We start from the raw sequence: 57,671 nt of genomic DNA, 5'->3' as shown, positions 1-57,671 counted from the left end.
CAGTTTCAATTCCTGCAATTGCGTCCTGAACATTATTAACTTTTTTTGTTATCATAACAAATGATCTTTATTACTGTATATTTTTGATAAAAATAAGATTTTTAGATTGAATTATATCGATTTCGTAAAAAATAAATCTAGTTTTCAACCGCAAAGTTCGCAAAGTTATTTTATAAAATTCAAACTTTGCGAACCTTGCGTAAACCTTAGCGTACTTTGCGGTTAAATTTTTAATTATAAATTCAATCCAAAAAAAATCCTTTTGTTTTCTTCTATTAATTTAAAAGAAAACAAAAGGATAATTTTATTAAAAAACCGAACTTAAACTATAGCTCGAATTCGTCTGTATTTTGTTCTGTTTGTGTAGTATCTTTTACAACAGCAGGTCTTTGGTAACAATCCACTTTTATAGAAAGATTTGCTGGACGCTCAAATTCAGATTTTGAAATTTGAAGCGCTTCGTCTTTATAACAAAGCTTCATGAAATATGCCCAAACTGGTAGTGCAGCTGTTGCTCCTTGTCCGTAAGTTAAACTTTTGAAACGTGCCGAACGATCTTCGCATCCAACCCAAACTCCAGTTACTAAATTTGGAACCATTCCCATAAACCAACCATCTGACTGGTTTTGCGTTGTTCCAGTTTTACCTGCAATTGGGTTTCTAAACATATATGGATATCCTGTCCAGCGATTGTCTCCACTTCCTCCACCTTCTGTACGTAAACGCGCACCAGAACCTGTTTCAGTAACTCCTTCTAATAATTTGATTACAGCAAAAGCGATATCTTTATTCAAAACATCATGCGATTCTGGAATTGGCTCATAAATAACCTCACCGCTTTTATTTTCAATTCGGCTTAAAAACTGCGGTTTTACATAAACTCCTTGATTTGCAAATGTGCTGTATGCCGCAACCATGTCTTCAACAGTAATATCTACAGCTCCAAGCGCAATAGATGGTTGTACCGGAATTTCAGTTTTTACTCCTAATTTTTTTGTCAATTCAACAACTGCTTCTGGACCAGTTCTGTCAATTAATTTAGCCGAAACTGTATTGATCGAATTTGCCAAACCTTGTTTCAACGTTACCATTCCACGGTATCTGTTGTCAGAGTTTCTTGGTTCCCAATCTTCTGTTACGTGGTGACGCCCTTTATGAATCATAAAAGGTCCATCTAAAATTGAATCACAAGGAGACATATTTAACTGTTCGATTGCCGTTGCGTAAACAAAAGGTTTAAAAGTCGAACCAACTTGTCTTGCTCCCTGCCCTACGTGATCGTATTGGAAATATTTGTAATTGATACCACCAACCCATGCTTTAATGTTTCCGGTTTGAGGCTCCATTGCCATTAAACCAGACTGCAAAAAGTGTTTGTAGTAACGAATCGAATCCAGTGGCGTCATGATTGTATCACGCTCCCCTTTCCAAGTAAAAATTCGCATTTGCGTTTTTACTTTGAATGAAGCAATAATATCATCTTCGCTCTTATCCATATCTTTCATAATGGCCCAGCGAGTCGAATTTTTCATCGCCTGCATCATGATTCTGTCAGTTTCAGCTTGGGTAATATTTACGAAAGGAGCATTTTTATTGGTTTTCATTTCAATAAAAAACTGCTGTTGCAAATTTTTCATATGTTCTGAAACTGCTTCTTCAGCATATTGCTGCATTCTTGAATCGATAGTCGTATAAATTTTTAAACCATCTTTATAAATGTCATAATCAGATCCGTCAGGTTTTTTATTTTCAGCAACCCATTTTTTCATGTAATCACGAAGATATTCTCTGAAGTATGTTGCCATTCCTTCACGGTGGCTTTCTAATTTGAATTTTAATGTAATTGGTAAAGCTTGTAATCTCAGTTTTTCGGCTGTAGTGATCATTTTTGCTTTTTCCATTTGAGAAAGCACCACATTACGGCGATTTTTAACTCCCTGCGGATTACGAACCGGATTGTATAATCCTGAATTCTTGAACATTCCAACTAAAATAGCTGATTCGTCCATCGTTAAATCTTTTGGATCTTTCGAAAAATAAGTCTGAGCAGCAGAACTAACTCCAACTGAATAATTTCCAAAATCATAAACGTTGCAATACATTGCAAGAATTTCATTTTTAGTATATTGTCTTTCCAGACGAATAGCAATAATCCATTCTTTTATTTTCTGAACAATTCTAAATGGCAAAAACTTAGAACCTTCTCCGTGAAATAATTGTTTTGCTAATTGCTGTGTTAGTGTACTCGCTCCACCATTAGTTCCTAAAGTGAAAACAGCTCTTAAAGTTCCACGTCCATCAATTCCTGAGTGTTCGTAAAAACGAGCATCTTCTGTTGCAACTAAAGCTTCAACTAAACTTTTTGGCAAATCAGAATATTTAAGCTGAGATCTATTTGTTTTAAAGTATTTACCAATTACAACTCCATCCGAAGAAATAATTTCAGTGGCTAAATTTGAATCTGGATTTTCTAGATCTTCAAACGAAGGCATTGAACCGAATAATCCCCAAGAGGCAAATAAAAAGAAAGCCAAAATACCAAGTAATGTATAGGCAAAAACACGCCAGAACTTCTTTTTATAGTAATTAATATCTTTAACGCTATTTGATTGATTGTTTTTCTTAGCAGCCATAATTATTTTCTAATCTTTTTGTTCTATTCTAAAACCAACGTCTGTAATACCTTCTAAAGCCTGAACACCAGGAATTTTGCCTGATTCTCTAACAGCTTGCTTGATGTGAACTTTGTATTTTCCTTTAAACTTTACATCTTCTTTGTAAAACAATTTACTCTCTTTGATATCCGTAAAACCATTTCCTAGTAAGGTTCCATCTGGATTAGCCATTTGATATTCTAGCGTATCTACTTTTGTGAAACCGCTTGGCGTTTCAATGGCTACAATTAGAAACAGATTATTAAACGGATAATTGTTGTTGTCTCTCAAATTTACAAATAAATTGTACTTTTTGGTAGAATCTAAAACTGGCAAATCAAATGTTACAACACTATCTTTATGCCAGGCGCTTCCAACCGATTTGTATTCATCAAATACTCTTTTTTTATCGCATGAAAAAAGAAGTATTGCAACCAAAAGAAGAATTGCGCTATTTTCTATTCTCATTTTTAGTAATAATTATTGGTTTTCTAGGCTCAGCAGGCTTGTTTTCATTCGGTTTATTTGATTTATTCGAATGATTTTGCTTGTTCTGTCCTTTATTTGATTTATTCGGATTCCCGCCAGCCGGTTTATTATTATTGCTGTTATTATTTCCTTGCTGTGGTTTATTTGGTGTTGCTGCCACGACCGTATTTTCAGCATTTGGTTTGCGTTTGCGGTTTGGTTTTTTCTTTCTTTTTGGCTGATCAAAACGAGTTAAACTCTCTTGTCCCATTGCATTATTAAAGTCTTTTTCTGGTTCAGAAGTTACTTCGATAGCAAAATCTTCTAATGAAGAAACTTTGTTTTTCTGTTTATTTTCAGCAATAATTTCTTTAACCTGATCAATTTTCAAAACATGCCAGTTTGCAAAATTATTAGTGTATGCAAACCACATCAATCCTTTAAAAATATCTTGTTTTTGACAAACAGCGTCTCCTTTTTCGGTTACTAATTTTGTATCGTAATCTGGAAATTCTTTCAAAGCATCCATGTAAGTATCTAACTCATAGTTTAGACAACATTTAAGCTTTCCACATTGACCCGCCAATTTTTGCGGATTCAATGACAATTGCTGATAACGCGCCGCCGATGTATTGACACTTCTAAAATCTGTCAACCAAGTTGAACAACAAAGTTCACGTCCGCAAGAACCAATTCCGCCTAGACGCGCCGCTTCCTGACGGAAACCAACCTGTTTCATCTCAACTCTTGTGCTAAATTCTTTTGCAAAATCCTTAATCAGCATTCTAAAATCCACACGGTCATTTGCTGTGTAATAAAACGTCGCTTTCGATCCGTCTCCTTGAAATTCGATATCCGAAATTTTCATTTCCAATTTATGCTGAATTGCCAATTCACGTGCACGAACCTTCATAGGCTCTTCACGATCACGCGCTACAGACCAAATATCAATATCTTTTTGAGATGCTTTTCTATAGATTTTTGGAACTTCGTTACTTTCGTAATTTACTCCTTTTTTCTTCATTTGAATTTTAACCAATTCGCCTGTTAAAGTAACAATTCCAATATCATGTCCTGGCGAAGCAACAGTTGCTACAATATCGCCAATACTTAAAGTTAATTTCTCTGAATTTCTAAAAAATTCTTTGCGTCCGTTTTTAAAACGAACCTCAACACAATCAAAAATCGCCTCTCCATTAGACGGACTCATGTTTGAAAGCCAGTCAAAAACCGTCAATTTATTGCAGCTATCGGTGCCGCAAGTCCCATTATTTTTACAACCCTTTGGTGCGCCACCATCTGAGGTTGAACAACTTGTACATGCCATAATTATATATGTAGTGTTGCATAAAAGCAACTTAAGTTCATAAACGTTTGATCGGTAAAGATAGTATTTTTTTTATTTGACCATTTATAGATTAATTGTAAAGGGTTGTTAAATAAAAAAACCTATTCTGTTTGTCACAAAATAGGCTTATTTAGGATTCTATACGTTTATTTTTTAGGTTTCTTTCACCGTAATAATTTTCACCGGACACGCTTTTGCAGCCAATTCACAACTTTCTACAATTGCATGATTTGGGGATTTAAGTGTAAAAAAGCCTTTTGCATTCTGCGAATGAATCAAAACTGATTTTCCATCTTTTTTTGACATTTGAAAATGAACTGGATCCATTTCGACGCAATAGTTACAACCAATGCATTTATCTCTTTGTAAAGTTACGACTACCATTATGCCTCAACAATTTTATATAATTTGTCAGACATTCTAATTCTAAAAGGCAATTTAAAAGTGCAATCGTCACCTTTTGTCGCTTTTTCTGTCGCAAGATCATTTACAAACATTTCGTCGATAATCATTTCCTGCGCTCCTGTGCTTGGTCCTGTTACGAGAATTTTATCCCCGATTTTGATATCGTACGCTTCTATTTTAAATTGGCCAACTTCTGCTTTTGGGAAATAATGCGTTCCTCTTCCAACATAAACTTTCTTCTGAGTTGCCGCAGATCCTGGAATATCACTCCATTCTCCTAATTCCTGACCCAAATAATATCCGGACCAAAATCCGCGATTGTAAACGGTTTCTAAAGCTTCCATCCAAACTGCGGTCTTTTCTTTTGAGAAAGTTTCATCGTAATACGCATCAATTGCTTCGCGATACGTTTTGGTTACAGTTGCCACATATTCTGGTGCGCGTCCGCGTCCTTCGATTTTTAAAACTTGAATTCCGGAATCGATAACTTGATCTAGGAAATCAATTGTACATAAATCTTTTGGCGACATCATGTATTCGTTATCCAATTCGATTTCGAAACCTGTTTCCTGATCAATAACCGTATATTTTTTTCGGCAGTTTTGTTTGCAAGCACCACGATTTGCAGATGAGTTATTTGAATGCAGACTTAAATAACATTTTCCTGAAACCGCCATGCACAAAGCACCATGGCCAAAAATTTCGATTTCGACTAAATTACCATTTGGGCCTTTTATTTGTTCTTTTTCAATTTGAGCCGTAATATTTTTTACTTGACGCAAGCTTAATTCTCGGCTTAAAACCATCGTATCTGCAAATAAACTGTAGAATTTTATGGTCTCGATATTCGTTACATTCAACTGGGTTGAAATGTGAATTTCCATTCCAATTGATCTTGCCATAGCTATTACAGCCTGATCAGATGCAATTACTGCCGTAATATTTGCTTCTTTGGCTTTGGTCAATAATGTTTTTACGACTGATAGATCATGATCGTAAATAATAGTGTTTAAAGTCAAATAGCTTCGAACTTTTTTTGCTTCGCATCGATTGGCAATTTCTTTTAAATCGTCAATGGTAAAGTTTACCGTTGAACGTGCACGCATATTAAGCTGTTCAACTCCAAAATATACGGAATCACAGCCATTGTCTAAAGCAGCCTGAAGTGACTCAAAATCTCCAGCTGGAGACATAAGTTCGATTGTATTGTTAATTGTCATTTTTGATTCTATTATTTCAATGAAATGATTTTTAATCAGTCATCTAACAATCGACAAAAATAATGTGGGTGTAGATTAGATTCCTATGATTTATATCATAGTTTATGTTTTAAAAATTATTCACAGTATATTCTCTTATTAAAAAAGCCCACTGCTGAAACAGTGGGCTTTGTTCTATATTATCAAAATTTAACGTAAATATCGTAACACTCCTATTAAATTCAATCTAAAATCTTGTAAACTTTATCCGATAATCTAATTCTAAAAGGAACTTCAAAAGTAACTTTATCACCAATTTTAGCAGATTGAGTTTCAGCTCCGTCAACAATCAGTTTTTCTAAAACCATTTCCTGATTTCCAGTAGTTGGACCAGAAATTAAGATTTTATCACCGCTGTTTAACTCTTGGTTTTCAATTGTAAATTGTCCAACTTGTGCTTTTACATAATAATGTTCTGCTTTTCCAAGAAGTACTTTTTTCACTTTTATTTTCTGACGAATATCGACTGGTTTTTCAATCTCAGCAAGAGCAGCATTTGGCAATTCTCCCGAATGTTTGAATTTCAGGTTTTCCGATTTTCCTTTTCGGAATACTTTATTTCCAACTTGTTTTCCAGTTCTCAAACGAACTTGGTCCACTAAAGGCATATGAATAATTTCAAGGCATTCTGTAGAACAACAATTTTCCATTGCTGTTTTGCATTCGTCACATTGAATAAACAACAAATGACAGCCGTCGTTTTCACAGTTCGTGTGATTGTCACAAGGTTTTCCGCATTGATGACATTGCGAAATAATATCATCCGTGATTCTTTCGCCAAGACGATTATCAAATACAAAGTTTTTCCCGATGAATTTGCTTTCTAAACCTTCAGCTTCAATTTGTTTAGCATAATTGATAATTCCGCCTTCCAATTGAAATACATTTTTAAAACCTTGGTGTTTAAAATAAGCACTTGCTTTTTCACAACGAATTCCTCCAGTACAATACATTACCAGATTTTTATCTTCTTTATGGTTTTGAAGTTGCTCGTTGATGATTGGCAAACTCTCTCTAAAAGTTTCAACATCTGGAGTAATAGCGTTCTTAAAATGTCCGACTTCACTTTCGTAATGATTTCTAAAATCAACCACAATTGTGTTTGGATCATCAAGAATTTCGTTGAACTCTCTGGCTTTCAAGTGAACGCCAATATTAGTTACATCAAAGGTATCATCATTCAAACCGTCGGCAACGATTTTGTGACGTACTTTAATAGTTAATTTTAAAAAGGAATGATCGTCATGTTCTACAGCTTCATTTAAACGAATGCCTTTCATGAAATCATAAACTTCAAGAGTTGCTCTAAAAGTCTCCAAATTTTCTTCAGGAATACTCATTTGAGCATTTATTCCTTCATTGGCAACATAAATTCGGCCTAAAGCATCAAGTGCGTTCCAGGCTAGAAATAAATCATCGCGAAATTTTTTGGGATCTTCAATTTTGGCATACGCATAGAAAGACAACGTAAGACGTTGTTTACCTGCATCATCGATCATGATAGCTCTTTCTTCTGCGCTCAAAGTGTTATACAGTTGCATGCTATAAACAGTTTTAAGTTAAGAATATATTTTTGAGCTGCAAAAGTACAAAAAAGGTTCTAAGTTACAAAGGTTCTCAGGCACTAAGGTTTTTAAAAAGCAAAACTGTATAACTGTTTTCGCTTGTTAATCTTTTTCATCTAGTAATGCTTGTTTGACTGCATTCAATTCTGCGATTTTTTCTTCGCTTACTTTTGGATATTCTAAATCCATTTCATCTAATGCATGAATAATGGCTGAGGCAATGGCAATTCGGGCATAATATTTATTATCGGCTGGAATTACATACCATGGTGATTTTTTGGTTGAGGTGTTTTTGATCAATTCTTCATAAGCAAACATATAATCGTTCCAATAGCCTCTTTCTTTGGCATCGGTGGCGCTGAATTTCCAGTTTTTATCGGGATTGTCAACTCTTTCGATAAATCTTCTTTTTTGCTCCTCTTTGGAAACATTTAAGAAAAACTTGATTACAACCGTTCCGTTTCTGTTCAAATATTTTTCAAAGTTTCGAATGTCTTGAAAACGCTGATCCCAAATATCTTCCGTAATCAATTTTTCTGGGATTTTTTGCCCTCTTAAAATTTGTTCATGCACGCGAACGACTAAAACTTCTTCATAGTAAGAGCGATTAAAAATTCCGATTCGTCCTCTTTCCGGCAAATGTTTTTGGCAACGCCAAAGATAATCATGGTCTAATTCCTCTGAACTCGGTCCTTTGAAAGAAGAAACTTGACAACCTTGTGGATTTATGCCAGACATTACATGTTTGATGGCACCGTCTTTCCCTGCAGCATCCATTGCCTGAAAAATAATTAAAACCGACCATTTATCTTGAGCATAAAGCGTGTCTTGCATAGCAGCCAATGCTTTTACCCCCATTTGCAAACTCTCTTTGATCGCTGATTTTGATTCATTTCCGAAATAAGAAGTGGGTTTGTCTTTTAATGTAAAATCTTTATCATCACCTACACAATATTGCTCTGAAAATTTCTTTGCCTTATGCAGCAATTCTTTTTTGCTTAATGATTTTAGATGGTCTGAAACAGAGCTCAAATTGTCTGGTTTTATTTTATTTTTTTTTTACATAACAGAAACTTTTTAAAATTAAAAAAAGAAATAGTAAAAATTTATCCTTACAAAAAATGCAGTTTGGCGGTATTTTACATCATTTAGTCGATTTTATTAACACTTGAATACCAATTAAATATAAATTTAGTAAAAATTCAAAATGAAAATAATATTTCAAATCTTAATTAAAAAAATGTTAACTTAGCTAAGGAATTATTTGGTTTTTAGTTAGTTGAGTTTTAATAAAATTTAATAAAAAATTAAAAATGAACAAAATCTACCCTCCAGCAATTTTCTTACTTTTTTTATTGTTATCCTGCAAAAAAGAAGCCCCACCACAACCTAAGCCACTCGAAATTTCAGTTACAACCGTTTTACAGCAAGATGTTAAAATAGAATCTGAATATACTGGACAAACTTTTGGTCAATCCGATATTCAAATTAATCCACGGGTCGATGGTCTTATCGAAAGCATAAATTTTAAAGAAGGTAGTTTTGTTGCCAAAGGACAACTATTGTATACCATTGATGCACTTCCTTATAGAGCCAAACTTAATGAAGCCGAAGGTGGCGCTGCAGAATCTCAGGCAAGATTATCAAAAACAAAATCAGATTTGGACATGATTACGCCATTGGCAAAAATGAATGCAGTCAGCCAAAGAGAATTAGTTTCGGCCAAATCAGCTTATACTGCTTCGATTGCTCAAATCAAAGCATCAGACGCATCTGTACAAAATGCTAAAATTGAATTAGGCTATTGCCGAATCGTTGCTCCTATTTCCGGATTAATCGGAATTTCAAAAGTGAGAGTTGGCGATTATGTTCGTCCGGGTCCCGCTTCAATTTTAAATACCATTTCTGATTTAGGAGATGTCAGAGTTCGTTTCACCATGAGCGAACAGGAATTTTTGCGTTTGTACAGAGAATTTACCAAACCAAATTCGGCTTTAAAAGGTTCCGGAGCATCTGTTACTTTAAAATTATCAGATGGTTCAATCTATCCTCAAACCGGAAGAGTAAGTTTTACGGACAGACAAATAGATCCCGCTACTGGTGCCATGACGTTTGAAGCTGCATTTCCTAATCCGGACAAATTACTTCGTCCTGGACAATATGCAAAAATTGCGTTACTGACTGACATTCGCAAAGATGCCATTGTAATTCCGCAACGCGCTGTTATAGAAGTACAAGGTATTTATCAAGTTTATGTTTTAGGAAATGACAATAAAGTGCAAATGCAAATTGTAAAACCAGGTCCAGCAGTTCAAAATGGATATATCATTGAAGAAGGTTTAAAACCCGGCGACAAGATAGCCATGGGAGGCACTTCATTATTGAAAAATGGAAGTGTTATTACACCAAAAGTCACACAATGGCAATTAGGTGAAACAGAAACTGCAGTTACTAAATAATAATCTAGATACATAGTATTATGGGAGAATTTTTCGTTCGAAGACCAATCGTTGCTATTGTAATCAGTATTATTATTGTGATACTTGGATTACTGGCATTACAAAAAACGCCTATTTCGCAATATCCGGATATTAATCCTCCTGTTGTAAAAATTACTACTTCTTTTACAGGAGCAAATGCGCTGAATGTTGAACAGGCAGTTGCAACGCCAATTGAGCAAAAAGTAAATGGTGTTGAAAACATGTTATACATGAAGTCAATCAACACTTCTGATGGAGCTTGTACCATTGAGGTAACTTTTGACGTGGGAACCAATTTGGATAATGCCAATATGCTTACCCAAAACAGACAAAACCAATCGGCTCCTTTTATGCCTTCGAGTGTAAAACAACAAGGAGTTGTAGTGAAGAAATCTTTGTCTTTCCCAATGATGTTGTTCACGGTAACATCGACCAATCCAAAATATGATGCTAAGTTTTTGAACAACTATGCGAGTATAAACATTGTAGATCAATTGGCCCGTATCAAAGGAGTTGGAGAAGTTACGCTCTTTGGAGGAAGTGATTACTCGATGAGAATTTGGCTCAAGGCCGATATGATGAGCAAACTTGGAGTTACAGTTGATGATGTAAAAAATGCACTGAACGCCCAAAACATGATTAGTCCAGGAGGAAAATTTGGTGCTGAGCCTGCTCCTGCCAATACCGAATTTACATATGGTGTAACACTTCAGGATCGATTAGTTACTGAAAAAGAATTTGGAAATATTGTCGTTCGAAGTAAACAAGACGGAGCTCAGGTTTTAATGGCAGACATTGCGCGAATTGAACTTGGAACAGAAAATTACAGTTCTTCTGCACGAAGAAACAGTTCACCAAGCGCCGTTGTAGCGTTATACCAAATGCCCGGAAGTAATGCTCTCGATGTAGCCGAAAACGCAAAAAACGCAATGAAACTTTTATCAGAGAAGTTTCCAAAAGACATCGAATATCAAGAATCTCTAGACACAACTTTAGCCATTACCGCGGGAGTTGACGACATTGTGCATACCCTTTTTGAAGCCATTATATTGGTAATTTTAGTAGTATTCATTTTTCTTCAAAACTGGCGTGCTACTTTAATTCCGCTAATTACGGTTCCTGTTTCGCTTATTGGAACTATTGCGGTTTTCCCAATGTTAGGATTTTCAATCAATACATTATCACTTTTAGGATTAGTGTTAGCAATTGGTATTGTGGTCGATGATGCGATTGTGGTTGTTGAAGCCGTTATTCATCATATCGAACATGGCAAAACCCCGAAGGAAGCTACCGTTCAGGCCATGAAAGAAGTTTCGGGTCCTGTAATTGCGATTGCTTTAATTTTATGTGCCGTGTTTATTCCGGTTGCGATGACACCAGGAATTACCGGACGATTTTATCAACAGTTTGCCATAACCATTGCCGTCTCGGTCGCGTTCTCGGCATTTAGTGCATTGTCTCTAAGTCCCGCGCTCTGTGCTATGTTATTAAAACCGACCAAACCTATTGAAGAACAAACGGGATGGTTAGCGAAGTTTTTTGCCGGATTTAATAGAATCTTCGAAAAAGTTACTGGAAAATATATCAGTGGAGCCACATTTTTTGCAAAAAAAGCCATGCGAATTGTTCTTTTATTGGTAGTCATATTAGTGGCTACTGCATTTTTAGGAAAGAAAATTCCATTAGGATTTATTCCCGAAGAAGATCAAGGTTACGTTTTGGTAAATATTGCATTGCCTCCTGCATCGTCATTACAGCGTACAGATGAAATTTCGAAAAAAGTAGACAGTTTCCTAAAAGAAGAAAAATCGATCTTATCTTATACAACAATCAACGGATTTAGTATGCTTACTAACTCCTATCAACCTAACAATGCTTTTATTTTCATCTCATTAAAACCTTGGGAAGACCGAGCGGAAACTGCCAAACAATTTGTAGACAGACTAAACATTAAACTTGCTACCCAAATTACAACGGCAACTTGCTTTTCATTTGGGCCTCCGGCAATTCAAGGATTAGGTGCATCGGCAGGATTTAGTTTAATGTTGCAAGACAGAGGTGGAAATACACCACAATATTTGGCAGAACAAACTCAAGCTTTTATAGCGGCCGCACAGCAGCGTCCAGAAATAAAACGAATTTATACTACTTTTAATGCCGGTACTCCACAAGTCAAATTAGAAATTGACAATGACAAAGCCATGAAATTAGGCATACCTGTTTCAAAAGTCACCGAAGCATTAGGTGCCTTTTTAGGAGGAAGTTATGTGAATGATTTCAACCGTTTTGGTCGTCAGTACAAAGTTTACCTTCAGGGTGAAGCGGCAGATCGTGTAAGTCCGGAAGACCTAAATTTGATTTATGTAAAAAATAATTTGGGCGATATGCTTCCTGTTTCCACATTAGTTACAGCAACTAAAGTTACCGGACCTGATTTTACAAATCGTTTAAATTTATTCCGATCAGCAGAAATCGGCGGAAGCCCAAATGACGGCTACAGTAGTGCGCAGGCCCTGACCGCACTTGAAGAAGTCGCCAAACAGACTTTACCAGCAGATATGAGTTTCGATTATATCAACTTATCTTATCAGGAAAAACATTCACCAGGCGGTGGTTCGGTTTTCATAATGGCATTGGTATTTGTATTCTTAATTCTTGCTGCACAATATGAAAGCTGGAAACTGCCTTTCAGTGTACTACTTGGAGCTCCTTTTGCTGTATTTGGCGCCTTTTTGGGACTGATGTTGGCAAGGCTTGGAAGTGATGCTTACGTCAACAACGTATTTGCCCAGATCGGACTCGTCTTACTGATTGGATTGGTGGCCAAAAATGCCATTCTGATTGTAGAGTTTGCAAAAGAAGAATACGAAAAAGGAAAACCGCTTTACGAATCGGCGATGGTTGCGGCTAAACTTCGTTTCCGACCAATTTTAATGACCGCTTTCGCATTCATTCTTGGAGTAGTTCCCTTACTGACAGCAACTGGTGCGGGTTCACAGGCTCGTATCGTAATGGGAATGGCGGTATTCAGTGGTATGTTAATCGCCACGGTATTAGGTGTATTAATTGTACCAGGTCTATTTGTAATGATTGAAAACATCGGAAAAAAGAAAGATGATACAACTCTGACTGAAGGACATAATGTGGAATCAAATACTTCTGACCATGATTAAGAGACACAAAATAATCGTTGTTATATTTATCCTCATACTGTTTCCCGTGGGTTGTATGGTGGGGCCAAAATATAGCAAACCAGAGCAGCAAAAATCAGATTCATATAAAAACGAAAGAAACTTAGACAGTCTAGCGAACGTTACCAATTTAAAATGGTTTGATTTGTTTAATGACGACGTTTTAAAAGATCTGATCAAAAAAGGATTGGAAAACAACTACGATCTAAAAATCGCTGTTTCCAGAATCGATCAGCTTCGTGCCGAATTAGGTTATGCTAAAGCCGATTTATTTCCGACATTTCAATATGGAGCAACCATAAACAGTAACAAGAAAAACTTTACACCCTCAAATGCTGGCGCAAGTATGTCGTGGGAACTTGATTTCTGGGGAAAATACCGTCATGAAAATAATGCTGTACAAGCCGAACTCTTAGCTACTGAAGAAGCTCGAAAAGTTGTGCTTTCAGATATTGTCAGCAATATCGCGTACGCTTATTTTCAAATGCGTAACCTTGATGAACAACTGGAAATTACAAAGTCAACACTTACGACCAGAGAGAAATACTATGAAATTATAAACCAAAGATTCAAAAATGGCTATATCTCTGAAGTTGACAAAGTACAAATTGAACAGCAAGTTGCAATTGCCGAATCCGCGATTCCGAACATTCAAAGACAAATAACATTTCAGGAAAATACAATTGCATTGCTTACAGGTCAGCTTCCAACTGAAATTCCGCGAGGAAAAAGCAATACCGAATTGCGAATCGTAAGTGAAATTCCGCTTTCTCTTCCATCTGCCTTATTAGAAAACAGACCCGATGTAAAAGCAGCAGAATTACGATACAAAGCAGCAAATGAAAGAATTGGTGTTGCGCAGGCAATGCGTTTCCCTTCTTTAAACCTTGCCGCAATCGCTGGATTTGCAAGTGCTGATTTAAGCAATTTGTTTCTAGGAAGTTCGTATTCGCAAAATGCATCGGCCGGAATTGCAGGACCGATATTTGCCTTCGGAAAAAACAAAAGAAGAGTCGAAATCAACAGGCAACAAGCAGAACAATTCAAATTCATTTATCAAAAAACTTACATTGGCGCCGTTTCTGAAGTAGAACAATCCATACAAAACATAAGAACGTATAAAGAAGAATGGAAAGCCAGAAACAGACAGGTTCAAGCGGCTTTAATCAACTTCAATCTTTCCCGAGAAAGATATGACAGCGGTTACGTTTCGTACTTAGAAGTTTTAGATGTTGAAACTAATTTGTTCAATGCGCAATTAAGCTTGGCACAATTATCAGAAAGACAATTAAGCTCAATGGTTGAATTGTATAAAGCACTTGGCGGGGGATGGAATCTTTAAAAGGTTCTGAGATTCTAAGGGACTAAGGTTCTAAGTTTTTTTACTAACCGTATAAAAAACGAAAAGCACTATATTTCTATAGTGCTTTTCGTTTTTAATCTTCGTACCTCTGTACCTTTTTCACTTTGAATCTAAAACCTTAGAACCTTAGTATCTTAGAATCTTAGTCCCTTAAATTAACAAAACTCGTTAAACGCATCTTGCAAATTCTCAGCGATCATTTCAGCTGGACGACCTTCGATGTGGTGACGCTCTAACATGTGAACCAATTCTCCGTTTTTGAACAAAGCCATAGATGGCGATGATGGAGGAAAAGGAAACATATGTTGTCTTGCAGCATCAACCGCTTCTTTGTCAACACCAGCAAAAACTGTAATAAGGTGATCTGGTTTTTTAGCGCCTTCTAAACTCATTTTTGCTCCCGGACGTGCATTTCTAGCAGCACAACCGCAAACAGAGTTTACAACAACTAAAGTGGTACCTTCAGCTTTGATAGCGTTATCAACTGCTTCAGCACTATGTAAATCTTGAAAACCAGCAGAAGTTAATTCAGCTTCCATAGGTTTTACCATTTCTTGTGGATACATATTTTTTATTTTTAAATTTTACTTTTGAACTGCAAAGTTACAAAGTTTACCCGCAACTACTTAATTTGAAGTATAAAGTTTTGTTATAGTTCGATTGATTTAGTCGAAAGTCCAAAAACAATCCACAATTATATAAACAAAATGGTTATTTGGTAAATTTCTTTTGATACGGATAAGTTTCGTAAATCGCATTGTCTTCATTAATTGAAAAACCTTTCGCCGAATCTTCTCTCGCAATGCCAACCAAAGCAACAACTTCTTCTCTTGATTTTCCTTGTTTCAGCCAACAAATTGCTTTGTAATACTTGGCATCTGAAAATTCTGGATAGATTTTTAAAGCTTTATCAAAAATCGCAATCGCTTCATCCCATTTTTTAAGTTCATATTTGGCAATTCCCTGATAAAAATACGCCGTAGGATGTTCTAATTGTTGTCGGTTTTTGTAAATGTCATTTACATAATCATCAAAAAGCTTTTCTGCCTTTTCATATTCGTTCAACTGAAGGTAACAAAGGCCTTTGTAAAAATTGAACGAATGATCCATAACGTAGCTATTTCCATATAATTTAATAGCTTCATCAAAATCTACGATAGCATCTTTATAGTCGTGCGAAAAAATGCATTTCATAAAAGCGCGATACGACAACCAGCGTTCTTTATTATAAAAAACTGCTTTATTTAAGTACTGCATTCCAACTTCGTACTTTTTGCATTTAAAATATGGCATCGCTTTCTGTTGCCATAAATAGGCCACTGTACTGTCTTTTTTTAAACCTTGATCCAGACAGTTTTGCCATTCGGTCATTTCATAAACATAATTGTGTTTTTCGGCGCAATTGGTGAGAAATTCTTCTACAATAGCATCGTGTGCTTTATTTGTTGAAACTTGCCCGAAAGATAAAAGGGTAAAAAAGAAAGTAATTCCTAAAGTAATATTTTTCAAAGGTTATTGTTTTGGTTAAATTCATTTGAAAGAAAAATCACTCTAAATAACGCTTTTAAAAACGGAATTTTAGGACACTTTAAAATAACTTTAACATCTTCAATGAAACTCGTTTCTTCATCTAAAAATTTAAAAATCAGCTTTGAATTTCCATTTTTGAATAAAGAAGAAAAAATTGAACTTCCCGATTCATTATGACGATACAGAATATCCAAAAGCAATAAATCATAAAACCAAAATCTATTCTTCTTATGAAACGCCTTCATATTTAGAGAATCCAAATTTTGAAGAAATTGAACCAATTCCGATGATTTTTTATCCGAATTTCTAAAAGTATAACCCGTACTCGCTTTTGTCCAACCGCCGGCAGTTCCAATATTTAAAACTCTTTTAGTATTTTTTTTCCAAAAAGGATAACTCGTCATGGGGATACTTCCTTGTTCCTTTTCTACAATTTCAAATTGATGAATTCCAAGTTTTTCCAAATAACGCTGAATATCATTTTCATATTCTTCTTTCGAAAGAAGTTTTTCTGAGAACAAAGTATATTCAACCAAAGCTTCGGTTTTTGAAGTCGGCAAAACATACATAAACCTTGTATTCCCTTTTTGCTCCACCGAAAAATCCATGAAAGTAGCTTGTTCCGGATTGAAAACTTCAACTTCTGTTTTTACAAACCAACCCACAAAATGCTGTTGCAAAACAGGATATTTCGTTTGACTTTCGGCGAAAGCCTTAGTATAAATGCTGTTGAATAAATAATCGCAAGTGTATCTGTTTTCTTCTGTTCCAACAAAAACATGCGTGTCGAGTTCGTTTATATCGGTTACTTTTTCATGGAGAAAAGTAATATTCGGCTGATTTGAAATCTTCTCAAAAACGAAATTATAAAAATCTAAACCATTGATTTTATTGTATGAATAAGGTTCTAGCTCTAAATCACGTTTGAAATTTTCATTGGCAAATAAGGCAGAATCCCATTTTTTGGAGATAATCGAATTCCAAGTTGATTCTTCTTTTTCCCAAAAACTCCAAGTTCTGTCATTAGTTTTCTTTGAATCTTTATCAAGCAATAAAATTGATTTATCTGAAAATTTGCCAGACAAAATCATTTTATAAACAGTCATCAAAGAAGCCAGTCCAGCGCCGGTAAAAATGTAATCGAAATGTTTGATTTGCGAAGAATTCATTCTCAAAAATAAGGAATTTTATTTTTCCAGTTTTTCTAAAAGAATTTTAAAATCATTTGGACTCAAATAGATATTATATTGAAAAATGATCTCGTTTTTCTCATTCAAAACACATAAAGTCGGGTATGCAATCTGATTATTAATTGTTCCGAGCTGTAAAGCCAGTTCATGAACGCCGACATTATTTCCCGAAGGCTGAAATTTAAAAACGTGATTATTGAAAGTAATATTACGTTTTTCCTCGGCATTAAAATCAATGAAATAGAAATCTGAATTTAGTTTTTCGATAATTTCCTGGTTTTTAAATGTTGTCGCTTTCATTCTTTGGCAAAACTGACACCAATCAGTATGAATGAAAACAACGATTTTTCGTTTTTGAATTTGCTGTAAGCTATCAATTTCTTCAAAAGAATAGCTTTTCAACTGACAAAAACCTGTCGCTGAAATTCCGAAGAAGAAGATTAATAGTAAAAGCTTTTTCATTGTTTTTTGTTTTTTGCCACTCCCGATAGCTATCGGGATCACAGATTAAATGGATTTTTTTCTGATTTGTCACCCTGAGCGGAGTCGAAGGGCTCGCCAATTGGAGCGGGGCTTCGACTCCGCTCAGCCTGACAAATGCAAATCAAAACCTACGAAAATCAGTTCAATCCGTATAATCTGTGGCCCATAAAAATTTACCTCAAAGTATATCGCAATCCCAAAAATCCACGAATAGTCTGGTTTTGCCCATAAACATAAGTCGTGTCAAAAGTCAAACCATAAGGATTATCAGGAGTTACCAAAACTTTTCCCGCCGAATCGTATTGCACATTTTTATCAAAAGGATCGTTTGTTCTCGAAATCAAAAACGGATTATTTTGCATTGGCGTAAAATTCAGCAAATTTTTGATTCCGCCATAAAGCTCAAAATTTTTCCAGCCAGTAAATGTGAATTGGATATTCTGAGTGCTGTACCAAGGCGAATTCGGACTTCGCGGATCTGTTTCGCTCAGCAAAGGCAATTTCATCGGACTGTAAACATTTCCGGTATAATCCAACAATAAATTTAAAGCTTTTATTCTATATGAAACACTCCAGGTTGCCGTAAAATTCTCCGTTAAAAAAGGTCTTTCAGAAATTCCGTTTTGAACATTTTTATTATCTAAAAACGTTGCTCCGACGATAAACTTTAATCCGGAAGGAAAATTAAGATCAACATTTGTACTGATTCCCTGACTCAGAGCATATCCGTCGATATTATCGTAAATAATCTTGTTTGGGTCACTTTCATAGTCGGAAATGATTTTGTTGCTAAAACGGGTGTAAAAAGCAGTTGTTTCGATGCCCATAAAAGTTCCGTTGCCAAAATTAATTTTCTGAATATAATTTAAATTCACATTTACAGATTGTTCCGGTTTTAAATCATTCGCAATCACAACATCTCTGGAACCTGTCAACGCCGCGTGATCTTCGGTAAACAAATTCACAACCCGAAATCCTGTTCCGGCATTTAATCTGAAAATAGTGTTTTCATTGGCTTTGAATCGGTACGCGAATCTCGGCGTAAAAATAGAACCGTGAATGGAATTATAATCGTATCGCATTCCGAGCAAAACTTGGTTTTTTGGAGAAAATGTAATTTCATCCTGAACAAAAATTCCCGGAAGCCAAGTACTTTCGGCTTCTTTAGTTGCTGTTGTATTATCATCATAATACGAATATCGGCTGGCAATTCCGGCCAATAAATCATTTCGCCCAATTTTTTTATCCCAAGTCAATTGCAGAAAACCAATTTTCTGATTCGCGATATACGAAGTAGTTCCGTAACGGCTGTCCTGATAATGAACATTTCCAGAGAACGAAAGCATCAATTTTTCTTCAAATGGCAACTGATAACTTCCTATTAATTCGGCTCTTTTGGTATAAATACTTTCCCCGTAAATTTCGTCGCCTCCGCGGAATTTCTTTTCCCAACGCACATCTCCGCCCCAGCGATCTTCGTACATTCCACGCACGGCAAGGGTAAAAAGCCGATTATTATTTCGCAGGAAACTCCATTTATTAAAAACCGAAATCCGGTCAGAAAGCGTCACATCCGTAAAATTGTCTTTGTCCTTGTCAATAACCTGATTGTAATTGAAGTAATTCAGTCCCAAAAGCGAATTAGCTTTTTTTCCGACATTAAACTTCATTCCCAAATCAAGATTATTTTCAAAGTAAGTTGTTGTAAAATAATCGGCAGAAAACATAGGAGCGTTTGTTGGATTTTTGGTAATAATATTGATCAAACCGCCAACTGCTTCACTTCCATAAAGCGACGAAGCTGGACCTTTTACGATTTCAATTCTTTCGACCAAAGAATTTGGAATTCCTGATAAACCATAAACTGTCGAAAGACTGCTCACAATTGGCATTCCGTCAATCAAAACCAAAGTGTAAGGACCTTCCAATCCGTTAATATGAATGTCGCCTGTGTTGCAGACACCACAATTAAGTTGTGGTCGAACGCCATTTACATTTTGCAACGCATCATAAATACTTGGTGTCGGGTTTTTTTTGAAGAAAACCGGCGAATAAACCTCAACTGGAACGGCACTTTCTAAACGTCTTACCGGTTTTAAAGTTCCTGAAACGACAACTTCGTTCAATTCATTTTGGTCTTCGGTCAATTCAAAATCAAGATTAAGGTTTTGATTTTCTAAAACCGAAATTTTTTGATTTATCGTTTTGAATCCAGTCGATTTCACAACTATTTTATAGACACCTTTCGGAACATTTTCGAGTTTATAAAATCCAACCGAATCGGTTTGAGTTTTAAAGTTTGTATTTAATAAGCTGATATTAATTTCCTGTCCATAAGGAATTAGTCCGTCAATTTTTCCCGAGATATTTTGCGAATAAAGGCGTGTAGCAGAAATTATTAATATTGTCAAAAATAAATATTTCATTCTTATAAAATTAAATTTAGACAAAACTAAAAATTAAATTCGACAAATATAGTTTCTAATTACAATAATTTTAAACGGATTGAATTCAATGTGTTAGATTTTTGTTCTGCCTTTGAAGAAAAATTAAACAAGTTTCTGTTTTAATCTCGCAAAGACGCAGAGACGCGAAGTTTTTTTTTCTAAACCATATAAGTCATGTAAGTTCATTTCAAGCCACGCTTAAATTATCTTATATGACTTATATGGTTTAATTTTTTTTAATGATTTTCTTTCTTGTGTAGTTTATAATCCAATAAATGACCAATGATCATTCCCATTCCTCCGAAGTAAATTAAGTCGAGATGCATTTCAAAGATTATTTCACTCAAAATACTGATCCAAATTAAACTCATCGAAACAACCAAAATTGAAGACACTAAAAGCGACGATTTTTTCATAATTTTGATTATTGCAAATAAACCAAAAGAAGCAAAAATCAAATCGATTATTGGGTTATGAATTAGTCCTAAAGGAAGGATAGTCAAAACAGGAAAAACCAAACAATGAACGAGGCAAAATGTCGCGCTTGAAATTCCTAAAATATCGTAAAAAGATGTTGTTATTTTCTTCATAAGTTGTAGATTTGCTTAATGCAATTTAGTTGCAAATATATCACAAATTTATTATTTGCAACAATGTTGCGATAAAATTTTTAATTTATAAAAATGAAAACTACGCGTAACACCACAGCAAAGACGGCCGTTTTAGAGGTTTTTGAAAAATCTAGAACTGCACTATCACACACCGAAATTCAAAAACAATTGAACGATGTCTGTGACCGCGTCACTATTTATAGAATCCTCGACCGACTAGTAAACGACGATATTGTACACAAAATTTCGAATCTTGACGGAACGGTAAAATATGCAAAATGCAATCATTCCAACCAGCGTGTTCACATACACAATCATGCTCATTTTAGTTGTGAAAACTGTCATGAAATTACGTGTCTCGAAAATGTAAAACCGAGTTATATTATGCCTCATAATTACAAAGTGAAGGAGATCAATTTTACATTATCAGGATTGTGCCCGAATTGTTTGAATTCTAACATCTAAGTTTTAGACTCGCCTAAAAATATTGTTCAGCGAATATAATTTATACCTATATTTGTTAAAACAACATTTTTTAAAATGACCAAATCTTTAGAAGAAGTAAACCAATCGGTTGCTACAGAACATAAAAAAACAGGATTCAGGAAAATATTAGCCTTTTTAGGCCCCGCATATTTAGTCAGCGTTGGTTATATGGATCCCGGAAACTGGGCAACAGATATCGCCGGCGGAAGTCAGTTTGGTTACACACTTGTCTGGGTTTTATTGATGAGTAACTTAATGGCTTTGCTTTTGCAGAGTTTAAGCACAAGACTTGGAATCGTAACACAACGTGATTTGGCGCAAGCTTCACGTGAGACTTATTCGAAATACATTAACTACATCTTATATTTTCTGGCAGAAATTGCCATCGCCGCTTGTGATTTGGCAGAAGTTCTGGGAATGGCGATCGGAATTAATCTTTTATTTGGAATTCCGTTGCTTGAAGGTGTTTTAATTACCGTTCTAGACACTTTCCTCCTATTATTCTTGATCAATAAAGGAATTCGCAAAATGGAAGCGTTTATAATTGTTTTGGTCGCAATTATTGGGTTTTCTTTCATTTTCGAAATGATTTTTGCACAACCTGAAGTTCCAAAAATCCTTGCCGGACTTATACCGTCTATCCCAAATTCGGCTGCTTTATACATTGCAATCGGGATTATTGGTGCAACGGTAATGCCTCACAATCTGTATCTGCATTCTTCTTTGGTACAAACCAGAAAATTTGACCGAACTCCATCGGGTATTAAACAGGCCTTAAAATACAATTTTATAGATTCAACTATTGCGCTAAACCTGGCATTCTTTGTAAACGCCGCTATCTTAATTCTTGCCGCCGCAACATTCCACAAAAACGGAATGTTTGAAGTTGCTGAAATTCAAGATGCGCACAAATTTCTCGAGCCTTTATTAGGAAACAAATGGGCTCCCATACTATTTGCAGTTGCCTTAATTGCCGCAGGACAAAGTTCAACTGTTACTGGAACGCTTGCAGGACAAATTGTGATGGAAGGATATTTACATTTAAGAATTCAGCCTTGGGTTCGACGCATTATAACGCGATTAATTGCTATTGTTCCCGCACTTATCGTCATTTATATTTATGGCGAAAGCGTAACCGGCAAATTATTGATTTTAAGTCAAGTTATTTTGAGTCTGCAACTAGGATTTGCAATTATTCCGCTTATTCATTTCGTAAGTGACAAATCAAAAATGAATGGCTTTCATATTTCTAAAACTACGCAGGTTGTTTCCTGGATTATTGCTTCAATCATTGTTTCACTAAATGCAAAATTAGTTTACGACGAAATTACTTCGTGGCTTGAAAACTCAAATCATCCAACAGTACTTTGGCTTACAGTTGTACCGCTTGCTTTTGCATTCGCAGGATTATTACTGTACATCGTTTTTAAACCATTTATTGCTAAAGCAAAAGCAAAAACTGTCAATCATTCTCCGCATAATCTAAAACTTCAATTTACACCAAAAGAAAGCCAAAGCATTAAAAACATAGCAGTTTCTGTCGATTTTTCTAAAGCTGATGAAGCAGCGCTAAACAAAGCTTTTGAATTAGGCGGAAGTGATACGCAATACACTCTTATTCACATTGTCGAAACCGTTGGCGCTTTAATGTATGGTGTGCATGTTCACGATCATGAAACAACAATAGACGAAAAATTGCTTTTGGAATATCAAAATATGCTTTCAGAAAAGGGATTCAAAATCGAAACTGAACTTGGTTTTGGAAAACCCAACAAAGTAATTCCGAAAATTATAAACGAAGGAAATTTTGACATCTTAGTTATGGGAACCCACGGTCACACAGGATTAAAAGATATTCTTTTTGGCACAACCGTAGATAAATTGAGACATAAAATTTCAATACCTTTGTTGATTGTTAAATAGAAGGTTCAAAGGTTCAGAGTAACAAAGGGACAAAGATTTTCTACTTTGAACCTTTGTCCCTTTGCATCTTTGTCCCTAAAAAAGAAAAAAATGACTTTTTCAGAAGAAAACTATCTAAAATCTATATATCACCTAACAGCTTCTTTAGAAACCGAGGTGAGTACCAATGCTATTGCTGAAGTGATGGAAACCAAAGCATCATCGGTTACAGATATGCTTAAAAAGCTGGCGGAAAAGGATTTAGTTAATTATAAAAAATACCAAGGCGTTTCGTTAACCGAAAACGGAAAACTGGCTGCCAAAATGATTGTTAGAAAACATCGTTTATGGGAAGTGTTTTTAGTGGAAAAATTAAATTTTTCTTGGGATGAAGTTCATGAAATTGCCGAACAATTGGAACACATCAAATCAGAACAATTGATTAACCGTTTGGATGATTTTCTGGGAAATCCTACGGAAGATCCACACGGCGATCCGATTCCAGATGCGAATGGCCGAATTATAAAAATTGAAAAACAGCTTTTATCTGAATTAGAAGAAAACCAAACCGGTGTTTGTGTTGGTGTTAAAGATACTTCATCAGAATTCTTGAAATATCTGGACAAACAAGGAATTGCTTTGGGCTCTAAAATCGAATTTCTATCTAAAGAATCTTTTGATTTATCTGTCCGAATTAATGTTGACGGCAAGGAATTGTCAATTTCGAATAAAATTGCTTCTAATTTATTTGTGAAGCTGGTTTAGAGGTTATTTCTCAGAGATTCGCGAAAAATTTCGCAAAGGTTCACAAAGATTTATTCATTTGTCAGGCTGAGCGGAGTCGAAGCCACGTTTGCTGAATCACTTTGCGGGGCTTCGACTCCGCTCAGCCTGACAAAGCTAGTAACATGGTTATTAAACAATTCCCTTTTCAATCATCTCCAGCATAACCGGCGAAGCATTTTTAAATGTTGGCGGTTGCTCAATAATACTTCCGGCATTCTTTTTATTTACTTTGAAAGTAACGTCGTTATCTGTAGTAAATAAAAGTGCTGTCAAAAACGGATTTTTAATATAAGTTCCTAAAACTAATAAGGCTTCATCAAGAGTATGAATGCTTTCAATTTCTTCCGTTTTATATCTGGTAGTTAATGAAATGGAGAACGTATTATCTTCATTCAGAACTAGTCTGAAATAGATGTTTTTAATTTCGGTGTCGCCCATTGTTTTTGCCAAAGTCAGTTTTGCGAAAGTTCCGGCTTGGATACTTTCTTTAACTCGTTCACAAAAAAGGGCAAATATTGGTTCGTACATTTTTTTTTAAGGTGCTAAGGTTCTGAGATACTGAGATTCTAAGTTTTTACCTTGCGAATCTCTGTATTGTTATTTAACCGCAAAGGTCGCAAAGTTTTTTCGCAAAGGACACAAAGAAATATAAAACTTTGCGAACCTTGCGTAAATCTTAGCGACCTTTGCGGTTAAAAAAAAATTATTTCCCCGTAAATTCGGCTTTACGTTTTTCTAAAAATGCTGTTGTTCCTTCTTTAAAATCCTGAGTTCCGAAACATTTTCCGAAAGATTTTATTTCGGTATCAAATCCGTTTTTACCGTCTTCATAATTTGCGTTGATCGCTTTTATAGCTTTTGCAATAGCAAACGGCGCATTTTTGATTATTTTTTGAGCAATTACAGTTGTAAACGATAAAAGTTCAGCTTGAGGTACAACATGATTTACTAAACCATATTGTTTTGCTTCTTCTGCAGAAATCATCGCCGCTGTCATAATCATTTCCATTGCACGGCCTTTTCCAACTAATTGTGGTAAACGTTGTGTTCCTCCATAACCCGGAATCAATCCTAAAGTTACTTCTGGCAATCCCATTTTTGCATTATCTGAAGCGACCCTAAAATGGCACGCCATTGCCAATTCTAATCCTCCGCCTAAAGCAAAACCATTCACGGCTGCGATAACCGGTTTTTTAAGATTTTCAATAAAATCAAATAACAATTCTTGACCTTCAGCCGCTAATTGTGCGCCTTCAACAACCGTATAGTTTGCAAATTCTGAAATATCGGCTCCAGCAACAAAAGCTTTTTCTCCGCTTCCGGTTAAAATTATAGCACGAACTTCTTCATTTTTGCTTAATAATTTGATTGCTTTACTCAAATCGCTAATTGTTTCCTTATTTAAAGCATTCAATTTAGCTGGTCTATTAATAGTAATTGTTGCAATTCTCTCCTCTATTGCAACTAAAATATTTTCGTAATTCATGACGCTGATTTTATGAGTTTGTAATAGGCAAAGAAACTCTAAAAGTAGTTCCTTTTCCGTATGTTGATTCAAAGGTAATTGTTCCTTTGTAATTTTCTATGATGTTTTTGATAATTCCGAGTCCAAGTCCCATACCACTGGTTTTAGTGGTAAATTTTGGTTCGAAAATTCGGCCAATATCTTGTTTTTGGATTCCTATTCCGTTGTCCTTTACGGCAATTTCAACATTATTGTTTCGTCTTTTTACCGTAACAACAATTGATTTTTGAAACTGGCTTTCCGGAATAGCTTGCGTTGCATTTTTAACCAAATTGGTAATCACACGAATCAACTGAGTACGATCCATTTTTGAGATGATTTCCTCTTCGTCGCTTTCAAACGAAATATAATCTTCGTTGAAAATATCCAAAGCCAATTCGACAACTTCAACAACATTTAAAGTTTCGTTTTGTTGCGCCGGCATCGAAGCAAAGTTCGAAAATGCCGAAGCCACCGCTGTCATCGTATCAATCTGTTGAATTAAGGTTTCGGAATAATCATTCATTTTCTGTTTAACGTCAGGAGCGCTTGGATCAAATTTTCTTTGAAAACTCTGAACGGTCAAACGCATCGGCGTAAGCGGATTTTTAATTTCGTGGGCAACTTGTTTCGCCATTTCGCGCCAGGCTTCTTCACGCTCACTTTGGGCCAGTTTTATGGCACTGGTTTCGAGTTTGTCGACCATTCCATTATAGGCTTTTATAAGGAAGTTGACTTCTTTGCTATTCGCTTCTAAAACAATTTTTTCGTTTTTCTGATCCAAATTCGTTTCTTCCAAACGGTCTGAAATGGTTTTAAGCGATTTTGTAATATAAGTTGAAAGGAAATACGCCAATCCAAAAGCGACAATCAGCATAAAAGAATATACCTGGCTTAATCGAATTAGGAAAGTATTTAACTCATTGTCATAATAACCGTCGTCTTCTAAATAAGGAAGATTTAGAATTCCGAGTGGTTTGAATTTTTCGTCTTTTATTAAACTATAAGATGATCTATTTTTTACCCCATCGATGGTTTTAATATCAACGAAACGCTTTTCGATAGAAGAACGCACTAATTTCAGGATATATTCCGGAATTGGCGGAGGCGCTTTATCTACAGCAAAAGATTCTTTTGAGGATTTTAAAAGTTTCCCATCAAGGCTATAAATATTGATTTCGATTTTGTGAATCTGAGCTAATTCGTGAATTTTATCTTTGAAGATTAAATCTAAATTCTGAGTTTTCAACGGATATGTTGTAGTCGAAAGAACATAATTGATGTGTTCTTTTACCGCATTTTCTTTGCGTTCTAATCGTTCTTGATGATATTCTTTAGCCTCAGTTTTAAACTGAATAATCGAAATCGAAGCCAATAAAAAAGATGCCACAACAATCAATACAATCATCGACAGGAAAATCCTGGTACGAAGCGATAGCATTGTCATTTTGAAGTTGTTTAGCATTTTTTTTGTTTTTGTTTGTTTCAGGTTTCAAGTTTCAGGTTACGTTGCGTTTGGCAACTTGAAACTTGAAACCTGAAACTAAAAAAACTATTTCTTCTCTCTAATTCTCTTATAAAACCGGAATCCCAACATTATTAAAACCGAAAACAATATAATTCCGATTACGCCGAAAATCCAGTTGATAGCACTTTTTAAAACTACTAAAAAGACAACGGCAAATAAAATAATAGTTGCGCCTTCATTCCATAAACGCATGAAATTATTGGAATATTTTACCTCATCGTTTTGTAATTGCTTAAAAATTTGATGGCATTTTCCGTGATATAAATATAAAAGAAAAACGAAACATAATTTTACATGCATCCAAGACTGTGAAAGCCAAATATGACCTGCATCGGTAAAAAACAGCATCCAAAAAGCAAAAATACTTGCCAAAACCGCTGAAGGCCACGTAATAATGTACCACAAACGATAGGCCATTATTTTGTATTGCGCCTGAAGAATTTCTTTTTCAGGAGAAGGTTTTTCATTGGCTTCGATTTGATACACAAACAAACGCACAATATAAAACAAACCCGCAAACCAAGTGATTACAAATATTAAATGCAGTGATTTCAGATAGTTATAATATTCCATAAAGTCTTTTTTCTTTACTCTTGCCTCTTTCTTCTATTTAGCCCAATCGTTAATCCAGTTAGAAACCGTCTGGCACCATTCATCATCATCATTCAAACATGGAATTGCCAAGAACTCTTCGCCTCCGTTTGCTTCAAAATCTTCTTTGGCGCGCATGGCGATTTCTTCCAAAGTTTCTAAACAATCGGTAACAAAAGCTGGGGTAACAACCGCAATTTTCTTGATTCCTCTTGAAGGCATTTTGTCGATTTCAACATCTGTGTAAGGCTCAAGCCATTTATCGCCCGCCAATCTTGATTGAAAAGTAACGCAATATTTATCTTTCGGAATTCCAAGTTGCTCTACAACTAAACGCGTTGTTTCGTAACAATGTGTTCTGTAACAGAATTCCGCTTCCGGAGTTCCAACTTCGCAACACATTTTATTGGTTACGAATTTTTTATGCGATTTTGTTTTATCGGTTTTACGAACGTGACGTTCCGGAATTCCGTGATATGAAAACACCAATTGATCATAATCGAAATCACGTAAATGTGTTTTAATAGAATCAGCTACATTTTTAATGTAATCCGGTTTGTTGTAAAACGCCGGAACATCAGAGAATTTCATATGAGGAAATTTCGCCTTGCGGATTTCTTCTGCCAAAACTAAAATCGTCAATGTAGAAGCCATCGCATATTGCGGATAAAGCGGAAAAAGTAAAACTTCAGTAACGCCTTGATCGTGTAGTTTCTGCAAACCTTTTTCGATTGTCATTGATCCGTAACGCATTGCCAATTCAACTGGAACATTGGCCAAAGGCTGAACTTTTTTGTGCATCCTTTCAGAAAGAACGATTAACGGAGAACCTTCTTCCCACCAAATTTTCGCGTAAGCGTGCGCTGATTCTTCTGGTCTTTTTCTTAAAATAATTCCACGAACTAATAATGCTCTCAATAAATACGGAACGTCGATTACGTATTTATCCATTAAAAATTCATCTAAATAAGGTTTTACATCTTTTGGAGTTGGACTATCTGGAGATCCTAAGTTTATTAATAATACGCCTTTCATTATTTTTTTGCTTTAGGCTTTAAGCGCTAGGCTTTAAGCTTTTTATTTGTTTTTAAAAATTTCGGCAAAAGTAAACGCTGTACTTTATTAGAAATATGATAATTATTACTTTTTAATTATTGCGGAATATCGAAAATTGATTTATTCGTATAATGCCCACAGATTTTACTGATTTAGCAGATTTTAATTTGTGCTAATTCGTGATCCCGATAGCTATCGGGAGTGGCAAAAATTAAACATTCGCATTAATCGACATTAAATACTTCTTTGGAGTTGTGGCAAACTTTTTCTTAAACGCCGCGATGAAATGACTTCCAGTACTATAGCCAATTTTAAGTCCAACTTCGTTTACATTGTAAGAACCGCTATCTAATAGTTTTCTAGCGAAATCCATTTTGTAATCGAAAAGAAAACCGTAAACCGTGTCGCCGTAAATTTGTTTGAAACCCATTTTTAGTTTCTTCAAATTCAAACCAATTTCATCTGCCAATTCTTGTAATCCCGGCGGTTCAGCCATATTCGCGATGATAATTTCTTTTGCTTTTCGAATTTTCAGCACATTATCTTCATCAATCAAAAACGGACATTGTTCTGCATTTGGATCTTCAGTTCTATTAAAATACAAACTCAATAATTCGTATCCTTTTCCTTTATAATAAAGGTTTTTAATAGACGGATGAAGATTATAATGAAACAACTGACTCAAAACAATTGCCATTGACGGACTGATATTTCCTTCGTTATAATACTTTTTATCCTTATTATCAGGACTTAAAAACGTAATATAATCGGCTTCGGCAGAAAACAACGCGTGAAATTTTTTAATCGAAACAATTACCGAAATCACCCACGAGTTTGGAGCTAGTTCTAAATTAAGCGGTAATTCTTTCTGCGGATTGTATAAAAGCAGTGATTTTTCTTCCTTCAAATCTAAAGCATAAGAACCTTGATTGAATAAGAATTTCGCATTGCCTTTTATCCCGAAGTGAAACTGTATCAGACCAGTACCTATTTCGTGTTGTGCAGAAAAAGGTTCCAAACTATCATTTTGAAAACGGATCAGCGTAAAGTCGTCTTCAATTTTTATAACTTCTTGAGAACTCATAGCGATATTTTTTTTAAACGAAAATCAAAACTAATGCGGAATGTTATTTAGAATCACTCTAAACTAATCACTTGAAATGAGTTGATTTTGCTACAAAAATAGTCCTTTTTACTCAAAAACACCTATTTAGGTTCAAAAAAACATACAGCGATATAAAAAGTACTTTTAGCGTTACTTTTATAAACACTATTGCAATAATTTTGTTGCACTTTATGAAAGTGAATTTATGGAAAACAATAATGTACCGAAACACCTTTATTTTTACTCAGTTGGTCTGAGTTATAAAAAAGCTGATGCTGAGGTCAGAGGTCAATTTAGTTTGGATGCAATTGCTAAAACGCGTTTGCTGGAACAAGCTAAAAACGATGGAATAGAAAGTTTACTAGTTACTTCAACTTGCAACAGAACCGAAATTTACGGTTTTGCTGAACATCCATTTCAATTAATAAAACTTATCTGCGACAACAGCAATGGTTCTGTTGACGCTTTTCAAAGAGTTGGTTTCGTTTACAAAAATCAAGAAGCAATAAATCATTTATTTCGCGTAGGAACTGGATTAGATAGTCAGATTCTGGGCGATTTCGAAATTATATCTCAAATCAAAACCAGTTTTGTTCATTCAAAATCAATGGGATTAGCTAATAATTTCATGGAAAGATTAGTGAATGCGGTGATTCAGGCAAGCAAAAGAATTAAAAATGAAACGGAGATCAGCTCGGGTGCAACTTCGGTTTCTTTTGCATCGGTACAATATATTTTGAAGAATGTTGAAGACATCAGCAATAAAAATATTTTACTTTTCGGAACTGGAAAAATCGGAAGAAATACGTGTGAGAATTTAGTTAAACATACTAAAAACGAACACATTACTTTAATCAACAGAACGAAAGACAAAGCGGAGAAATTAGCTGGAAAATTAAATCTGATTGTTAAAGATTATTCTGAATTACACTTAGAACTTCAAAAAGCTGATGTTGTCGTTGTGGCAACCGGTGCGCAAAACCCAACAGTTGACAAAGCGATTTTAAATCTTAAAAAACCTTTGTTGATTCTGGATTTGTCTATTCCGAAAAACGTTCACGAAAATGTTGAAGAATTAGAAGGCGTAACGTTGATTCACATGGATTATTTGTCTCAATTGACAGATGAAACTTTGGAAAACAGAAAATTACACATTCCGGCTGCTGAAGCAATTATTGAAGAAATCAAAGAAGAATTTGTAATTTGGATGAAAGGCCGAAAATTTGCCCCAACGATTAACGCCTTAAAAGAAAAACTAAACGCGATTAAAGCTTCGGAATTGGATTTCCAAAGCAAAAAAATTGCTGATTTCAATGAAGAACAAGCTGAAATCATCAGTAACAGAATCATCCAGAAAATCACTACACATTTCGCAAATCATTTAAAAGACGACGACACCATGGTAGATGAAAGCATCGAATGGATCGAAAAAGTCTTCAAAATAAAAGCATCTTAAATAAAATTTTAAACCATATAAGTTATATAAGTTCATTTAATCGCAACGCTTAATTGTTGTTTTTAAGTTCAAACTGCTTAAATTACCTTATATAACTTATATGGTGAAATTCAACAAAATGGCTGAAAAAACAATCAGAATTGGAACGCGCGATAGCGAATTAGCACTTTGGCAAGCTCATAATGTCGAAAAACAACTGAACGATTTGGGTTATAAAACTTCAATTGTTGCGGTTAAATCTCAAGGTGATATTATTCTGGACAAACCTCTTTATGAATTAGGGATTACTGGAATTTTTACTAAAACGCTTGACATTGCGATGATCAATGGTGATATTGATATTGCAGTGCATTCGATGAAAGATGTTCCAACGGCTTTGCCAAAAGGAATTGTTCAGGCGGCTGTTTTAGAAAGAGCTAATGTTTTAGACATTTTAGTTCATAAAGGAAATCCTGATTTTGCTAATCCAAGCACGATTGCGACCGGAAGTTTACGTCGTCAAGCGCTTTGGTACAATAAATACCCAAATCATACTGTTGTTGATTTACGCGGAAATGTAAATACGCGTATGCAAAAATTACAAGACAATAATTGGGACGGGGCTGTTTTTGCTGCTGCAGGTTTGGAGCGAATTAACTTAAAACCTGAAAATTACATTAATTTAGATTGGATGATTCCTGCGCCTGCACAAGGAGCAATGCTTGTTGTAGCAATGGAAGATGACAATTTTACTTTAGATGCACTTTCGCAATTGAATCATATTGAAACTGAAATCTGTACTTACATTGAGCGTCAGTTTTTAAGAACTTTAGAAGGCGGTTGTACAGCACCAATTGGAGCTTTAGTAACATATAACGAAGACGAAGACACACTTCATTTTCAAGGTGTTTTACTTTCTGTTGACGGAAAACAAAAATTGGAAATCAATAAAACCGTTGATATTTCAGAATGGAAAAAATTAGGTTTTCATTCGGCTCAGGAAATTTTGAATAATGGCGGAACTGAATTGATGGCATCTATTAAAGAATCTCTGAAAAAATAATGGCAAAAGCAGTTCAAATAATATCCACTAAAATATTATCTCCACTTCATAAGCAAGAGCTCATGAAATATGGCGTCGAAGTAATCGAAGCCGATTTCATTAAAACTGAAAACAAACCTTTCGAATTAAAAGACCTCAACGAAAGTTTGATTTTTACAAGTCAGAATGCTGTTCGAAGTGTTTTATCTGACCCAAAATCAGAAGAATTAAAAAAGAAAAATGTATTTTGCGTTGGTCTTAAAACCAAAACTTTATTGACCGATAACGGATTTAATGTTGTGGCTTATACTGGCTACGCTTCTGATTTAGCTGAAATCATCACTTTGATTTATGGAAACGACAGTTATACTTTTTTCAGCGGAAACCTCAGAAGAGACACTTTACCCGAAGCTTTAAAAGAAAACGGAATTAAATTCAATGAAATTCAGGTTTACGAAACTACGCTGCAACCACAGAAAATAAAAGCAAATCCTGAAGCGATTTTGTTTTTTAGTCCGTCTGGAGTTAAAAGTTATTTGAAACACAATACCATCAATAAACAAATCTGTTTCTGCATTGGCGATACCACCGCAGAAGCTTTGTCAAAGATCACAAAAAACATCATCATCGCAGATCAACCCACAATTGAAGACGTGATCGAAGATGTAATCCACGAATACAAGTAAGCAATACGCTTTAGGCTATAAGCCGTAAGCAAAAAAGCAAAAACAATCAATGTGATGGCCTATAGCTTAAAGCTTAAAGCCTAAAGCAAAAAAATAAAAACTGCTTAAAGCCTAAAGCTTAAAGCCTAAAGCAAAAAACAATGTTAAAAAACGACCTATTTTTAAGAGCATTAAAAGGAGAAACAGTGCAACGTCCGCCAGTATGGATGATGCGTCAGGCAGGAAGATATTTACCTGAATTTAGAGAACTGCGTGATAAATATGATTTTTTTACACGTTGTGAAACTCCGGAATTAGCTGCTGAAATTACAGTTCAACCAATTCGTCGAATTGCTCCGGATGCGGCAATTTTATTCTCGGATATTTTAGTAGTACCTCGTGCAATGGGAATTCACGTAGAATTAAAAGATAATTTAGGTCCGATTATTCCAAATCCGATTCGTTCTTTGGCTGATGTTCACAAAGTTTTTGTTCCAGATGTAAATGAAACTTTAGGTTACGTTTTTGATGCTGTGAAATTGACTAAGGAAATGTTGAACGACGAAGTGCCATTAATTGGTTTCGCTGGTTCACCTTGGACAATTTTCTGTTATGCTGTTGAAGGAAAAGGTTCTAAAAGTTTTGATACCGCAAAAGGTTTCTGTTTTTCAAACCCTGCTGCAGCGCATACTTTATTGCAAAAAATTACCGATACAACTATTTTATACTTAAAAGAAAAAGTAAAATCGGGAGTGAATGCAGTTCAGATTTTTGATTCTTGGGGAGGAATGCTTTCTCCAGTTGATTATCAAGAATTTTCATGGAAATACATCAACCAGATTGTTGACGCTTTAGCAGATATTACTCCGGTTATTGTTTTCGGAAAAGGATGTTGGTTTGCGCTTGGCGAAATGGGTAAAAGTAAAGCTTCTGCATTAGGAGTTGACTGGACTTGTTCGGCTAGAAATGCTCGTTATTTGTCTGGTGGAAATATTACTTTACAAGGAAATTTTGATCCTTCAAGATTGCTTTCTCCAATTCCGACTATCAAAAAAATGGTTCACGAAATGATCGATGAGTTCGGAAAAGATAAATATATTGTAAATTTAGGTCACGGAATTTTACCAAATATCCCTGTAGATCACGCAAAAGCGTTTATTGACGCGGTTAAGGAATACGGGAACTAGTATTCAGTTTTCAGTCGCAGTTTTCAGATTTTACTGCGACTGAAAACTGCGACTGAAAACTAAAAATCATGCTCAACAAAGGTTTAAGAGATGAAGAGAAAATCAGAATTGATAACGTTCTCAAAACGTTACGAACTCTTGTTTTTGTACCTTATCCTTTGAGTGTTTTACAAAAAACAGATATTGAAAATCAGCTGAAAGAATTCGGGTTAAACATTGAAAGTTTAATCAATTATTCAAATGACGATTTAATTGCATTCTTGATTCGTCTTTCTTTTGATTGGGAACAACTTGAACAATTTGCTGATATTTTGGTAGAATTTTCTAAAGCCGAAAACTATAATTTAGATAATAAAGCTTTAGCCATTTATCAATATATTCAGACGGAAAGTAAGGTTTTTTCTTTCGGAATCAACACTAAAATTGCTTCTCTAAAAAACAAATAAAGATGAGTTTTACAGATTGGAAAATAGACCGAATTGAAAATATTCTTCCAAAAGAGTTTTATAAACTTATTGATAAGAATAAAAATCATATTAGAAAAACTTTCCCTGTAACACTGGCTAATTCTGATTCACCAGAAAAAGCAGAAAATTTTATCTCAGTTAATAAAGACAAAGAAAAAAATAGCGAAGGATATTATTTTTTCGCCCGAGAAATAAAAACCAATGATCTAATTGGTTATTTGTGCGTAAAAACTATCGATTACCGTATTTCAAAATGTGAATTAGGCTATTTTATTGACGAAGATTTTCAGGGAAAAGGAATTACATCCAAAATGGTTTCTGATGCACTCGATTTCTGTTTCAATGAATTGAAGCTTAATAAAGTTTTCATCTGTACTTCAGAAATTAATATCGCAAGCCAACGAATTGCATTAAAACATAATTTTAAACAAGAAGGAATTTTAAGAGACGAATTTCGAAACGGTGATGGCACATTACAAAACACCGTTTACTTCGGATTACTTAAATCAGAATATAATTTACAATGAAAGATAAATTTTACGCCTACATACAACAATTACAAGACCAAATCTGCGCTGGATTAGAAGCTGTTGACGGAACTACAAAATTCCGTGAAGATCTTTGGAAACGTCCGGAAGGCGGTGGTGGAAGAACACGTGTTATTGAAAATGGTGTTGTTTTTGAAAAAGGCGGTGTAAACATTTCAGCCGTTCACGGAAAACTTCCTGAAACGATGCAAAAAATGTTTAATGTTGGCGAAGCCGATTTTTTTGCGTGCGGATTAAGTTTGGTTTTACATCCAAAAAACCCAATGACACCAACGGTTCATGCAAACTGGCGTTATTTTGAAATGTATGACGAATCTGGAAAAGTCATTGAACAATGGTTTGGTGGCGGACAAGATTTAACGCCATATTATTTGTTTGAAGAAGATGCAAAACACTTTCATCAAACGTGTAAAACGGCTTGCGACAAACACAATCCTGAGTTTTATCCAAAATATAAAAAACAATGCGATTCGTATTTCTGGAATGCACATAGAAATGAAGCTCGCGGAGTTGGCGGTTTATTTTTTGATTATTGCAAAGCAAATGAAGCAATGTCAATGGAAAATTGGTATAACTTTGTAACTGAGGTTGGTAATAGTTTCCTTGAAGCGTATGTTCCAATTGTGGAAAGAAGAAAAAATCTCCCTTATACTCCAGAACAAAGAACCTGGCAGGAAATCCGACGTGGCCGTTATGTGGAGTTTAATCTGGTTCATGACAAAGGAACTTTATTCGGATTAAAAACGAATGGACGAATTGAAAGTATTTTAATGAGTTTGCCTCCGCATGTGCAATGGGTTTATGATCATCACGCAGAAGCAGGAAGTGAAGAAGAGAAATTGGTAAATGTGTTAGAAAACCCGCGCGAATGGATTTAAATATATTATATTTACGATAAAAATTATTAATTATGGATAACAAAATAGAAATATTCGAAACAATTGTTCATAAACTTAAAGACTGGTTTATGCAACAAAACAAAATGAATTCTATTGAAGATTTTAATAATAATAACGATTTTAGTATTTTAAAATTAATTAAACTACACTTTTTTGTTACTGCAATTAACAGTAATGAAGACAATACTTTAATCAATAGATTTGATTTTTTTGCCATGCCGTATGGTCCAGTTGAAACAGACATATATAGTCAAATAAAAATAAGCTGCGAATTTTCCAATTTTTCAATTGATAACTTCAAAGCTAATTTTACTGAAAATATTCCAAGTAAAACAATTTCACCAGATCTTATTACATCAATTGACGCTTCTATAAAAAGTATTAAAGAAATTGATTCTTCATTTATTAATGCAGATGCTGGTTCATTAGTAGAATTAACGCATAAATGGAATTCTTGGAAAACAATTTATGAAGAAGCAAGAAATAATGGCATATATTCTAAACCTATTCCTAGAGAATTAATAAAGAAAGACAATAAAATTCTTAATTTAGAATTAGCTTAATTAAAAAATGAAGTGGCTTAACGAAATTGATTCTTTTCTCAAAATTGAATTTAAAAATTCTAATTGGGCAGATGAACTTAATACAGATCATTCTGTAGAAACCTTTACAAATAACTTAATAGAAAAGGAAAAAAAAATCTTAATTACGGTTTTTGAATTTCTAAATTTTTCCGTATTAGAAGGTGAATATGTATGCGATAATACTTTTTATGATAAATTAAAAGAAATTCACAGTAAAATAGGTAGCTATCAAAATAGCTTAATGACTACTGATAATGAAGAGTTTACTTTTTCAAAAGCCTTAAATGACCAACAATTTTTGTATTGCCTAAAAAAAGCTTTGGAGATTTATAGGCGTATCTCTGACAACATTAATAAGCAAATAGAAAACTTACATAAAACTATTGTTCTAGATATATCTGACACTTTTGATGGAACCAGAAAATATTTCTCTTCTAAAAATGATATTTTAGAAGAAAGCTTATTCGATTTGTTTAATCAAAATTTAGTTATTTCAAGAACTGGTTTTTTTTTTAGAAAAAGACAATGTAGAATTTAGAGACTTACTTTTGTTAAAGGATGATTTAATAAAAACAAAAAGTAAAATTAAATATCCAAACACCAATTATGACAAAATAATAGATATATTAATCGAAACATGCATTTTCTATCAAAGAAAAATTATTATAAGAATTGAGCAAGATGAAAATAGAAATAGCGATGGTTACATCTCGAATTTTAAAGAGTACGATTTTTCATTAGACCAACATTGTCTTGAAAAAAAATATTTTACTCAATGGGATGAGTATTCGCAAAATCATTTTCTAAGTGAATCAAGCAAAGAAAGGGAAAATCAATTAAAGAGGAATGCTAAAGATTTAATTAAAAAAGATGAATCTATAAAAACCTTTCATGATGCCCATTCATTAATAAAATATTATAAGGATATAAATCCTGACATTTCTAAATTAGAAAAAATAAGTAGTTTTTTTAGCAACTTTAGTGCTAAATCTGACTATGATAAATTTGCATTAAATGTTTCTAAAAACTATTTAATGAACAATATATTATCCTTGAAAATATCAATGATTGATTTAAAGGATATAGATAATTTAATTACTGATTATAAAGATTTACAAGAAAGTTCATCCATCAATAACTTTTTTCCGTACTACAAAATTTGTATTTATTTAAAACGATATATTGAAGAAAATATTTCCGTGGAAGATTTAAGTTTAAACAATTTATCTAATATAGGTATAGCGCTAGAAAAACTTAAATTGTGCTTTAAACTTTACAAAAACAATTTTAAATGGTCTGAAAACCATTTATATTTTGCTTATCAATTGCCTTTTGAAGAATCTATAATAAATGTAGCGATAAATGATAAACTTTCAATTAATGTTTTTAACCCTACTGCGTTTTCTTTAAGTATTAATTACTCCGATTATAAAACTTTTTTAAAAGAAATTGAATCTTTTATTTTAAATTTTGATAATCAAATTAAAAGTTTAAAAAACATTTATTTTTCAACCAATAAGTTAATTGAAAAACAAACAGAAATTCAAACTCAGTTAAAAGATCAGGAAAAGAAAAATCTTGAGTTACTTGGAATTTTTTCTGCAATTATAGCTTTACTGTTTCAAGGAGTAAACACCGCTGGAAGTAATGAAAAAATTGAATATAAATTATTGACATTTATAGCAATGTTCATAGTGCTTTTCTCTTTTTTATTTATGATAAGGTTATTTTTTAATAAAGAAGAAAAAATTGAAAAAATGAGTAATTGGTTTCAAATGTCCGTTTTTATTTTGATGTTTATTATTTTACTATTAGTTTATACTTCACGCTAATTTATTATATTCCTTGTAGAATTTTTTTTTTATTGATTATAAAAAAACTCAAAAATGAAGCTAAAACTGATTTACATAGCGTTTTTTACAAGTGTTTTTGGGTGTTTCGCTCAAAACGATTCTCTGCAAAATCCCTATTTTAAATCGTATAATGATAAAATTACCGCCAGCGTTTATTATCTAGACACTTCTAATAGTTTTCAGATTACATCAGATAATCAAGATCCGAAGATATATTTGGATCTTATTCCCAATCGCAAAGAACAAATCGGGTTTAGTTTAAATTACAAGATTATTGATATTACGATTGGTTTTGCTCCGAAATTTCTTGGCGGAAATAAAGGAGATTCTCATTCTAAAAACTTTAATTTCAACACTCGTTTTTATTATAAAAAATGGATGCAATCCTTCACTTTTATCAATCAAAAAGGGTTTTATATAAGTGATGACAATTTTACTGCGCAAATGCCCAATATGCGAAGTACTAAAATTGGCGGATCGACTTCATACGTTTTTAACAACAAATTCTCATTTAAAGCATTGGTAAACCAAAACGAATGGCAAACCAAAAGTTCTGGAAGTTTTATTCCGAATTTTTCTTTCTATTACACGAATATAGATTTAAATACTCCCGACACATCACCTGGTGATATTTACGTATTTACGTTAACCCCCTCATATTTTTATAATTTTGTAATAAGTGATCGGGTTTTAATTGGAGCTGGAATTGGTTTAGGTGCAGGAATTAATGATGTTGACGGAGATACCTCAGCGTTATATCAAGCCGATTTAAATTTAAAATTGGCTTATAATCAAGATCGTTTCTTTGCTTTTGCCAGTCTGAATGCGGTGACTTTTGATCAAGACGAAAAAGTAGATCCGCGTTTGAATGATAATATTGTGACTTTAAAAATTTCTGCAGGTTATCGATTTGATCCACCAAAAAAAGTAAAAGAAGTATACAACAAGGCAAATGAAAAAATAGGTCTTTAAAAAGGCTTCAAAATAGCAAAAACAAGCATAAGCAGGGATTTCTAATAATTAAAAATTATTATTATGGAAAAGAAAGATATAAAAACGGCACAATTAAATCGTATGCATTCCGGAAAAGGCTTTATCGCCGCACTTGATCAAAGTGGCGGAAGCACTCCAAAAGCTTTAGCACAATACGGCGTACAGGAAAGCAGTTATGCAAATGAAGAGGAAATGTACACACTTGTTCATGAAATGCGAACGCGAATTATTAAAAGTCCAGCTTTCGACAGCGACTATATTTTAGGCGCTATTTTATTCGAAAATACAATGGACCGCAAAATCGACGGACAATGGACAGCCGATTATTTATGGGAAAAGAAAAATATAGTTCCGTTTTTAAAAGTAGATAAAGGGCTTGCTGATTTAAACAACGGAGTTCAAATCATGAAGCCGATTTCTAATTTGGATGAATTGCTTACAAGAGCTGTAGAACGAAATGTTTTTGGCACCAAAATGCGTTCGGTTATTAAAGAAGCCAATCCAGCCGGAATTCGAGAAGTTGTAGAACAGCAATTTGCAGTTGGTTTGCAGATTTTCGAAAAAGGATTAATTCCGATTATTGAACCTGAAGTTGACATTTACAGTGCTGATAAAGAAAAATCAGAAGAAATTCTAAAAGAAGAAATCAAAAAACAGCTTAGCTTATTAGATAAAGATGTAAAAGTGATGCTGAAATTATCCATTCCGACGGTGAATGATTTTTACAAAGAATTAATGTCAGATCCTCATGTTGTGCGCGTTGTTGCATTATCCGGCGGATACGGACAAGACGAAGCCAATCAAAAATTAGCAGCAAACCACGGATTGATTGCCAGTTTCTCCAGAGCTTTATCTGAAGGACTTTCTGCAGATCAATCAGATAATGACTTTAACGCTAAAATAGGTCAAACCATTAAAGAAATTTACGAAGCTTCTATAACATAGAAAGTTCAAAATAAAAGCAAAAAATAAAATTACAATAACACTATTCGGTTTCAGCATAAAAACCTGAAACCTGAAACTTTAAACAAAAAAAGAATGTTCCCATTACACAGAGGCAGACGATTAAGAGTAAATGAATCAATTCGTTCGTTAGTTCGCGAAACCAGTTTAAGTCCATCAGACTTCATGTTTCCAATGTTTATTGCTGAAGGCAAAAATATAAAAGTTGAAATTCCATCAATGCCAGGAATTTACCGTAGGTCAATTGATCTAACAGTTGAAGAAGTTAAAGAAATTTATGCTTTAGGTATTCGTGCCGTTAACATTTATGTAAAAGTCAGCGAAAACTTAAAAGACAATACAGGTAAAGAAGCCTGGAACAAAGATGGTTTAATGCAACAAGCAATTCGCGCTATCAAAGTCGCTTGTCCGGAAATGATTGTAATGCCTGATGTAGCGCTTGATCCGTACTCGATTTATGGTCATGACGGAATTATAGCAAACGGTGATGTAGAAAATGACAGCACTGTAGACGCTTTAGTAAAAATGGCTGTTTCTCATGCTGAGGCTGGTGCCGATTTTGTTGCGCCGAGCGATATGATGGATGGACGTGTTTTACGTTTGAGAGAAGGTTTGGATAATGCGGGATTTCATAATGTAGGAATCATGAGTTACTCGGCAAAATATGCTTCGGCATTTTATGGCCCTTTTCGTGATGCTTTAGATTCTGCTCCAAAAGAAGCTGATGTTGCCGTTCCAAAAGACAAAAAAACATACCAAATGGATTATGCCAACCGCATTGAAGCAATAAAAGAAGCATTATCTGATGTTGAAGAAGGTGCAGATATGGTTATGGTAAAACCTGGAATTGCCTATTTGGATATTGTGCGTGAAGTAAAAAATGCTGTAAATGTTCCAGTAACAGTTTATCATGTTTCCGGAGAATATGCGATGATCAAAGCGGCGGCCGAAAGAGGTTGGCTGGATAATGATAAAATTATGATGGAACAATTAATGTGCATCAAAAGAGCAGGCGCAAGCTTGATCTCGACTTACTTTGCAAAAGAAGCTGCTGTAATTTTAAATAAATAACATGAAAAAAGCAGTATTCTTAGCCGCTGTTATGGCATTTGCTTCATGCAAAAAAGAGAGTCAAGAACCATTTGGAAAATCAACTGAAAGTACGACAACTTCTGCAGAAGGAGAATCGGCGAAAGCCAAAACTCCATTAGATTTAGGAAAAGAAATTTTTGAAGGAAGAGGAAATTGTACTTCATGTCATCAGCCGGATCAAAAAGTTATTGGCCCAAGCATTAAGGAAATAGCAAAAATCTACAAAGACAAAAAAGGTGACATCACCACTTTCTTGAAAGGAAACGCAGATCCAATTGTTGATCCGAGTCAGTTTGCAGTAATGCAGACAAATTTTGCAATTACCAAAGAAATGTCTGATGAAGAATTAATAGCAATTGAAGCTTATATTTACAGTTATTCGAAATAAAACAAAATATCATTTAAACAAAAAAGGGCGCTAAATAAGCGTCTTTTTCGTTTTTGTTTTGAAATCAATTGCAGTTGCTGACATACTGTTGTCACAACTCGGTTTTAATTTTGTTTCATCACAAATAAATTAAAATACTATGTATAATCAAAAATTCAGCGTAATTGGCATTTCGGTACGAACAACAAATGAAAACGGACAATCTACAAAAGACATTCCAGATCTTTGGAACAAATTTATATCAGAAAATATTGCTGAAAGGATTCCGAATAAAGTAAACAACGACATTCTTTCAATTTACACCGATTATGAAAAGGATTACACAAAACCTTATACAACCATTTTGGGATGCGTAGTAGAAAATTTAGATAAAATTCCATCAGAAATGACAGGAAAGACAATTGATCCTCAGCAATATGAAAAATTCGTTGCCAAAGGGAATCTTGCAAATGGAATTGTATACAACGAATGGCTCAAAATATGGGAATCCAATCTAGAAAGAACATTCACAAGTGATTTTGAAGTATATGGCGAAAAGGCGCAAAATCCCGAAAATGCAGAAGTTGACATTTACATTGCAATTAAATAGAAATAAAAACGGCGCTTAATAAGCGCCGTTTTACTTTTTATAAGATTACCAGATTTTAACTCTTTTGTCTGGTTCAACATACATAGCATCTCCTTTTTTAATTCCGAATGCTTGGTAAAATGAATCTAAGTTTTGAATTGGCACAACTGCTCTGTACATTCCTGGAGAATGCGGATCAGTTTTAACTTGGCTTTTAATTGCTTCGTCTCTAGATTTTGTTCTCCAAACTGTAGCCCAAGAAATAAAGAAACGTTGTTCTGGTGTGAAACCATCAATTAATCCAGGATTTCCGTTTGCTTTCAAATACAATTGTAATCCATCATAAGCTGCGTTTGTTCCTCCTAAATCACCAATATTTTCACCTAAAGTAAATTTACCATCAACGTGAATTCCTGGCAATGGCTCTAAAGCGCTGTATTGAGCTGCTAATTCACCTCCAAGAGCAGTAAATTGTTTTAAATCGTCAGCTGTCCACCAGTCAACAAGATTTCCGTCTGCATTGTAACGAGCACCAGAATCATCAAACCCGTGAGAGATTTCGTGACCAATTACAGCTCCAATTCCACCATAATTTACAGCAGCATCAGCTTGGTAATTGTAAAATGGCGGTTGTAAAATTGCCGCTGGGAAAACAATCTCGTTGTAAGATGGGTTGAAATAAGCATTAACTGTTTGCGGAGACATTCCCCACTCTGTTTTATCAACTGGTTTTCCTAGTTTAGCTAAATTGTCTGCATAAGCCCATTTTGAAATATTTTTCATATTATCAAAATAAGTACCACCTTCTTTAACGTCTTTAAGCTCTAATTTTGAATAATCTTTCCATTTATCAGGATATCCAATTTTAACCGTTAATTTTTTTAATTTTTCAATAGCTTTCACTTTAGTTTCAGCAGACATCCAAGGCAAAGCATTGATTCTGTTTTCATAAGCCAACATTACATTTGCAATCATGTCTTTTGCTTTTGCTTTTGCTTCAGCAGGGAACAATTTCTCTACGTAAAGTTTTCCTAAAGCTTCACCAGTTGCTCCATTGATTACTTGCAAAGCAACTTCCTCACGTGGACGCTGTTTTAAAGCTCCAGTTAATGTTTTTCCGTAAAAATCAAAGTTTGCGTTTTCAATCTCTGTAGTCAAAGTTGAAGCCGCTCTGTTTAATAATGACCATTTTAAGTACTCTTTCCAAGCTTCTACTTTCTTTTCAGTAAAAGTCTTTTCTAAAGCGATCATGTAACGAGGCTGCGCCACATTTACAGTATCTAATTTTGCCATTCCAATTCCAGTGAAATATTTTTCCCACTGAATAGATGGCGTATTCTTTTTCAAATCAGCAACAGCTGTTGGATTGTATTGTTTTCTTCTGTCTCTTCTTTCAACACGATCCAATCTTGGCGCAGACATTTCAACTTCTAAAGCTAAAATTTGTTTTGCACTTTCTTTAGCTTTTGCAGGAGATTCTCCAATGAATTGCATCATACGAGCAACGTGAAGTTCATATTTCTCACGTTTTTCTTTAGAATCTTTATCATCTGAATTGTAGTAATCTTTATCAGATAATCCTAAAGTACCCGGGCTTAAGCTTACAGAATTTTTGTTACTGTTTTTAGCATCAGCACCAACATAAACTCCAAAGAAACCTGATCCGCCAGAAAGTTGCATTTCAGTAATATAATTTTGAAGATCGGCTACATTTTTAATTGCATCGATTTTCTTCAAATAAGGTTGAAGCTGTGTAACGCCTCTTTTGTTTCTTCCAACAGTATCCAAGATAGTGTTGAACAAAGCGATTGCTTTACCTTGATCAGTGTTTGATTTATACTTCGGATCTTTCGAAGCTTCTTTCAAAATAGCTAGAGAATTCTCGTCTGTTTTTTGACGTAATTCATTAAAACTTCCCCATGAATTTCTATCACTAGGAATTTCAGTCTTGTCAAGCCAAGCTCCGTTTACATAACGAAAAAAGTCCTGACCCGGACTCACTTTTGTATCCATATTTGCAATATTGATACCTGGTTCTTTTGGTTTTGCATCTTGAGCTTGAACTGCAGTTAATGAAAACATTGCAGAAACTACACAAAACATAGGTTTAGTAAGCTTTTTAATCATTATAATTTATTGTTTTAGTATATATACAAACGTATTGTTATTATTTTGAATATTATGTTAAAATTTTCCAATAATTAAAGCTGAAATCTAATATTCATTATTAGAATGGAATGCAGTTAAAACTTTCATCAATAATTTGTGCGATTTATACCCAATGTTTGAAATTGTTTTTGGAATATTTGTCAAAAGAAAAAACAGAAAAGTGAAAGCAAAAATTCAGAATGCCGTTTCAGGAAAAATTGAAATAATTGGACTTCCAATTCTGGCTTTGTGCTGGGTAAGTTTTGGTTGGGGAACAACTTGGCTTGCATCAAAAGAAGGTGTAAAACACATGCCGGCGCTTCAATTAGCCATGATTCGTCAATTTTTAGCGGGACTAATTTATGTTGGTTATTTTCTTCTGAAAAAAGAACCTTGGCCAAAAGGAAAACAATGGATTACCATTCTGATTCTGGCTTTTTTGAATTTTGTGTGCAGTAATGGACTAAGCACTTGGGGCGTAAAATACATCAGCAGCGGTTTGGGCGCCATAATAAGTGCTATATTCCCAATTTGGATTATTATCATTAATTTTTTCAATGGTGAAAGAGTTGCAAAACTGGCCATAACTGGAATTTTCATCAGTTTTGGAGGCATTTGTATTATTTTTATGGATCATTTGACGGAATTTTTCAAACCTGATTTTCAATTCGGAATATTCTTGACTGTTGTTTCGACGATTACTTGGGCTTTCGGAATTTTATTTATCAAGAAAAAAGCAGCGAGTTTCAATCCATATTTTAGCTTGGGGCTTCAAATGCTAATTTCCAGTTTTTTACTTTTTGGAATTACAGAACCGTTAGGAATGAATATTTCATTATCTGAAATTCCAGCCGAATCTTGGTGGTCAATTGGCTATCTTGTAATTATTGGTTCCGTTTTGACTTTTATTGCTTTTATCTACACGTTGCAACATCTTCCAACAGAAATCAGCAGTATTTATGTTTATATCAATCCAATTGTTGCGATGGTTTTAGGGTTTTTTATTTTTGGAGAAATGCTTACGCAAGCCATAATTATTGGTGGGATTGTTACTTTGATTGGAATATATTTGGTGAACAAATCGATTCGTAAGCCGAAAGTTTGAAAACAATTAATTGCGATTTAATCTCGCAAAGGCGCGAAGGCGCAAAGATTTTTAACACGTTTGTCAGGCTGAGCGAAGTCGAAGCCTCGTTAGCAGCTCCACAAAGATTGGCGATTTTGCATCCAGAGTTACTTGCGGGGCTTCGACTTCGCTCAGCCTGACAAACTGAAAATTAATCTTTAATTTCAAAATTAAACTTTGCGAGATTAAACCTCAAACCTTGTTAAAAAGTGTTATAGCCGTCGCTTTTAAAACGCTCTTTTCGTATTTTTGCGCCAAATTATTTTTATGAAATCGCTTTTATATAAATACCGCAAATTCTTTATTGTTTTAATTCTATTTTCGGTTGTCACTATATCTTTATTTTATTCGGCTTTAAAGCCACAAAAAACGCTTCCAATTTACAATCCATCTGATGTAAATCCAGAATTGGTAGACAGCACTATTCAATACAAAAGCAAATACCACACGATTGCCGATTTCTCTTTTGTAAACCAAAATGGCGACACCATCACCCAAAAAAATTATGAAGGGAAAATTTATGTTGCCGATTTCTTCTTTACAACCTGCGGTTCTATTTGCCCAAAAATGTCAACGAATCTTGTTGATGTTCAAAAAGCAGTTTTAAACAATCCAAAAGTAATGTTGCTTTCACATACTGTTTTCCCTGAGGTTGACAGCGTTTCTGTTTTAAAAGCATATGCAATAAAATATGGCGTTGTAGACAGCAAATGGAATTTGGTTACCGGCGATAAAAAAGAAATTTACACCATGGCCAGAAAATCCTATTTGGCAGTAAAATTGGGAAGACCAGATCAGCTTTATGATATGGTACATACAGAGAATTTTGTTTTGGTTGATCAAAAAAGACGTGTCCGCGGCTTTTATGACGGAACAAACAAAGAGGAAATCAAACGTCTTTTAGAAGACATCGATTTCTTGTGCAAAGAGTAAAATCCCTTATTTTTAGAAAGATTTAGCATATTCAAAAGTGTTAAATGCCTTGAAATAAAGAATTATTGCCTACTTTTGCAATCTAAACTCAATCTAAATAAGCTTGCAAAATACAATTCACACTCTGAAAAAAGGCGAGAAAGCCATTATCAAAGATTTTGATATCGATCTTATTCCTCTAAAATTATTAGAAATGGGTTGTTTGCCAGGAAGTGAAGTCGAATTACTACAAATTGCTCCATTTGGAGACCCTTTATATCTTGACATTAACGGTTCGCACGTCGCGATTCGTATTGAAACAGCTCGTGAAATTGAAGTTGAACTTATCAAAACCAATTTGTAATGAGTGTTCAAAATATTAATGTTGCCCTTATCGGGAATCCAAATACCGGAAAAACTTCTGTTTTTAATCAATTAACAGGTTTAAATCAGCAAGTTGGAAATTATCCCGGAATTACTGTTGAGAAAAAAATCGGGTTTTGTAAACTTCCGCATAACATCAAAGCCAATATTCTGGATTTACCAGGAACCTATAGCTTGAATGCCAGCTCAATGGACGAAAGCGTTGTTATTGAACTTTTGCTGAATAAAAACGACAAACTTTATCCCGATGTTGCGGTAGTTGTAACCGATGTTGAAAACCTGAAAAGAAATTTACTGATTTACACTCAGATAAAAGACCTTGAGATTCCGACGATTTTAGTCATTAATATGTCTGATCGTATGGAACGCAAAGGAATTTCATTAGATATTCCATTTTTAGAAGAAAAACTAAAAACTAAAATCGCATTAGTAAGTTCACGTAAAGGTTTAGGAATTGATGCTTTAAAAGAATTGATTGTTTCGTACAAAACTATTCCGCACGAACCTTGTTTAAATGCTTCGGTTATTGATGAAGAATATTTTGAAAAGTTGCAACACGCTTTTCCGAATCAATTATTATATAAATTATGGCTTGTAATTACGCAAGACGTTAATTTCTCGAATTTAGATCGAAATGAAATTCGAAGCACTTTTACCAAATCACATTCGGAATTAAAGCGTTTACAGCAAAAAGAAACCATCAAGCGTTATCAATTTATAAATGATGTTTTAAAAGAAGGTTTAAAAGTCGATGCTTCAATTGCAAAAGATGTTCGTGCAAAAATTGATCGCGTTTTAACGCACAAGGTTTGGGGTTACGTCATTTTCTTTGCCATATTATTTCTGATTTTCCAATCGATATTCAGCTGGTCAACCATTCCGATGGATTTCATTGACAGCACTTTTGCATCTTTAAGCGCTTGGACTGCCAAAGAATTGCCAAGCGGTATTTTAACCGATTTGCTTTCACAGGGAATCATTCCGGGAATTGGTGGGGTTATTATCTTTATTCCGCAAATTGCCTTTTTGTTCTTGTTCATTTCTATTTTGGAAGAAAGTGGCTATATGAGCCGTGTTGTATTTTTGATGGATAAAATAATGCGCAAATTCGGGCTTTCAGGAAAAAGTGTTGTTCCTTTAATTTCAGGAACTGCCTGTGCAATTCCGGCTATTATGGCAACGCGAAATATCGAAAACTGGAAAGAACGTTTGATTACCATTCTAGTAACTCCGTTTACAACCTGTTCTGCAAGATTGCCAGTTTATGCGATTATCATTTCATTAGTGATTCCGAGTACACGTGTTTTTGGTATTTTAAATCTTCAGGGATTAACATTGATGTTTCTGTATGTTTTAGGATTTGCTGCGGCAATTATATCGGCTTATATTTTGAATAAAGTTTTAAAACTTCAGTCAAAAACCTATTTTGTTGTTGAAATGCCGAATTACAAAATGCCCCTTTTTAAAAACGTCGGAATTAATGTTGTAGAGAAAACGAAAGCTTTTATTGTTGGCGCTGGTAAAATCATCTTGGCGATATCTGTTATTTTATGGTTTTTGGCTTCATACGGACCAGGAAAAGATTTTAATGAGGCAGAAGCTATCGTAAAAGAAAAATTCGCAACGACGACTTTAACTGAAGTTCAGTTTGAAAATGAAGTCAATTCGCAAAAACTCGAGAATTCATACATCGGATTAATGGGAAGAGCAATCGAACCAGCAATCGCTCCTTTGGGTTATGATTGGAAAATCGGAATTGCATTAATCAGTTCGTTTGCTGCGCGTGAAGTTTTCGTTGGAACGCTTGCTACAATTTACAGTGTTGGCGACAGTGACAACGAAGCAACAATAAAAAGCAAAATGCAAGAAGAAATTCACCCAGATACCGGACAAAAAGTATTCAATTTTGCAACGGGAATTTCTTTATTACTGTTTTATGCTTTTGCGATGCAGTGCGCAAGTACACTAGCAATTACTAAAAAAGAAACCAATACTTGGAAATGGCCAGCAATGCAGTTAGTATTTATGAGCGGACTTGCTTATTTTACAGCTTTAATTGCATATCAAATATTAAAATAAAAGATCATGATTCAGGAAATTATAGCTTTTGCCATATTAGGATTTGCAGTCGCTTTTTTGATCAAAAAATTCTTTTGGAAATCTAAAAAGAAAAAAGACTGCGGTGATGGAAATTGCGGCTGTAGTTAGTTTTTTTTTAGGCATAAAGTAAAAAAGCTGTTCAGTTGAACAGCTTTTTTTAGTTTTCAGTCGCAGTCGCAGTTTTCAGTTCTGGACTGAGACGAAAAACTGAGACTGAGACTGAGACTGAATACTGAATACTGAACACTTACTTCACTCCTTCCCACTCAGCATAAAACTGAGCTAGAAACAGTTCCATAAAACGATGTCTTTCAGTTGCGATTTGTTTTCCTTTTTCGGTATTCATTTTATCTTTTAAAAGCAGAAGCTTTTCGTAGAAATGGTTTATTGTTGGAGCATTGTTCTTCTTGTATTCCTCTTTTGTCATATTCGTCAGCGGAGCGATTTCTGGATCATACAATGCTCTGTTTTTAAATCCGCCGTAATTAAACGCTCTTGCAACTCCAATCGCGCCAATTGCATCCAAACGATCTGCATCTTGAACAATATCCAATTCAACAGAAGAAAACTTCTTTTCAAAATTTCCGCCTTTATACGAGATGTTTTCGATGATATTTACAACATGTTGAATAATTTCTTCTGAAACACCTTCTGACTCTAAAAATAAACGAGCTGTTTTTGGGCCAATAGTTTCATCTCCGTTGTGAAATTTACTGTCGGCAATATCATGAAGTAAAGCGCCTAATTGTACAACTTTAAGATCGCAAGCTGTATCATTTGCAATTAAAAGAGCGTTTTTATAAACACGCTCGATGTGAAACCAATCGTGTCCGCCTTCGGCATCATTTAATTTTTCTTTTACAAAAGCAATTGTTTTATTTATTAATTCGGAATTGTTCATGATCATATGTTGTATTTTCTTGTGATGTTAATGGCACGCAGATTTGGCAGATTTAAGCGGATAAACGCAGATTTCATTTTGTTTGTAATCTCTAAATAAAAAATGTTGATTGTTAAAGTTTTAAAACCTCAACAATCAACAATATTTTCAATATCAATATCAATTGCAAAAATCAAGATTCAGAACAATCTAAAATCTAAAATCTGCAATCTAAAATTAATTTAAAGTCTAGCTGGCTCTACCCATTTAAAGATATGGCCTTCTGCAGGAATTACTAATCTTTCAGAAATTCTAGCCATACGGGCTGGTAATTTCATTAAGTAATCACGTGCTTTTTCTGCTTCATCTGTTAAATTAGAAACCTTATCAATTTCCCATTTGGTGATTAATTTCTGCATAATATCAACATAATCATTAGCTGTATAAACACCAATACGTTGTGCCGAATCAGAAAATTGTTCAAAAGCAGTACTTATCTTTTGCCCAGATTCTCTCAAGAAATGAGCCGGCATAACGATTTTTTGCTTCATCATATATTGAAACGCCAACATCATTTCGCTTGGGTCAACTTGAAAAATTCTAGTTACAAATTCGCTATAAGCATGGTGATGACGCATTTCGTCACCTGCAATCATTTTACACATTTTAGACAGTTTGTTATCACCAAATTTCTTAGCAATTTGTGCTACTCTATTGTGCGAAACATAAGTTGCTAATTCCTGAAAACTAGTATATACAAAGTTTTTGTATGGGTCAGTTCCAGTTCCAATATCAAACCCGTCGTTGATCAAGTGCTGTGTTGTCATTTCGATTTCACGCATATTCACACGACCAGACAAATACAAGTATTTATTTAAAAGATCTCCGTGGCGATTTTCTTCTCCAGTCCATTGTCTGATCCATTTTGACCATCCATTTCCGCCGTTTTCAATCTGATCCACACCTTCTACATCCATTAACCATGATTCATATGTAGGCAAAGCTTCTTCAGTGATAGTATCACCAACAAGCGTAACCCAGAAATCGTATGGTAATTCTTTAGCAATTTCGCGCAATTCTTTTACCTCTTCAAAGAAATTTTCTCCTTCAGAATTTGGTAAAAAGTCTGACGGTTGCCAAATTTTTTCCACTGGAATTAAATACTGTTCAACGAAGCTATCCACGTTTTTTTCCAAAAACTGCATTACTTCTAATCTAATGTTTTTTATAGACATTACTTATTTTAAATTTGGGTTTTATATTTTAGCTCGGACTAAAACTTAAACCTGTTTATACTCGTTTACTCCTTCAACTACAGCCTTTTCTGTCAAAGCCATTAATTCGGCAAAATCATAATCTTTTACTGCCATTGCTTTATGCGCAGTAAAAGTCAGACGGTTTCCTAAACCAACAGGAAACATACCGTAGCGAACCATTTTCCATGAATTATTAATACTCACCGGCACAACATAAGCCGACGGTGCGTATTTACATAAGATTTTTAAACCGCTTTGGGCAAATTCTTTAGGTTTTCCAGTCTTGCTGCGGGTTCCTTCCGGAAAAATAACTGCAGATCTGGTGTTTTTTTCGATATATTCAGACAAGCCTTTGATTACAGGAATCGCTTGTTTAGGGTCTTTACGGTCAATAAGCACTGATCCGCCGTGTTTCAAATTGAAAGAAACACTTGGAATGCCGCTTCCTAACTCTTTCTTACTTACAAATTTACAATGAAAACGTCTAAAATACCAAATCATTGCGATTATATCGTACATACTTTGGTGATTTGAAACAAAAATAATCGGCACACCAGTCGGGATAGTATCTGCGCCTTCAATTTTATACGTTGTTCCAACAAGATTCGTACATCTTAAAAGCCAAAAATTCAGGTAATCAACGCTTTTTTTGTGCGCTTGATAACCAAACACATTCAGGCAAATCCACTGTATTGGATGAAAAACAACCAAACACAATCCAAAACATAAATAATAAATAACGGAGATGGGGTACGAAATTATCTTTTGCATGCTTGAAAAATTAATTGCCAAAAGTAGTAAATAAATTTTTAGCGGTATAAAAATTGAAAACAATAACCGTTTTTCTGGTTTAATTGTACCTTTGCCCTAAAATTTGCAAATTTTTTCTGAACTAAATGAACTTCACTTACCCTAAAAATGAACGCTTAAAAAGCAAAACAACGATTGGATTACTGTTTTCTGAAGGAAAATCGGTATCAAAATATCCGCTTCGTTTGGTTTATCGTGAAGCGGAAGAAAATTCAGAAGAAAAAATCAAACTTGGCGTTTCGGTTTCAAAGAAATATTTCAAAAAAGCCGTTGACCGAAATTACTTCAAAAGAGTACTGCGAGAAACCTATCGACTAAACAAGCATTTACTTTTAGATCAAGTAAATCAGCCGTATTCCATCATGTTTTTTTATCAAACAAAAGACAAATTATCGTATCAAGAAATCAATACTAAAACGATTCAGTTGTTTGAGAAATTTCTGCAACAAATCAACAAAACTCCGGATTCTGAAAATAAAACAGAAGCCTAAATTTCAAAACGTAAGATTATTAATCAACTTAGACAAAAAAATCGTAGTTTTAGCTCTAAATTGAAATTTTATGCGACAACTTTTCTTTTTACTTGCTTTTGTTTTTCTCCTTTCCGGATGCAATAAATCGTATGAATCGGAAGACGCTGCAATGTCTATACAAACGGTAAAGATGCCTGCAAAAGCAGAAAATAATGCTTATGACAGAAAGCTAAGTCCAAACGATGCTCCACCGCCACCACCACCTCCAATCAAAGAAAAAATTGAACAAAAAATAATAAAGGAAGCCACTTTAAGATTTGAAACTGATAATCTGGAAAATACGTATAGCCAAATTCAAAAAGCGCTTGCGACCAGCAAAGCTCGAATTATAAATGATTCTGAAGGAAAAGATTTTGGATCTATTTTTAGGAATCTTACAGTAAAAGTACCAAGCCAGAATTTTGACCGTTTTATAAGTGATATTTCAAAAGGTGTTTCTTATTTTGAGGTCAAAAACATCTCCGCTGAAGACGTTACAGAACAATACATTGATCTGACCTCCAGATTAAAAACAAAGAAAAAACTCGAAGAACGCTATCTTGAAATTTTAAAGAAAGCGAACAAAGTCAGTGAGATTTTAGAAATTGAAGGGCAAATTTCAACAATTCGCGAAGAGATTGAAGCCAAAGAAGGACAACTGAAATATTTGGAAAGCAGGGTTTCTGAAAGCACTGTTAGTATTCAGTTTTACAAAACAATTGCCGAAAAAGAAGGCATCAAAATATCTTACGGTTCCAAATTATGGGAAGCAATTAAATCAGGATTTTTTACTTTATCCGATCTATTACTTTCGTTGTTAAGTGCTTGGCCGTTTGTCATACTGTTTTGTGTATTTGCCTATTTTATTAGAAAAAGATTAAAAAGAAGAAAAAAAGAATAATCATGTATCCTTATTTAAAAAAGAAGTTCGTCATACCAACCGTTGCAGCGGGATTATTATTTATTGGAACCAGTTTCAAAGAAGATTTTTTTGAAATTGCCAAGCAAATAGAAATCTTCACGACTTTATTCAAAGCCGTAAACACCAATTATGTAGACGAAACAAACCCGGGTGATTTGATGGATAAAGCCATTAAAAGTATGTTGGCAAGTTTAGATCCTTATACGGTTTACTTTAACGAACAAGATGTTGTGAATTTCAAAATCAACAACACTGGAGAATATACCGGAATTGGTGCTTTGATTTCGAGAAAAAAAGACCGCTTAATTGTTCGCGAACCTTACAAAAATTATCCTGCAGATAAAGCCGGATTAAAAGCAGGCGATGAAATCATTCAAATTGGCGATGTTTTAATTGCCGATTTTAAAGATGATGCATCGCAACTTTTAAAAGGAACAAAAAACACTAAAATACAGATTAAATACCTTCGTCAGGGAAAAACGAATAGCACAGAATTGGTTTTGGATGAAGTTGACATTAAATCAGTTCCTTTTTATGGAAAAATTGATGACAAGACGGGTTATATTGTTTTATCACACTTTAGCCGAAAAGCGGCTTTAGAAGTAAAAGAGGCTTTAGAAAAATTAAAAGCCGACGGAGCAACTCAAATTGTCCTTGATTTAAGAGGAAATCCAGGAGGTTTACTGAACGAGGCAATTGATATCTGTAATTTATTTGTTCCGAAGAATGAAGTAATTGTTACTACAAAATCGAGAATTGAGAAACACAATAACACTTATAAAACGACCAAAGAGCCTGTAGATACTGAAATTCCGCTTGCGATTTTAGTTAACGGAAGAAGCGCATCTGCATCTGAAATTGTTTCTGGAGCTTTGCAAGATTTAGATCGAGCGGTAATTCTTGGAAGCAGAAGTTTTGGAAAAGGTTTAGTACAACGTTCTGTTGACTTAACATATGGAACGCAGCTTAAAGTGACTATTTCTCGCTACTATACGCCATCTGGACGTTGTATTCAAGCACTTGATTATGCACACAAAGACAAAAATGGTGTTGCACAAAAAACGGATGCCAAAAATTTTAATGCTTTTAAAACCAGAAAAGGCAGAACAGTTTATGATGGTGGCGGTGTTTTACCAGACATTGAATTGGACGAAACTAAAATGAGTCCAATTACCAGCGCTTTATTAAAAAACGACGGTATTTTTGATTACGCAACGACTTACTATTACAAAAATCCAAATTTAGGAGACAAAATTCCAGTTCTTACTGATGCAGATTATGCAAGTTTCAAGCAATATTTGAAAACGAATAAAATCACTTTTGATACTGAAACCGAAATTGCGTTGAAAAATACTTTGGCTGCAGCCAAAACAGAAAAAATAGACGAAACAATCGCGCCAGAATATCAGCAATTATTAGCGGCTTTAGAAAAAAGCGAAACTACTTTGTTGGATAAAAATCAGAAGGAAATCAGGAATTTAATTCAGGAAGAACTCATCAAAAGATACCAATATCAAGAAGGTCTTTATCAATTTTATTTAAAAAACAATTCAGAAATTAAAAAAGCGGTCAGCGTTTTAAATAATCAAACTGAGTACAAAACGATTTTAAAAATGTAAAAATGAAATGAAACTTTGTTTAGCCCTATTTCTGTTTATTATTTACAATTTATCGGCACAGCAAAAACCTATTGAAACCATTTATTTTGAGTTTGACAAATATGATCTAACTCCCCAACAAACCGAAGTTGTAACTAATTTCATTAAAAGTATTGATACCACAAAAGTAGAATCAATACAAATCTACGGATACTGCGATGATCGCGGTACGGACGAATATAATTTTAGATTATCAAATAATCGAGCCAATACGATTCAGAACTTATTGGTATCTACCGGATTTAATCAAAGTAAAATAGTCATTTTAGAAGGAAAAGGCCGTATTGTAGTTCGGCCTGACACGATCGAGAATCTTCATGAAACTCGGACCCAGAATCGGCGGGTCGATTTGATCGTAGTAAAGCGAAATAGTTTTGGAAAAGGAATATACACCTCTTTCAAAGACAATCTAAAAGTTGGCGACAAAATATATCTAGAAAGCATATTGTTTGATATTGGAAGTTCTGTTTTAACTTCATCTTCTAAAAAAGAACTGGACAAAATTGCTGAAAAACTGCTCCGACAAAAAAGCCTACAATTTGAAATTAGAGGCCACGTGTGTTGTACACCCGATATGTACGACGACGGAATTGACAGAGCCACCAGAGAAAGACGTCTTTCCTGGAACCGTGCCAAAACGGTTTTCAATTATCTAAGCACTAAAAAAGTATCCAAAAACCGCATGACCTATCAAGGTTGCGGTAATAAATATCCGCTAGGAAAAGGAGATAAATACGACCGCAGAGTTGAATTTTTGATTACGAAGATTTAAAAGTTTTCAATTCAACGAAACTGAAAAAATCTTTTACAAACCTAAAGTTATACTTTAAAAAAAGCTGTTATTAAATTGTTTTTTAGGAAATTATTAAAACAAACGAATACACTATTTTATTAAAGCAACAATATTGCATTAACCTTTTTTACCCACGAATCATCTCAATATGTTCAATATCATCTTCCAGATACATTTCACTGGTTTGTACAAAACCGTGACTTTCGTAGAACTTTTTTAGATACAATTGAGCACCTATTGTAATCTGATCTTTTCCAAAATATTGCTTTATGGCAGCAATAGATTCACGCATTAAATCATGTCCCCATTTTCTATCACGATAATTTGCATCAACAACCACTCTTCCTATTGAAGCGTTATCGAAACTTATTCCTGCATCAAATAAACGCGTATAAGCGACGATTTTGCCTTCAAACTCGCCAATTAAGTGCAAACCTTTCTTGTCTTTCCCGTCAAGATCTAAATAAACGCAATTTTGCTCCACCACAAAGATTTCACTTCGCAGTTTGAGCAAATCATATAGCTCATGAACCGTTAAAGCCTCAAACGGCTTTATTTTCCATTTTAACTCCATTCCCTTTGTTGTTTCTTATTTTGGGGATTATTAATTAATACAAAATTACATGAAATAGAAATCCCGATCACAAATTGCAATCGGGATTTCTATTATTAATCGAAAGTAAATAACTATTTTTTCTTCATCACAATTTCCATGCTTTTGTATTCGGCGCCATTTTTGGTATCAAACATTTCCATTTTACGGGTTGTTGCGTCGACAATGGTGTAAAGCTCTCGATAAGGTGCTTTTTTCCCAGTTACCGGATTCACCACTTCTCCTTTTAATTCAATCGTTTTTGAACCTTCATCATATTTACCAACTGCCACCATCATTCCGGTTCCCATATTGTCGATAAAAGTGTTGGTGTATTCCTTGCTCGCATTGTTGTACGCCAAAGTACCTCTTCCTTCAAATGGAGATCCCATAATAGTTCCTTTATAATCCGTTTCTTGATAACGACCACCAAGAACCATTTTTACATTTGCTGTTGAAGTTGCTTTTTCTGGTTTTCCGTTTGGTTCATACCAAAAAGTCATGTCAACTGTCCATGTTCCAACTTCCTCAGCCATTATTTTATGTGGCTCGCCCGGTGTTGCATACGCCTGCCAAGCTTTTACTTGTGTAGCAGAATCTACTGGCGCTTCTGCTTCAGCAATTGGTTCTTCTGTTTTAATACTGTCTGAATCCTTTGTTGTTACTGTTTCTGTTTTTACTTCTTTTTTACAGGAAATAAAACTCAATATCAATACTACTAATATTCCGGTTACATTTTTCATAAGTATTTGTTTTTATGTTTGTTACAAACAAATTTAATGAAAAAATTTTAGTTTCAGGTTTGAAGTTTCAGGTTTCAGGTTTCAGGTTTCAGGTTTCAGGTTTCAGGTTTCAGGTTTCAGGTTTCAGGTTTCAGGTTTCAGGTTTCAGGTTTCAGGTTTCAGGTTTCAGGTTTCAGGTTTCAGGTTTCAGGTTTCAGGT

General features: G+C 34.5%; 57 protein-coding genes (1 of these 57 running past the window's edge). 31 read left to right on the top strand and 26 right to left on the bottom strand.

Annotation, left to right across the window (positions count from 1 at the left end):
- From RB619_RS11085 to RB619_RS11050, 8 genes are all read right to left on the bottom strand, one after another.
- Positions 1-55 carry the beginning of a CoA transferase subunit A gene (locus tag RB619_RS11085; protein WP_308097353.1) on the bottom strand. Its footprint begins 644 nt before the window's first position, so 55 of the gene's 699 nt are visible here — the first part of the coding sequence; the start codon lies at positions 53-55; its stop codon lies off the left edge, out of view.
- Between the two features lie 271 nt (positions 56-326).
- Positions 327-2,633, bottom strand: a complete 2,307-nt coding sequence (locus tag RB619_RS11080) for a transglycosylase domain-containing protein (protein ID WP_308097351.1) — start codon at positions 2,631-2,633, stop codon at positions 327-329.
- 9 nt (positions 2,634-2,642) lie between these two features.
- Positions 2,643-3,122 carry a gliding motility lipoprotein GldH gene (locus RB619_RS11075; RefSeq protein WP_308097349.1) on the bottom strand — a complete coding sequence of 160 codons (480 nt, stop codon included), beginning with the start codon at positions 3,120-3,122 and terminating at the stop codon, positions 2,643-2,645.
- A complete protein-coding gene (locus RB619_RS11070) occupies positions 3,106-4,449 on the bottom strand; it encodes a regulatory iron-sulfur-containing complex subunit RicT (protein WP_308097347.1) in 1,344 nt (447 codons plus the stop codon). Before RB619_RS11070 ends, RB619_RS11075 begins: the two co-directional genes overlap by 17 nt.
- A 174-nt stretch (positions 4,450-4,623) precedes the next feature.
- Complete coding sequence (locus tag RB619_RS11065) at positions 4,624-4,854, bottom strand: ferredoxin (RefSeq protein WP_289879027.1); 231 nt, start codon at positions 4,852-4,854, stop codon at positions 4,624-4,626.
- Positions 4,854-6,095, bottom strand: coding sequence for a peptidase U32 family protein (locus RB619_RS11060; protein WP_308097344.1), 1,242 nt, complete (start codon positions 6,093-6,095; stop codon positions 4,854-4,856). The genes RB619_RS11065 and RB619_RS11060 overlap by 1 nt, the downstream gene beginning before the upstream one ends.
- A gap of 221 nt (positions 6,096-6,316) precedes the next feature.
- Positions 6,317-7,675, bottom strand: coding sequence for a rhodanese-related sulfurtransferase (locus tag RB619_RS11055; protein WP_308097342.1), 1,359 nt, complete (start codon positions 7,673-7,675; stop codon positions 6,317-6,319).
- A gap of 126 nt (positions 7,676-7,801) precedes the next feature.
- Positions 7,802-8,731 carry a polyphosphate kinase 2 family protein gene (locus RB619_RS11050; RefSeq protein WP_308097340.1) on the bottom strand — a complete coding sequence of 310 codons (930 nt, stop codon included), beginning with the start codon at positions 8,729-8,731 and terminating at the stop codon, positions 7,802-7,804.
- Positions 8,732-9,012: 281 nt separating this feature from the next.
- On the opposite strand from RB619_RS11050, the gene RB619_RS11045 reads away from it, so the two are divergent.
- Genes RB619_RS11045 through RB619_RS11035 form a run of 3 tightly spaced genes read left to right on the top strand, consistent with a single transcriptional unit; the run spans position 9,013 to position 14,712 of the window.
- On the top strand, positions 9,013-10,158 hold the full coding sequence (locus tag RB619_RS11045; protein WP_308097338.1) for an efflux RND transporter periplasmic adaptor subunit: 1,146 nt from the start codon (positions 9,013-9,015) through the stop codon (positions 10,156-10,158).
- Positions 10,159-10,178: 20 nt separating this feature from the next.
- Positions 10,179-13,352, top strand: a complete 3,174-nt coding sequence (locus RB619_RS11040; protein WP_308097336.1) for an efflux RND transporter permease subunit — start codon at positions 10,179-10,181, stop codon at positions 13,350-13,352.
- Positions 13,345-14,712 (top strand): efflux transporter outer membrane subunit, encoded by a 1,368-nt coding sequence (locus RB619_RS11035; RefSeq protein WP_308097334.1) that lies wholly within the window; start codon positions 13,345-13,347, stop codon positions 14,710-14,712. Before RB619_RS11040 ends, RB619_RS11035 begins: the two co-directional genes overlap by 8 nt.
- Before the next feature lie 176 nt (positions 14,713-14,888).
- On the opposite strand, the gene RB619_RS11030 is transcribed toward RB619_RS11035, so the two are convergent.
- From RB619_RS11030 to RB619_RS11005, 6 genes are all read right to left on the bottom strand, one after another.
- A complete protein-coding gene (locus tag RB619_RS11030) occupies positions 14,889-15,299 on the bottom strand; it encodes a BrxA/BrxB family bacilliredoxin (RefSeq protein ID WP_115887696.1) in 411 nt (136 codons plus the stop codon).
- A gap of 145 nt (positions 15,300-15,444) precedes the next feature.
- The gene (locus RB619_RS11025) at positions 15,445-16,242 is read right to left on the bottom strand and encodes a tetratricopeptide repeat protein (RefSeq protein WP_308097331.1); all 798 of its coding nucleotides are present in this window, start codon (positions 16,240-16,242) and stop codon (positions 15,445-15,447) included.
- Positions 16,239-17,432 (bottom strand): lycopene cyclase family protein, encoded by a 1,194-nt coding sequence (locus RB619_RS11020; protein ID WP_308097329.1) that lies wholly within the window; start codon positions 17,430-17,432, stop codon positions 16,239-16,241. The genes RB619_RS11025 and RB619_RS11020 overlap by 4 nt, the downstream gene beginning before the upstream one ends.
- Before the next feature lie 18 nt (positions 17,433-17,450).
- Positions 17,451-17,915, bottom strand: coding sequence for a thioredoxin family protein (locus RB619_RS11015; RefSeq protein WP_308097327.1), 465 nt, complete (start codon positions 17,913-17,915; stop codon positions 17,451-17,453).
- A gap of 194 nt (positions 17,916-18,109) precedes the next feature.
- Positions 18,110-20,362 (bottom strand): TonB-dependent receptor, encoded by a 2,253-nt coding sequence (locus RB619_RS11010; protein ID WP_308097325.1) that lies wholly within the window; start codon positions 20,360-20,362, stop codon positions 18,110-18,112.
- A gap of 257 nt (positions 20,363-20,619) precedes the next feature.
- On the bottom strand, positions 20,620-20,973 hold the full coding sequence (locus RB619_RS11005; RefSeq protein ID WP_308097322.1) for a MerC domain-containing protein: 354 nt from the start codon (positions 20,971-20,973) through the stop codon (positions 20,620-20,622).
- 93 nt (positions 20,974-21,066) lie between these two features.
- Between RB619_RS11005 and RB619_RS11000 the strand changes: the two genes are divergently transcribed.
- From RB619_RS11000 to RB619_RS10990, 3 genes are all read left to right on the top strand, one after another.
- Positions 21,067-21,459: a Fur family transcriptional regulator gene (locus RB619_RS11000; RefSeq protein WP_081909399.1), complete on the top strand. Its 393-nt coding sequence runs from the start codon at positions 21,067-21,069 to the stop codon at positions 21,457-21,459.
- A 75-nt stretch (positions 21,460-21,534) separates the two neighbouring features.
- Positions 21,535-23,403, top strand: coding sequence for an Nramp family divalent metal transporter (locus tag RB619_RS10995; protein WP_308097318.1), 1,869 nt, complete (start codon positions 21,535-21,537; stop codon positions 23,401-23,403).
- A gap of 90 nt (positions 23,404-23,493) precedes the next feature.
- Complete coding sequence (locus RB619_RS10990) at positions 23,494-24,147, top strand: metal-dependent transcriptional regulator (protein ID WP_308097316.1); 654 nt, start codon at positions 23,494-23,496, stop codon at positions 24,145-24,147.
- 150 nt (positions 24,148-24,297) lie between these two features.
- Here RB619_RS10990 and RB619_RS10985 read toward each other — a convergent pair whose 3' ends face one another.
- The 6 genes from RB619_RS10985 to RB619_RS10960 all read right to left on the bottom strand — a co-directional run bounded on the left by RB619_RS10985 (position 24,298) and on the right by RB619_RS10960 (position 29,931).
- A complete protein-coding gene (locus RB619_RS10985) occupies positions 24,298-24,696 on the bottom strand; it encodes a hypothetical protein (RefSeq protein ID WP_308097314.1) in 399 nt (132 codons plus the stop codon).
- Positions 24,697-24,871: 175 nt separating this feature from the next.
- Entirely contained in the window at positions 24,872-25,654 is a 783-nt protein-coding gene (locus RB619_RS10980) for an enoyl-CoA hydratase-related protein (RefSeq protein WP_308097312.1), read from the bottom strand.
- A 10-nt stretch (positions 25,655-25,664) separates the two neighbouring features.
- Complete coding sequence (locus RB619_RS10975; protein ID WP_308097519.1) at positions 25,665-27,080, bottom strand: HAMP domain-containing sensor histidine kinase; 1,416 nt, start codon at positions 27,078-27,080, stop codon at positions 25,665-25,667.
- Between the two features lie 144 nt (positions 27,081-27,224).
- The gene (locus RB619_RS10970; protein WP_308097310.1) at positions 27,225-27,773 is read right to left on the bottom strand and encodes a CopD family protein; all 549 of its coding nucleotides are present in this window, start codon (positions 27,771-27,773) and stop codon (positions 27,225-27,227) included.
- Positions 27,774-27,806: 33 nt separating this feature from the next.
- Positions 27,807-28,826 carry a ferrochelatase gene (hemH, locus tag RB619_RS10965; protein WP_308097308.1) on the bottom strand — a complete coding sequence of 340 codons (1,020 nt, stop codon included), beginning with the start codon at positions 28,824-28,826 and terminating at the stop codon, positions 27,807-27,809.
- A 232-nt stretch (positions 28,827-29,058) separates the two neighbouring features.
- Entirely contained in the window at positions 29,059-29,931 is an 873-nt protein-coding gene (locus tag RB619_RS10960; RefSeq protein WP_115887709.1) for an AraC family transcriptional regulator, read from the bottom strand.
- Between the two features lie 226 nt (positions 29,932-30,157).
- Here RB619_RS10960 and hemA point away from each other — a divergent pair, with 226 nt between their 5' ends.
- The 15 genes from hemA to RB619_RS10885 all read left to right on the top strand — a co-directional run bounded on the left by hemA (position 30,158) and on the right by RB619_RS10885 (position 42,657).
- The gene (gene hemA / locus RB619_RS10955; protein ID WP_308097304.1) at positions 30,158-31,408 is read left to right on the top strand and encodes a glutamyl-tRNA reductase; all 1,251 of its coding nucleotides are present in this window, start codon (positions 30,158-30,160) and stop codon (positions 31,406-31,408) included.
- 118 nt (positions 31,409-31,526) lie between these two features.
- Positions 31,527-32,450 (top strand): hydroxymethylbilane synthase, encoded by a 924-nt coding sequence (gene hemC / locus RB619_RS10950; protein ID WP_308097301.1) that lies wholly within the window; start codon positions 31,527-31,529, stop codon positions 32,448-32,450.
- Positions 32,450-33,115: a uroporphyrinogen-III synthase gene (locus RB619_RS10945; RefSeq protein ID WP_308097299.1), complete on the top strand. Its 666-nt coding sequence runs from the start codon at positions 32,450-32,452 to the stop codon at positions 33,113-33,115. Before hemC ends, RB619_RS10945 begins: the two co-directional genes overlap by 1 nt.
- Before the next feature lie 140 nt (positions 33,116-33,255).
- A complete protein-coding gene (gene hemE / locus RB619_RS10940) occupies positions 33,256-34,281 on the top strand; it encodes a uroporphyrinogen decarboxylase (protein ID WP_308097297.1) in 1,026 nt (341 codons plus the stop codon).
- Between the two features lie 68 nt (positions 34,282-34,349).
- Entirely contained in the window at positions 34,350-34,727 is a 378-nt protein-coding gene (locus RB619_RS10935) for a hypothetical protein (protein WP_308097295.1), read from the top strand.
- 2 nt (positions 34,728-34,729) lie between these two features.
- Positions 34,730-35,275: a GNAT family protein gene (locus RB619_RS10930; RefSeq protein WP_308097293.1), complete on the top strand. Its 546-nt coding sequence runs from the start codon at positions 34,730-34,732 to the stop codon at positions 35,273-35,275.
- Positions 35,272-36,174: an oxygen-dependent coproporphyrinogen oxidase gene (hemF, locus tag RB619_RS10925; protein ID WP_308097292.1), complete on the top strand. Its 903-nt coding sequence runs from the start codon at positions 35,272-35,274 to the stop codon at positions 36,172-36,174. The genes RB619_RS10930 and hemF overlap by 4 nt, the downstream gene beginning before the upstream one ends.
- A 32-nt stretch (positions 36,175-36,206) precedes the next feature.
- Entirely contained in the window at positions 36,207-36,758 is a 552-nt protein-coding gene (locus tag RB619_RS10920; RefSeq protein WP_308097290.1) for a type II toxin-antitoxin system antitoxin SocA domain-containing protein, read from the top strand.
- Positions 36,759-36,765: 7 nt separating this feature from the next.
- Entirely contained in the window at positions 36,766-37,317 is a 552-nt protein-coding gene (locus RB619_RS10915; protein ID WP_308097289.1) for a hypothetical protein, read from the top strand.
- A gap of 10 nt (positions 37,318-37,327) precedes the next feature.
- Positions 37,328-38,611, top strand: coding sequence for a hypothetical protein (locus RB619_RS10910; protein WP_308097287.1), 1,284 nt, complete (start codon positions 37,328-37,330; stop codon positions 38,609-38,611).
- Between the two features lie 54 nt (positions 38,612-38,665).
- Positions 38,666-39,604, top strand: a complete 939-nt coding sequence (locus tag RB619_RS10905) for a DUF4421 family protein (protein ID WP_308097284.1) — start codon at positions 38,666-38,668, stop codon at positions 39,602-39,604.
- A gap of 78 nt (positions 39,605-39,682) precedes the next feature.
- Positions 39,683-40,570, top strand: coding sequence for a fructose bisphosphate aldolase (locus tag RB619_RS10900; protein ID WP_374119693.1), 888 nt, complete (start codon positions 39,683-39,685; stop codon positions 40,568-40,570).
- Between the two features lie 93 nt (positions 40,571-40,663).
- Positions 40,664-41,659, top strand: a complete 996-nt coding sequence (gene hemB / locus RB619_RS10895; protein ID WP_308097280.1) for a porphobilinogen synthase — start codon at positions 40,664-40,666, stop codon at positions 41,657-41,659.
- A gap of 1 nt (position 41,660) precedes the next feature.
- Positions 41,661-42,068, top strand: coding sequence for a c-type cytochrome (locus RB619_RS10890; protein ID WP_308097278.1), 408 nt, complete (start codon positions 41,661-41,663; stop codon positions 42,066-42,068).
- Positions 42,069-42,207: 139 nt separating this feature from the next.
- Positions 42,208-42,657 carry a GyrI-like domain-containing protein gene (locus RB619_RS10885; RefSeq protein ID WP_308097276.1) on the top strand — a complete coding sequence of 150 codons (450 nt, stop codon included), beginning with the start codon at positions 42,208-42,210 and terminating at the stop codon, positions 42,655-42,657.
- A gap of 45 nt (positions 42,658-42,702) precedes the next feature.
- Here the strand turns inward: RB619_RS10885 and RB619_RS10880 are convergent, their stop codons facing one another.
- Positions 42,703-44,763, bottom strand: coding sequence for a M13 family metallopeptidase (locus RB619_RS10880; protein ID WP_308097275.1), 2,061 nt, complete (start codon positions 44,761-44,763; stop codon positions 42,703-42,705).
- Positions 44,764-44,965: 202 nt separating this feature from the next.
- On the opposite strand from RB619_RS10880, the gene RB619_RS10875 reads away from it, so the two are divergent.
- From RB619_RS10875 to RB619_RS10855, 5 genes are all read left to right on the top strand, one after another.
- Complete coding sequence (locus RB619_RS10875) at positions 44,966-45,889, top strand: EamA family transporter (RefSeq protein ID WP_308097273.1); 924 nt, start codon at positions 44,966-44,968, stop codon at positions 45,887-45,889.
- A gap of 288 nt (positions 45,890-46,177) precedes the next feature.
- Complete coding sequence (locus RB619_RS10870; RefSeq protein ID WP_308097271.1) at positions 46,178-46,843, top strand: SCO family protein; 666 nt, start codon at positions 46,178-46,180, stop codon at positions 46,841-46,843.
- 103 nt (positions 46,844-46,946) lie between these two features.
- Positions 46,947-47,186 carry a FeoA family protein gene (locus RB619_RS10865; protein WP_133523765.1) on the top strand — a complete coding sequence of 80 codons (240 nt, stop codon included), beginning with the start codon at positions 46,947-46,949 and terminating at the stop codon, positions 47,184-47,186.
- Positions 47,186-49,285 carry a ferrous iron transport protein B gene (gene feoB / locus RB619_RS10860; RefSeq protein ID WP_308097267.1) on the top strand — a complete coding sequence of 700 codons (2,100 nt, stop codon included), beginning with the start codon at positions 47,186-47,188 and terminating at the stop codon, positions 49,283-49,285. Before RB619_RS10865 ends, feoB begins: the two co-directional genes overlap by 1 nt.
- A gap of 6 nt (positions 49,286-49,291) precedes the next feature.
- A complete protein-coding gene (locus tag RB619_RS10855) occupies positions 49,292-49,414 on the top strand; it encodes a FeoB-associated Cys-rich membrane protein (protein ID WP_208110888.1) in 123 nt (40 codons plus the stop codon).
- A gap of 139 nt (positions 49,415-49,553) precedes the next feature.
- On the opposite strand, the gene RB619_RS10850 is transcribed toward RB619_RS10855, so the two are convergent.
- From RB619_RS10850 to RB619_RS10840, 3 genes are all read right to left on the bottom strand, one after another.
- Positions 49,554-50,207, bottom strand: coding sequence for an HD domain-containing protein (locus tag RB619_RS10850; protein WP_308097262.1), 654 nt, complete (start codon positions 50,205-50,207; stop codon positions 49,554-49,556).
- Between the two features lie 221 nt (positions 50,208-50,428).
- Positions 50,429-51,421 carry an acyl-ACP desaturase gene (locus tag RB619_RS10845; protein ID WP_308097260.1) on the bottom strand — a complete coding sequence of 331 codons (993 nt, stop codon included), beginning with the start codon at positions 51,419-51,421 and terminating at the stop codon, positions 50,429-50,431.
- Between the two features lie 45 nt (positions 51,422-51,466).
- Positions 51,467-52,213 carry a lysophospholipid acyltransferase family protein gene (locus tag RB619_RS10840; protein ID WP_308097257.1) on the bottom strand — a complete coding sequence of 249 codons (747 nt, stop codon included), beginning with the start codon at positions 52,211-52,213 and terminating at the stop codon, positions 51,467-51,469.
- Between the two features lie 125 nt (positions 52,214-52,338).
- On the opposite strand from RB619_RS10840, the gene rnpA reads away from it, so the two are divergent.
- From rnpA to RB619_RS10820, 4 genes are all read left to right on the top strand, one after another.
- On the top strand, positions 52,339-52,743 hold the full coding sequence (gene rnpA, locus RB619_RS10835; RefSeq protein WP_308097255.1) for a ribonuclease P protein component: 405 nt from the start codon (positions 52,339-52,341) through the stop codon (positions 52,741-52,743).
- Between the two features lie 70 nt (positions 52,744-52,813).
- Positions 52,814-53,665, top strand: a complete 852-nt coding sequence (locus tag RB619_RS10830; RefSeq protein WP_308097252.1) for a DUF4349 domain-containing protein — start codon at positions 52,814-52,816, stop codon at positions 53,663-53,665.
- Positions 53,666-53,667: 2 nt separating this feature from the next.
- A complete protein-coding gene (locus tag RB619_RS10825; RefSeq protein ID WP_308097249.1) occupies positions 53,668-55,305 on the top strand; it encodes a S41 family peptidase in 1,638 nt (545 codons plus the stop codon).
- 7 nt (positions 55,306-55,312) lie between these two features.
- Positions 55,313-56,116, top strand: a complete 804-nt coding sequence (locus RB619_RS10820) for an OmpA family protein (RefSeq protein ID WP_308097247.1) — start codon at positions 55,313-55,315, stop codon at positions 56,114-56,116.
- Positions 56,117-56,264: 148 nt separating this feature from the next.
- Here the strand turns inward: RB619_RS10820 and RB619_RS10815 are convergent, their stop codons facing one another.
- The gene (locus RB619_RS10815; RefSeq protein WP_308097245.1) at positions 56,265-56,711 is read right to left on the bottom strand and encodes a GNAT family N-acetyltransferase; all 447 of its coding nucleotides are present in this window, start codon (positions 56,709-56,711) and stop codon (positions 56,265-56,267) included.
- A 113-nt stretch (positions 56,712-56,824) separates the two neighbouring features.
- Positions 56,825-57,472: a DUF1579 domain-containing protein gene (locus RB619_RS10810; protein ID WP_308097244.1), complete on the bottom strand. Its 648-nt coding sequence runs from the start codon at positions 57,470-57,472 to the stop codon at positions 56,825-56,827.
- 14 nt (positions 57,473-57,486) lie between these two features.
- On the opposite strand from RB619_RS10810, the gene RB619_RS10805 reads away from it, so the two are divergent.
- The coding region (locus RB619_RS10805; protein WP_308097242.1) for a hypothetical protein at positions 57,487-57,671 on the top strand (185 nt) is incomplete at its 3' end.

The sequence above is a fragment of the Flavobacterium sp. LHD-80 genome (genome assembly GCF_030929605.1).
In the GTDB taxonomy this organism is placed as follows: domain Bacteria; phylum Bacteroidota; class Bacteroidia; order Flavobacteriales; family Flavobacteriaceae; genus Flavobacterium.
The sequence above is the reverse complement of the archived record's forward strand: the minus strand, read 5'-3'. Positions and strand labels throughout refer to the sequence as shown.

Coding starts and splice junctions, on each gene's coding strand:
- RB619_RS11080 (WP_308097351.1), bottom strand. CDS start 2,633: ATGGCTGCTAAGAAAAACAATCAATCAAATAGCGTTAAAGATATTAAT.
- RB619_RS11075 (WP_308097349.1), bottom strand. CDS start 3,122: ATGAGAATAGAAAATAGCGCAATTCTTCTTTTGGTTGCAATACTTCTT.
- RB619_RS11070 (WP_308097347.1), bottom strand. CDS start 4,449: ATGGCATGTACAAGTTGTTCAACCTCAGATGGTGGCGCACCAAAGGGT.
- RB619_RS11065 (WP_289879027.1), bottom strand. CDS start 4,854: ATGGTAGTCGTAACTTTACAAAGAGATAAATGCATTGGTTGTAACTAT.
- RB619_RS11060 (WP_308097344.1), bottom strand. CDS start 6,095: ATGACAATTAACAATACAATCGAACTTATGTCTCCAGCTGGAGATTTT.
- RB619_RS11055 (WP_308097342.1), bottom strand. CDS start 7,675: ATGCAACTGTATAACACTTTGAGCGCAGAAGAAAGAGCTATCATGATC.
- RB619_RS11045 (WP_308097338.1), top strand. CDS start 9,013: ATGAACAAAATCTACCCTCCAGCAATTTTCTTACTTTTTTTATTGTTA.
- RB619_RS11040 (WP_308097336.1), top strand. CDS start 10,179: ATGGGAGAATTTTTCGTTCGAAGACCAATCGTTGCTATTGTAATCAGT.
- RB619_RS11035 (WP_308097334.1), top strand. CDS start 13,345: ATGATTAAGAGACACAAAATAATCGTTGTTATATTTATCCTCATACTG.
- RB619_RS11030 (WP_115887696.1), bottom strand. CDS start 15,299: ATGTATCCACAAGAAATGGTAAAACCTATGGAAGCTGAATTAACTTCT.
- RB619_RS11020 (WP_308097329.1), bottom strand. CDS start 17,432: ATGAATTCTTCGCAAATCAAACATTTCGATTACATTTTTACCGGCGCT.
- RB619_RS11015 (WP_308097327.1), bottom strand. CDS start 17,915: ATGAAAAAGCTTTTACTATTAATCTTCTTCTTCGGAATTTCAGCGACA.
- RB619_RS11010 (WP_308097325.1), bottom strand. CDS start 20,362: ATGAAATATTTATTTTTGACAATATTAATAATTTCTGCTACACGCCTT.
- RB619_RS11005 (WP_308097322.1), bottom strand. CDS start 20,973: ATGAAGAAAATAACAACATCTTTTTACGATATTTTAGGAATTTCAAGC.
- RB619_RS11000 (WP_081909399.1), top strand. CDS start 21,067: ATGAAAACTACGCGTAACACCACAGCAAAGACGGCCGTTTTAGAGGTT.
- RB619_RS10995 (WP_308097318.1), top strand. CDS start 21,535: ATGACCAAATCTTTAGAAGAAGTAAACCAATCGGTTGCTACAGAACAT.
- RB619_RS10990 (WP_308097316.1), top strand. CDS start 23,494: ATGACTTTTTCAGAAGAAAACTATCTAAAATCTATATATCACCTAACA.
- RB619_RS10985 (WP_308097314.1), bottom strand. CDS start 24,696: ATGTACGAACCAATATTTGCCCTTTTTTGTGAACGAGTTAAAGAAAGT.
- RB619_RS10980 (WP_308097312.1), bottom strand. CDS start 25,654: ATGAATTACGAAAATATTTTAGTTGCAATAGAGGAGAGAATTGCAACA.
- RB619_RS10975 (WP_308097519.1), bottom strand. CDS start 27,080: ATGATTGTATTGATTGTTGTGGCATCTTTTTTATTGGCTTCGATTTCG.
- RB619_RS10970 (WP_308097310.1), bottom strand. CDS start 27,773: ATGGAATATTATAACTATCTGAAATCACTGCATTTAATATTTGTAATC.
- hemH (WP_308097308.1), bottom strand. CDS start 28,826: ATGAAAGGCGTATTATTAATAAACTTAGGATCTCCAGATAGTCCAACT.
- RB619_RS10960 (WP_115887709.1), bottom strand. CDS start 29,931: ATGAGTTCTCAAGAAGTTATAAAAATTGAAGACGACTTTACGCTGATC.
- hemA (WP_308097304.1), top strand. CDS start 30,158: ATGGAAAACAATAATGTACCGAAACACCTTTATTTTTACTCAGTTGGT.
- hemC (WP_308097301.1), top strand. CDS start 31,527: ATGGCTGAAAAAACAATCAGAATTGGAACGCGCGATAGCGAATTAGCA.
- RB619_RS10945 (WP_308097299.1), top strand. CDS start 32,450: ATGGCAAAAGCAGTTCAAATAATATCCACTAAAATATTATCTCCACTT.
- hemE (WP_308097297.1), top strand. CDS start 33,256: ATGTTAAAAAACGACCTATTTTTAAGAGCATTAAAAGGAGAAACAGTG.
- RB619_RS10935 (WP_308097295.1), top strand. CDS start 34,350: ATGCTCAACAAAGGTTTAAGAGATGAAGAGAAAATCAGAATTGATAAC.
- RB619_RS10930 (WP_308097293.1), top strand. CDS start 34,730: ATGAGTTTTACAGATTGGAAAATAGACCGAATTGAAAATATTCTTCCA.
- hemF (WP_308097292.1), top strand. CDS start 35,272: ATGAAAGATAAATTTTACGCCTACATACAACAATTACAAGACCAAATC.
- RB619_RS10920 (WP_308097290.1), top strand. CDS start 36,207: ATGGATAACAAAATAGAAATATTCGAAACAATTGTTCATAAACTTAAA.
- RB619_RS10915 (WP_308097289.1), top strand. CDS start 36,766: ATGAAGTGGCTTAACGAAATTGATTCTTTTCTCAAAATTGAATTTAAA.
- RB619_RS10905 (WP_308097284.1), top strand. CDS start 38,666: ATGAAGCTAAAACTGATTTACATAGCGTTTTTTACAAGTGTTTTTGGG.
- hemB (WP_308097280.1), top strand. CDS start 40,664: ATGTTCCCATTACACAGAGGCAGACGATTAAGAGTAAATGAATCAATT.
- RB619_RS10890 (WP_308097278.1), top strand. CDS start 41,661: ATGAAAAAAGCAGTATTCTTAGCCGCTGTTATGGCATTTGCTTCATGC.
- RB619_RS10885 (WP_308097276.1), top strand. CDS start 42,208: ATGTATAATCAAAAATTCAGCGTAATTGGCATTTCGGTACGAACAACA.
- RB619_RS10880 (WP_308097275.1), bottom strand. CDS start 44,763: ATGATTAAAAAGCTTACTAAACCTATGTTTTGTGTAGTTTCTGCAATG.
- RB619_RS10870 (WP_308097271.1), top strand. CDS start 46,178: ATGAAATCGCTTTTATATAAATACCGCAAATTCTTTATTGTTTTAATT.
- feoB (WP_308097267.1), top strand. CDS start 47,186: ATGAGTGTTCAAAATATTAATGTTGCCCTTATCGGGAATCCAAATACC.
- RB619_RS10855 (WP_208110888.1), top strand. CDS start 49,292: ATGATTCAGGAAATTATAGCTTTTGCCATATTAGGATTTGCAGTCGCT.
- RB619_RS10850 (WP_308097262.1), bottom strand. CDS start 50,207: ATGAACAATTCCGAATTAATAAATAAAACAATTGCTTTTGTAAAAGAA.
- RB619_RS10845 (WP_308097260.1), bottom strand. CDS start 51,421: ATGTCTATAAAAAACATTAGATTAGAAGTAATGCAGTTTTTGGAAAAA.
- RB619_RS10840 (WP_308097257.1), bottom strand. CDS start 52,213: ATGCAAAAGATAATTTCGTACCCCATCTCCGTTATTTATTATTTATGT.
- rnpA (WP_308097255.1), top strand. CDS start 52,339: ATGAACTTCACTTACCCTAAAAATGAACGCTTAAAAAGCAAAACAACG.
- RB619_RS10830 (WP_308097252.1), top strand. CDS start 52,814: ATGCGACAACTTTTCTTTTTACTTGCTTTTGTTTTTCTCCTTTCCGGA.
- RB619_RS10825 (WP_308097249.1), top strand. CDS start 53,668: ATGTATCCTTATTTAAAAAAGAAGTTCGTCATACCAACCGTTGCAGCG.
- RB619_RS10820 (WP_308097247.1), top strand. CDS start 55,313: ATGAAACTTTGTTTAGCCCTATTTCTGTTTATTATTTACAATTTATCG.
- RB619_RS10815 (WP_308097245.1), bottom strand. CDS start 56,711: ATGGAGTTAAAATGGAAAATAAAGCCGTTTGAGGCTTTAACGGTTCAT.
- RB619_RS10810 (WP_308097244.1), bottom strand. CDS start 57,472: ATGAAAAATGTAACCGGAATATTAGTAGTATTGATATTGAGTTTTATT.